The organism is Rosettibacter primus (assembly GCF_036860675.1).
Classification (GTDB): domain Bacteria; phylum Bacteroidota; class Ignavibacteria; order Ignavibacteriales; family Melioribacteraceae; genus Rosettibacter; species Rosettibacter primus.
Map to the genome: position 1 here is coordinate 1 of NZ_JAYKGK010000009.1, position 57,671 is coordinate 57,671.

47 protein-coding genes (1 of these 47 running past the window's edge) are annotated in these 57,671 nt (G+C 30.9%); 29 read left to right on the forward strand and 18 right to left on the reverse strand.

What is annotated here, in order from left to right; translation table 11 throughout:
* Positions 1-378 precede the first annotated feature (378 nt).
* The 10 genes from VJY32_RS11120 to uxuA form a co-directional block, all read right to left on the reverse strand.
* A complete protein-coding gene (locus VJY32_RS11120; RefSeq protein ID WP_353677988.1) occupies positions 379-1,047 on the reverse strand; it encodes a cobalamin B12-binding domain-containing protein in 669 nt (222 codons plus the stop codon).
* 32 nt (positions 1,048-1,079) lie between these two features.
* Positions 1,080-4,328, reverse strand: coding sequence for an endo-1,4-beta-xylanase (locus VJY32_RS11125; RefSeq protein ID WP_353677989.1), 3,249 nt, complete (start codon positions 4,326-4,328; stop codon positions 1,080-1,082).
* Between the two features lies 1 nt (position 4,329).
* Positions 4,330-6,036, reverse strand: coding sequence for a glycoside hydrolase family 43 protein (locus tag VJY32_RS11130; RefSeq protein ID WP_353677990.1), 1,707 nt, complete (start codon positions 6,034-6,036; stop codon positions 4,330-4,332).
* A gap of 543 nt (positions 6,037-6,579) precedes the next feature.
* Complete coding sequence (locus tag VJY32_RS11135; protein ID WP_353677991.1) at positions 6,580-9,471, reverse strand: glycosyl hydrolase 115 family protein; 2,892 nt, start codon at positions 9,469-9,471, stop codon at positions 6,580-6,582.
* An 11-nt stretch (positions 9,472-9,482) separates the two neighbouring features.
* Complete coding sequence (locus tag VJY32_RS11140) at positions 9,483-10,763, reverse strand: family 8 glycosyl hydrolase (RefSeq protein ID WP_353677992.1); 1,281 nt, start codon at positions 10,761-10,763, stop codon at positions 9,483-9,485.
* Positions 10,764-10,858: 95 nt separating this feature from the next.
* Positions 10,859-11,719 carry a T9SS type A sorting domain-containing protein gene (locus tag VJY32_RS11145; protein ID WP_353677993.1) on the reverse strand — a complete coding sequence of 287 codons (861 nt, stop codon included), beginning with the start codon at positions 11,717-11,719 and terminating at the stop codon, positions 10,859-10,861.
* Between the two features lie 39 nt (positions 11,720-11,758).
* Complete coding sequence (locus VJY32_RS11150) at positions 11,759-13,150, reverse strand: MFS transporter (RefSeq protein WP_353677994.1); 1,392 nt, start codon at positions 13,148-13,150, stop codon at positions 11,759-11,761.
* Positions 13,151-13,452: 302 nt separating this feature from the next.
* Positions 13,453-14,487: a LacI family DNA-binding transcriptional regulator gene (locus VJY32_RS11155; protein WP_353677995.1), complete on the reverse strand. Its 1,035-nt coding sequence runs from the start codon at positions 14,485-14,487 to the stop codon at positions 13,453-13,455.
* 306 nt (positions 14,488-14,793) lie between these two features.
* Positions 14,794-16,083 carry an alpha-L-fucosidase gene (locus tag VJY32_RS11160; protein WP_353677996.1) on the reverse strand — a complete coding sequence of 430 codons (1,290 nt, stop codon included), beginning with the start codon at positions 16,081-16,083 and terminating at the stop codon, positions 14,794-14,796.
* 93 nt (positions 16,084-16,176) lie between these two features.
* Positions 16,177-17,370 (reverse strand): mannonate dehydratase, encoded by a 1,194-nt coding sequence (gene uxuA / locus VJY32_RS11165; protein ID WP_353677997.1) that lies wholly within the window; start codon positions 17,368-17,370, stop codon positions 16,177-16,179.
* A gap of 307 nt (positions 17,371-17,677) precedes the next feature.
* On the opposite strand from uxuA, the gene uppS reads away from it, so the two are divergent.
* The 14 genes from uppS to VJY32_RS11235 all read left to right on the forward strand — a co-directional run bounded on the left by uppS (position 17,678) and on the right by VJY32_RS11235 (position 38,500).
* A complete protein-coding gene (uppS, locus tag VJY32_RS11170; protein WP_353677998.1) occupies positions 17,678-18,466 on the forward strand; it encodes an undecaprenyl pyrophosphate synthase in 789 nt (262 codons plus the stop codon).
* A 1-nt stretch (position 18,467) separates the two neighbouring features.
* A complete protein-coding gene (gene bamA, locus VJY32_RS11175; protein WP_353677999.1) occupies positions 18,468-20,960 on the forward strand; it encodes an outer membrane protein assembly factor BamA in 2,493 nt (830 codons plus the stop codon).
* A 25-nt stretch (positions 20,961-20,985) separates the two neighbouring features.
* Positions 20,986-21,528, forward strand: a complete 543-nt coding sequence (locus VJY32_RS11180) for an OmpH/Skp family outer membrane protein (protein WP_353678000.1) — start codon at positions 20,986-20,988, stop codon at positions 21,526-21,528.
* Between the two features lie 15 nt (positions 21,529-21,543).
* The gene (locus VJY32_RS11185; RefSeq protein ID WP_353678001.1) at positions 21,544-22,044 is read left to right on the forward strand and encodes an OmpH/Skp family outer membrane protein; all 501 of its coding nucleotides are present in this window, start codon (positions 21,544-21,546) and stop codon (positions 22,042-22,044) included.
* A gap of 6 nt (positions 22,045-22,050) precedes the next feature.
* Complete coding sequence (lpxD, locus tag VJY32_RS11190) at positions 22,051-23,112, forward strand: UDP-3-O-(3-hydroxymyristoyl)glucosamine N-acyltransferase (RefSeq protein WP_353678002.1); 1,062 nt, start codon at positions 22,051-22,053, stop codon at positions 23,110-23,112.
* The gene (locus VJY32_RS11195) at positions 23,112-24,524 is read left to right on the forward strand and encodes a bifunctional UDP-3-O-[3-hydroxymyristoyl] N-acetylglucosamine deacetylase/3-hydroxyacyl-ACP dehydratase (protein ID WP_353678003.1); all 1,413 of its coding nucleotides are present in this window, start codon (positions 23,112-23,114) and stop codon (positions 24,522-24,524) included. The genes lpxD and VJY32_RS11195 overlap by 1 nt, the downstream gene beginning before the upstream one ends.
* A gap of 11 nt (positions 24,525-24,535) precedes the next feature.
* Positions 24,536-25,312, forward strand: a complete 777-nt coding sequence (gene lpxA, locus VJY32_RS11200) for an acyl-ACP--UDP-N-acetylglucosamine O-acyltransferase (RefSeq protein WP_353678004.1) — start codon at positions 24,536-24,538, stop codon at positions 25,310-25,312.
* Positions 25,309-26,064 (forward strand): lipoate--protein ligase family protein, encoded by a 756-nt coding sequence (locus VJY32_RS11205; RefSeq protein WP_353678005.1) that lies wholly within the window; start codon positions 25,309-25,311, stop codon positions 26,062-26,064. The genes lpxA and VJY32_RS11205 overlap by 4 nt, the downstream gene beginning before the upstream one ends.
* Positions 26,065-26,138: 74 nt before the next feature.
* The gene (locus VJY32_RS11210; RefSeq protein WP_353678006.1) at positions 26,139-27,200 is read left to right on the forward strand and encodes a ligand-binding sensor domain-containing protein; all 1,062 of its coding nucleotides are present in this window, start codon (positions 26,139-26,141) and stop codon (positions 27,198-27,200) included.
* Positions 27,201-27,208: 8 nt separating this feature from the next.
* Positions 27,209-28,207: a D-glycero-beta-D-manno-heptose-7-phosphate kinase gene (rfaE1, locus tag VJY32_RS11215; protein ID WP_353678007.1), complete on the forward strand. Its 999-nt coding sequence runs from the start codon at positions 27,209-27,211 to the stop codon at positions 28,205-28,207.
* Positions 28,204-28,683, forward strand: coding sequence for a D-glycero-beta-D-manno-heptose 1-phosphate adenylyltransferase (gene rfaE2, locus VJY32_RS11220; protein ID WP_353678008.1), 480 nt, complete (start codon positions 28,204-28,206; stop codon positions 28,681-28,683). Before rfaE1 ends, rfaE2 begins: the two co-directional genes overlap by 4 nt.
* A complete protein-coding gene (locus VJY32_RS11225; RefSeq protein WP_353678009.1) occupies positions 28,680-33,167 on the forward strand; it encodes a hypothetical protein in 4,488 nt (1,495 codons plus the stop codon). The genes rfaE2 and VJY32_RS11225 overlap by 4 nt, the downstream gene beginning before the upstream one ends.
* Positions 33,167-35,263: a ribonuclease R gene (gene rnr / locus VJY32_RS11230; RefSeq protein WP_353678010.1), complete on the forward strand. Its 2,097-nt coding sequence runs from the start codon at positions 33,167-33,169 to the stop codon at positions 35,261-35,263. Before VJY32_RS11225 ends, rnr begins: the two co-directional genes overlap by 1 nt.
* Before the next feature lie 33 nt (positions 35,264-35,296).
* A complete protein-coding gene (locus VJY32_RS11235; RefSeq protein ID WP_353678011.1) occupies positions 35,297-38,500 on the forward strand; it encodes a peptidase MA family metallohydrolase in 3,204 nt (1,067 codons plus the stop codon).
* Between the two features lie 45 nt (positions 38,501-38,545).
* On the opposite strand, the gene VJY32_RS11240 is transcribed toward VJY32_RS11235, so the two are convergent.
* The gene (locus tag VJY32_RS11240) at positions 38,546-38,779 is read right to left on the reverse strand and encodes an FmdB family zinc ribbon protein (protein ID WP_434968540.1); all 234 of its coding nucleotides are present in this window, start codon (positions 38,777-38,779) and stop codon (positions 38,546-38,548) included.
* A 131-nt stretch (positions 38,780-38,910) separates the two neighbouring features.
* Between VJY32_RS11240 and VJY32_RS11245 the strand changes: the two genes are divergently transcribed.
* The 10 genes from VJY32_RS11245 (at position 38,911) to secF (ending at position 46,755) form a co-directional block, all read left to right on the forward strand.
* Positions 38,911-39,573 (forward strand): hypothetical protein, encoded by a 663-nt coding sequence (locus VJY32_RS11245; protein ID WP_353678012.1) that lies wholly within the window; start codon positions 38,911-38,913, stop codon positions 39,571-39,573.
* Positions 39,574-39,662: 89 nt separating this feature from the next.
* Positions 39,663-40,607, forward strand: coding sequence for a ribose-phosphate diphosphokinase (locus VJY32_RS11250; RefSeq protein ID WP_353678013.1), 945 nt, complete (start codon positions 39,663-39,665; stop codon positions 40,605-40,607).
* A gap of 25 nt (positions 40,608-40,632) precedes the next feature.
* Positions 40,633-41,271, forward strand: coding sequence for a 50S ribosomal protein L25 (locus tag VJY32_RS11255; RefSeq protein ID WP_353678014.1), 639 nt, complete (start codon positions 40,633-40,635; stop codon positions 41,269-41,271).
* Between the two features lie 7 nt (positions 41,272-41,278).
* Entirely contained in the window at positions 41,279-41,857 is a 579-nt protein-coding gene (gene pth / locus VJY32_RS11260; protein WP_353678015.1) for an aminoacyl-tRNA hydrolase, read from the forward strand.
* A gap of 173 nt (positions 41,858-42,030) precedes the next feature.
* Positions 42,031-42,420 (forward strand): 30S ribosomal protein S6, encoded by a 390-nt coding sequence (rpsF, locus tag VJY32_RS11265; RefSeq protein ID WP_353678016.1) that lies wholly within the window; start codon positions 42,031-42,033, stop codon positions 42,418-42,420.
* A gap of 26 nt (positions 42,421-42,446) precedes the next feature.
* The gene (locus tag VJY32_RS11270) at positions 42,447-42,926 is read left to right on the forward strand and encodes a single-stranded DNA-binding protein (RefSeq protein ID WP_353678017.1); all 480 of its coding nucleotides are present in this window, start codon (positions 42,447-42,449) and stop codon (positions 42,924-42,926) included.
* A 13-nt stretch (positions 42,927-42,939) separates the two neighbouring features.
* Positions 42,940-43,152, forward strand: a complete 213-nt coding sequence (gene rpsR / locus VJY32_RS11275) for a 30S ribosomal protein S18 (protein ID WP_353678018.1) — start codon at positions 42,940-42,942, stop codon at positions 43,150-43,152.
* 13 nt (positions 43,153-43,165) lie between these two features.
* Complete coding sequence (gene rplI / locus VJY32_RS11280) at positions 43,166-43,609, forward strand: 50S ribosomal protein L9 (protein WP_353678019.1); 444 nt, start codon at positions 43,166-43,168, stop codon at positions 43,607-43,609.
* A gap of 79 nt (positions 43,610-43,688) precedes the next feature.
* On the forward strand, positions 43,689-45,596 hold the full coding sequence (gene secD, locus VJY32_RS11285; protein WP_353678020.1) for a protein translocase subunit SecD: 1,908 nt from the start codon (positions 43,689-43,691) through the stop codon (positions 45,594-45,596).
* Positions 45,597-45,615: 19 nt separating this feature from the next.
* Positions 45,616-46,755, forward strand: a complete 1,140-nt coding sequence (secF, locus tag VJY32_RS11290; RefSeq protein WP_353678021.1) for a protein translocase subunit SecF — start codon at positions 45,616-45,618, stop codon at positions 46,753-46,755.
* A gap of 129 nt (positions 46,756-46,884) precedes the next feature.
* Here the strand turns inward: secF and VJY32_RS11295 are convergent, their stop codons facing one another.
* The 7 genes from VJY32_RS11295 to VJY32_RS11325 form a co-directional block, all read right to left on the reverse strand.
* Positions 46,885-48,564, reverse strand: coding sequence for a SpoIIE family protein phosphatase (locus VJY32_RS11295; RefSeq protein ID WP_353678022.1), 1,680 nt, complete (start codon positions 48,562-48,564; stop codon positions 46,885-46,887).
* Between the two features lie 2 nt (positions 48,565-48,566).
* Positions 48,567-49,004 carry an ATP-binding protein gene (locus tag VJY32_RS11300; protein ID WP_353678023.1) on the reverse strand — a complete coding sequence of 146 codons (438 nt, stop codon included), beginning with the start codon at positions 49,002-49,004 and terminating at the stop codon, positions 48,567-48,569.
* Entirely contained in the window at positions 49,001-49,360 is a 360-nt protein-coding gene (locus VJY32_RS11305; protein WP_353678024.1) for an STAS domain-containing protein, read from the reverse strand. Before VJY32_RS11305 ends, VJY32_RS11300 begins: the two co-directional genes overlap by 4 nt.
* Before the next feature lie 66 nt (positions 49,361-49,426).
* Positions 49,427-51,028: a GAF domain-containing SpoIIE family protein phosphatase gene (locus VJY32_RS11310; RefSeq protein ID WP_353678025.1), complete on the reverse strand. Its 1,602-nt coding sequence runs from the start codon at positions 51,026-51,028 to the stop codon at positions 49,427-49,429.
* Between the two features lie 25 nt (positions 51,029-51,053).
* A complete protein-coding gene (locus VJY32_RS11315) occupies positions 51,054-51,473 on the reverse strand; it encodes a hypothetical protein (protein WP_353678026.1) in 420 nt (139 codons plus the stop codon).
* A gap of 20 nt (positions 51,474-51,493) precedes the next feature.
* Positions 51,494-52,657, reverse strand: coding sequence for a hypothetical protein (locus VJY32_RS11320; protein WP_353678027.1), 1,164 nt, complete (start codon positions 52,655-52,657; stop codon positions 51,494-51,496).
* A gap of 1 nt (position 52,658) precedes the next feature.
* The gene (locus tag VJY32_RS11325; protein WP_353678028.1) at positions 52,659-53,249 is read right to left on the reverse strand and encodes an RNA polymerase sigma factor; all 591 of its coding nucleotides are present in this window, start codon (positions 53,247-53,249) and stop codon (positions 52,659-52,661) included.
* A 201-nt stretch (positions 53,250-53,450) separates the two neighbouring features.
* On the opposite strand from VJY32_RS11325, the gene VJY32_RS11330 reads away from it, so the two are divergent.
* From VJY32_RS11330 to ppk1, 5 genes are all read left to right on the forward strand, one after another.
* Positions 53,451-53,792: an STAS domain-containing protein gene (locus VJY32_RS11330; protein WP_353678029.1), complete on the forward strand. Its 342-nt coding sequence runs from the start codon at positions 53,451-53,453 to the stop codon at positions 53,790-53,792.
* Positions 53,793-53,853: 61 nt separating this feature from the next.
* On the forward strand, positions 53,854-55,122 hold the full coding sequence (locus VJY32_RS11335) for an adenylosuccinate synthase (protein ID WP_353678030.1): 1,269 nt from the start codon (positions 53,854-53,856) through the stop codon (positions 55,120-55,122).
* Positions 55,123-55,156: 34 nt separating this feature from the next.
* Positions 55,157-56,365, forward strand: coding sequence for a sensor histidine kinase (locus VJY32_RS11340; protein ID WP_353678031.1), 1,209 nt, complete (start codon positions 55,157-55,159; stop codon positions 56,363-56,365).
* Between the two features lie 307 nt (positions 56,366-56,672).
* Positions 56,673-57,170, forward strand: a complete 498-nt coding sequence (locus VJY32_RS11345; RefSeq protein ID WP_353678032.1) for a deoxycytidylate deaminase — start codon at positions 56,673-56,675, stop codon at positions 57,168-57,170.
* A gap of 95 nt (positions 57,171-57,265) precedes the next feature.
* On the forward strand, positions 57,266-57,671 hold the 5' end (the start) of the coding sequence (gene ppk1 / locus VJY32_RS11350) for a polyphosphate kinase 1 (RefSeq protein ID WP_353678033.1). It continues 1,748 nt past the right edge of the window; only the first 406 of its 2,154 coding nucleotides appear in the window; the start codon lies at positions 57,266-57,268; its stop codon lies off the right edge, out of view.

Here is a 57,671-nt window from a genome sequence, read left to right on the forward strand (position 1 = left end):
ATCGCTTCGCTCCATTCAGAATGACTGTATTTTTCTTTCATGTCATTCTGAGGAGACCGCCAAATGGTAAACGACGAAGAATCTAAAATGATTTCATAATTTCAAAGAACCTTATTTGCTTTTTTCTTTATTTAATCATTACATGAACTCTCCCAATAATCCCTCTCTTAGAAAGAGAGGCACTTGTAAATTTAATTTCCCCCTTCTCTTCTTAAGAGCAGATCAACAAATTCCGTCCGATTTTGACGAAGAACGAGGTTGAGTTATCTAATTTTAATAAGAACTTTTTTAACAAAGAATTTTTTTTCATTATCAAAATAAAAGATTCTTCTACGCCAGCAACCGGTCAAAATGACTGAATAAACTTATCTTTTCATTTCAATTAACTTTCAAACTTTCAAGAAATTCCACAGCGCTTTGAGGATTTGGACCGTAAGCATCGGCTCCCATTTTTTCTGCTGCTTCTTCTGTAAGTGGTGCTCCTCCTACAATTATTTTTACATCTGGGAAATGTTCTTTTATTTCTTTCACAGTAATTGCCATATTCTGCATTGTCGTTGTAAGTAATGCACTTAAACCTACTACACTACTTGGATTTTGTTTTATTACATCTAAAAATTTATTTGGCTTTACATCAACCCCCAAATCAATTACTTCATAACCATTGCCTTCTACAACCATACTTACAAGATTTTTACCTATGTCGTGCAAATCACCTGCAACTGTTCCAATTATAAATTTTCCTTTTTTTTCAACAATACCTTTTTGAAAATATGGTTTGAGGTGGTTCATTACTGCTTGCATTGCTTTCGCAGCCATTAATAACTCAGGCACAAAAACTTCATTACGACTGAACTTATCACCAATTCTTTTCATTCCTTCGTTACATGCATTAAGAATATCATTCGGTTGTAAACCAGCTTCAAGTGCTTTTATAGTCAATTCATCTGCTCCTTCCTGTCCTCTTAAATCCGGAGGGTATGGAGAAGCTAAATTAACTTTTCCCCTTTCAATGCAAATTGTAATTCGATTAATTAATTCTTCCATATTAAGTTACCATATTTATTTTATGAAAAATTTTATTTCATTAACATCATTTTTTTTACTTGCACAAAATTACCACATTGTAATTTGTAGAAATAAACTCCACTTGAATATTTTGAAGCATCAAATTTAACTTCGTAAGTTCCTGGAGATTTAACTTCATCAATTAATGTTTCAATTTCGTTTCCAAGGACATCAAAAATTCTCAATATTGTTTTGTTAATTCCTGATGAATTAGGAATTGTAAATTTTATTATTGTCACAGGATTAAATGGATTTGGATAGTTCTGACTCAAATAAAAATTATCTTGAATTACATGATTTTCTGCAACATCTGTAATAGTACTAAACTTACCGACACTAAAAATTCCTAATTTATCAATACCACCTCTTTTAATTGTAAAAGGTTGTCTTGTTAATTCTTTTTCATAAGCTCCACTGCCTGCTTCAGTTGTATCTATAAGATTAAAAATATATGCATTTGCATTTCTATCCTGTCTAAATTGTGCATCTTCAAGTGTAATTATCCAGCCAAATTTAAGTGAATAATTTCCGCCACCGGCAACAGCCTCATTAATGAACCACTTAGCTAAAACTCTTCCTCCCGCTGCTGCTGGAATTTTATCATCTTCTACGCGCACACCAATTAAATCTTTAGTCCCTTTATTTTCAATCCACACTGGTGCATACGAAGTGACAGTACCAACAGGGAATAAAACTTCTGAATTTCCAGCTGATATCCTTAGTTCACCACTGCCATCAGTGATAACATATCTGGAAGTTCCCCCGCTTATTGCTTCAGCTACTTCAAGATTGTTATTCCCTAATTTTAATTTACCTTGCAGTTCTAATTTACCTTCAATTTTTCTTGATGCATGTAGAGTTACACCTGGATTTAAATTTGTAATTAAAATATTCTTTGGACCATTAACTTCGGGGAATTCTTCATCTCTTGTAATTTGTGCTGTGCTTCCAGTGTATTTTAATGTTGCATCTTTACTATAAATTAATTGATTACCTCCGAGAAGCAATTGCCCTTTTTTGATTTCAAGTGAATTGTTCACCTTAATTGTCTTTGATAATGTTAAACCAAGATTATTATCTATTATTAATGAACTTACAGAATCTGGAATTGAATTGCCCGTTATTTGAGCATTGCTGCCATTAAAAATATAACTTGCTTCAGGACTTAAAATTTTTTCACCATTAACATTAATTGAACCATCAAGACCCAAATTATGAGCTGTTTGCAAAGCAGCTCCTTTATTCAAAATGAAGTCACCCTCGCCTTTTAACTCACTTGTGCCAATATTCAAAATAACACTGCTGTCTACTTCAACTGATAACCCACCAGTTGCATATTGAACATTTTCAAGAATTAATGATTGAATTCCATTTTGTCTGGAGAATTCTATTTTCCCTTTATAATAATTTCCTACGACGGCATTTTTAATTGATACATTCCCTTGATTAATTTTCCAGGTAGTTCCAAAATATTGTTGATTGTTTTGTGAATAATAAATTTGCCCTTCCGGGTCAAATGAATCAACAATTATTGTAGTCTTTTCTGCAGGATTAATAAAAAATTTTCCACCAGTAACATTAAGATTTCCGTTAAGTTCTATAATAACACTCGAAATATCTATGATTGGAATTTGTGCAGCTAATTCTCCACCACTTTGATTCAAATCTCCTAAAATTTTTACGTTGATAATATTGTTGAGAACATTTATAGGGTTACTTAATAATAATCTGCCGCTTCCCGTACTAATTACATTTACATTTCCACCGATTATATTTCCATTCCAACCTAATGAAATTGATTTTGTTTGTTCTTGACAATTCCATATAAGATGATAAAAATTTTGATTAGCATTTTTTGGTGGTGTAACTTTTATGCTATCAAATTCAATAATTGAACCAGAAGCCCACAAAGCAAAAGGAACTTCACCTCCATCCTGATTATGATAATATTTACTTCCATCCTGAAAACTAATTGTTGCAGAAGAATCTTTAATAATTGTCCCATAATTTTCAATAATTCCATTAACAGACAAATCAACTCCATAACCATCTTTTATTTTCAATTCTGCACCTTTTGTAATAATTAGTTTTCCCCCCTGTGCAATTGACATCTGGTCAACAGTGTCTTTAGTATTTAATGTAATAGTATGACCATTTTGAATAATAATTAAATCACCTGTTGCATCTGGAGATTTTGTTGCAGGTTTAATCCATGTTGTTCCATCATATTCTTCCCAAATATTTAAGTCATTCCAGTTTCCACTATTAACAGTTCTAAAACTATTTTTTGATGTAAGATATTGACGTAACCATTTCATAGCTGGTCTTTCAGTTCCATCTGATTTTATCAAAAAGCATGTCTTTTGCCAGATTTGTCCTTCTATATATCCCCAGAAAGTAATTCCCTTAACAGCAGGGTGTTCCCAGAGAATTGGAAAAATTTTTTGATAAAGTTCAAGTTGTTTAGCATCATCAGGATTGCCAGAATCACCAAGATTTCCAAGATCAAATTCAGAAATATAAATTGGCAATCCAGTGGCTGCTAATCTATCGAGATTGTTTTTTAATGTATTAATTGAAGTACTTTCTAATTCAAATCGATGACCCTGAATCCCAATTCCATCAATTAAATTTCTCTCTTTCAGTAGATTTATAATGTTGAGTAATTGAGTAGTATTGTAGCTATCATTAATTATGTTATAATCATTCAATATTAATTTTGCTTTTGGGATATATTTTCTTGCCCATTCAAAAGCTTGAATAACCCAATCCCAGCCTGTTTTGCCTGAACCACCCAGTGCATCTTTGTAAGGTGCAGGTGCATGATTTGGTAATGGTTCGTTTACAACATCAACCATATCAATGTCTGGATATCTTTCACCCACAAGCCGTATCCACTCTTCAACTTCTTCTCGCTGTTCTTCAAGACTTAATGTTGTAATCCAATTGGGGTATTGTTGTCCCCATACTAAAGTATGAAATTTGAATGGATAACCTCTTTGTTTAGCATAATAATAAATTTCATCAACACGGCTCCAATTATAATAATCACGGACTGATTCAACAGAAGCCCATTTAGTATTATTCTCAGGTGTAATTTGATTCCAGTAATCATCAAATTTCAGTGGAACACCAGAAAATCCAAAAACATTTCCTAAAAATTTTTCTTTTCCAAAAGCCAAGGGTTGAGCAACTAAGTTTATGTTTATAATAAATATTATAAAAATAAAAAGTAAGCTTATAATTTTTTTCCAGTTCATTTTACTCTCCTTTCTTTAACTTCAATAAACTATAAACATCATCATTGCCTTTGTATTCAAACCAATCGAAGTATGCATATGCATTACTGATATTACCATGTGAAGAGCCATAAAGACCAAATACTGCTCCAACAAAACCACCTGCTACTTTTGTACTCAAGAATGTTCCATCAACATTTTCTTTTAATAGTGTAAGATTATTTTTATTAAATCCATAATAAAAAGAATAATCCTTACCCTTCGCTTCTATTTGAAGTATAAGTTCTTTATTCATCTCTTTTTTAGTTAAAAATTTTTCCTCTAACAATTCCAAATCTTCTGTGTTTGTAGATTTAAAAAGTTGAACAACAGGTAAACCATTCTTAATAGATTTACATAAAAAGTAAAAATGATTTTCATTCTGAAAAATTATGATACCAGCTTTTTCATATTCTGCTTGAGGCAAAAAATTTAATTTAATTGTTGCAGAACAATTTTGATGCTGTTGTCGATGGCCAATGAAACTTGGATTTGACTTACCTGCGCAGGTTTCAGGTCTTAGTTTAATTCTCAATTTTCCATTTTTCAATTCAAACCATTTTTCTAATGGTGTTCTTAAAAAAATCCAATCTTTTGATAATTCTTTAGTATTAAAATCATCATGAATTGTAAAATTCCCACCATATTTTCTAATAGCAAATTTTTTATTGGGTTTAAGAGGATACGGATAAAAATATTGCACTTCTTCAAAATCAGGATTAATAACAGGCCAGCCGTCAATCCATTTTACTGGAGCTAAAAATGTTTCTCGTCCTGTATTGTAATAATTTTCTTCATAAGGTGGATAAGGTCGGCACCCTAAAAATACAGCCCACCAATCACCATTTTGTGTTTCAACAAAATCTGCATGTCCAGTTGATGTAATCGGAAAATTTCTTTTGGGATTTAAATGCCGCTGAGTAAGTATTGGATTATTTTTATATGATTCATATGGACCAAAAACATTTTTGCTTCTGAATACAACTTCTGAATGTTGTTCTGCGGTTCCGCCTTCTGCACAAATCAAAAAGTAATAACCATCTTTCTTAACAATGTGAGGTCCTTCAATCCAGATTGGTTTCTTTGAAATATCAGTACCACCATTAATGAGAATTTTTTCTTCACCTTTAACTTTGAGATTTTCTATATCAAATTCATAAATTCGAATGGTTCGATGACCATCATAAAGAGGTTTGTTATCTGGAGCTACACTGTTATAAATTATGTAAGCTTTTCCATCATCATCAAAAAATAATGAAGGGTCGATGCCATTTATTTCAGGAATCCATACGGGATTTGACCACGGACCTTTTGGGTCTTTTGCAGTTACCACAAAATTTCCACCAGCATCAACAAGCGTGCATGTAACATAAAATATTCCATTATGGTAACTAATTGCTGGAGCAAATATACCACGCGAGACCCCTAATCCATTAAAATTTGCTTGTTCAACTCTATCAATTACATGACCAATTAATTTCCAGTTTACTAAATCTTTACTTTGAAAAATTGGGATGCCAGGAAAATAAGCAAATGTAGAATTAACCAGATAGTAATCATTACCTACTCTGCAAATGCTTGGGTCGGGATAAAATCCTGCAAGTATAGGATTTGCAAATTGTAATTTCTCTTGAGCAAAAGAGAAATTAACAAATAATAAAATGTAAATTGGTAAAAAAAGCTTTTTCATGATTTATTCCATTAATTTCATCAGAAAAAATTATAAATTATTTTCACTCTCATTGACTAAAAGATTCTTACTCAGCTATGACGGATTCATAATTACTGAGTTTATCTTTTCCTGCATTTCATTCTGAGTCCGCCATTTGGTGGAAGAAGAATCTAAAAAACCCATATTTTCAAAGAGCTTTACTTATTTTTCTTTATTTTATCTCTTTTACGAATTCACCCTAAATCCCTCTCTTAAAAGAGAGGGACGTTAACTTCTCCTTTTATTCCAAAATAAAAGTTCAGGTGGAGTGTTATCTTATTTTGATAAAAGCATTTTGCTTACAAAAGTATTTTATTCACCATCAAAATTCTTATAGAGATTCTTCCCCGCCTTTGCCGGGGTCAGAATGACAATTTTACTTTTTCTGTCATTCTGAAGAGTCCCACCGATAGGTGGACGACGAAGAATCTAAAATGAATTCATAATTTCAAAGAGCTTTATTTGCTTTTTTCTTTATTTAATCATTATAACGAAATCACCCTGCAGTTCTTTTTTAGAATATTATTTCTTTAGAACTAATTTCCCATTAAAACTTTCTGGAGGACCTAAGTAACTATTTTTTACTCCACCAGCATCAATTACAATTTTTTGAATTACAATTCCAGGGTCAATCATCCAAATCTTCAAAACATGATTCCCGGAATATTTAATATTATGAGTTGAAGTTTGTATGTTAATATTATCTGCAACCCATTTATTCCAGACGGGGTCACGATTTAAATCAGGAGGATTTGGATTCGACGTCATATTAAAAATTTGTGGTGACTCATCATCAAAAGACACGGCATAACGAATACCTTCTGGATTATGTGTAAAATTCATTGTGGGAGAAAAATATAAACTAACTTTTATTTCACCACTCGAAAAAAGGTAAACATTATACTCTAAGTGTGGACTATCATTACTCAATTTTTGTGAAAGTGAAGTTACAGGGAATACAGTAACTGCTGATGATGTTCTCCCCAGGTTAGGAATAACAACCCAATTAACATTATTCGAATTTACTGCTTTAGAAAAATTTTCTGCTTCAATTGAAATATAATTATTGCTTTCTATGAAAAGATGTTCTTTTGCTACTTTTGGTTCTGCAGGATTATTAACCACTAAATTTATTATTACTTTTTTACCTGTTCCTTCAACAAAAATTTTTGATAAGTTTTTCCCTTTAGGTGCTTTATTCCAATCAACAGAAATCCAGATTCTTTTTTCTGTGTTAATTATGCCATATGCTTTATCTATTTTTAAGTATTTGTCTTTGGCTTTTATAGAATATTTAAATGGAACTTTCCCTTTATTGAAAATTTCCAGATAATATGATTGTTTATTAAAAACATCAAACTCAGGTAAATTAGCTTCATCATTATTTGAAGGATACCAATTTTCTGAACCTTCTACTGCAACACCCATCTCTGCAATATCTAACAAATTAATTCTCTTTACCTCCGGCATTATATTTTTATCCGGCTGCTGCCAATAAGTATAGCCAATATGAGTCTGCGACATCATGTGATTCCATTTACCATTTCCGAGACTATGATATTTAACAGTAATTAAAGAATCTTTTTCAAATAATTTTTCAGCATAATCTGCTAAACTATTTGTTAAAGCTCTTCCTTGCTTTGCATACAATCTATTTTTTGCAACAACATAATAAAGTTCATTCAAATTAGCACAGGCTTCAACAGGATGCAAAACAAGTTGATAGTAAGCATCTTTATATTCTGAAGGAATTTGGTTGTTGATTCTTTTTGCTTTTTCTAATAAATCATTATAATCATTAACAACATTTTCAAATTCTCGATAATTAACAAGGCTATAAGTATCAGGTGAAAGTAATTCAGGCTTACGTCGTGAATTATATTTTGTGTATTTGTTTAGAATCTCACCAATCTCTTTAGAATATTTTTTGCCAAATTGTTTTTCAGCCCAATTTTGAGAGTACTCGGGTAATTTTTCTAAAGGTATTAAATCTGGATTCCAGGCATAATCAAGGAAAAAGCTAATTGGAAATTCCATTGGTTTAATGTCACCAACATTTACAACCCAGATTTGTCTTGCACCATATTCATACGCTAAATGCATTTGTTCCCATACTCTTTCAATTTGATTTGTGTTGAGCCATTTATAATTTCTTGGACCGCCGACATAATCATAATGGTAATAAATTCCATATCCACCTTTACGTGGTTTTTCATTTAACGCAGGAAGTTTACGAATATTACCCCAGTTATCATCACAAAGAAGTAAAGTTACATCATCAGGAACTTTCATTCCTTTTTCATAATAATCCTGAACTTCTTTATACAAAGCCCAAACCTGTGGAATTTCTTCTGCTTTTTTTCCTGTTACTTCTTCAAGAATTTTTCTCTGGTCTCTCACAATTCTTTCAAGCAAAGCAATGTTAGATTCTTCACTCATTGGTTCATCACCATCGCCGCGCATACCAATTGTAACAATGCTTTCATAAGAGCCCATTCTACGAATTCCTTCACGCCAGAATTCTCTTAATACGCTATCATTCTTTTCATAATTCCATGGACCTTTGCCAAATTTAGACCATTCAACATGTGCCCGCATCATTGGTTCGTGATGTGATGTACTGATAACAATACCATATTCATCAGCCAATTTTGGATTGAGTGTATCATCAACAAAAAATGATTTGCCCCACATTGCTGGCCAGAGAAAATTTCCTTTAAGGCGAAGTATTAATTCAAAAACTTTTTCATAAAATTTACTATTGAACCCTCCAAATTTTTCATAAGCCCAGCCTGTAAGTGCAGGTGCCTCGTCATTAATAAATATTCCACGATATTTTATTTTCGGTTCACCAAGTGTAAAAATTCCAGGTTTGATATAAATTTCTTTTTTCTTTTTTACTGGAACATCAGCCCACCAATACCAGGGTGAAACACCAATTTTTTCTGACAAATCATATAAACCAAATATTGTTCCTCTTTTGTCACTTCCGACAATTACTAAAATTTTTTTAACATTTAATGAAGAACCCTCTACTACCTGAATATTAAATTTTTCCCACTTACCTTTTAATTCATCCACATTAATAATTTTTTCTTCAATAAGTTTATCTATTAAAGGGCTTTTACCAAGTGTTCCAACAATTATAATTTCTTTATCATTTATAATATCATCATTAATTAATTGAGGTTTTGCACCTGTTACTTTTTCAATATCATTTTGAAGATGTTTTATTACTTTTATAACACCAGGATAATCTTTCGAGCTATAAATTATTGGAGCCGATTTCCCATATGCAGAAAGTGTAAAATAATCTTTGTCTTTTTTTGTTGATACATAATTATCAATCTGTGCAAATAGATATGAATTGTAAATCAAAAATGAAATAATTATTAAATAAATTTTTGGCTTCATAATTATTCCCTTTATTCACAAAAATTTTTATAAATTCCATCAGGCAAGTAAATCTTAAAATTGCCGCTGACTTGAAGTAAAGCGAGCATATAAAGCATCCCATCATAATATCTTCCGCGTCCACTTGGAACGGGAAGGTTCCATAATTCTTCTACGAAATCTTTACGAATATCATCTGTTGATGACAAAGCCGCAACTGCATTCATAGCAATTAAACCTGGACTTCTTTCTTTAGAAAGAGGCTTGCCATCGAGAGTATAAAGATTCGGATAATCTTTAATTCCAAGAGAATAGAAAAATTTTAATAGTCGATTTGATTGTTCAATTGCCCATTCATCTTTTTTGAACCAGATATAATCAACAGCAATATTCATTGCAACACGCCAGGCATCATATTGAAAATTATTGTGACCTCCATTCCAAGGGTCAATAGGTGTTCCATCAAAATTTGCATAATCTGGTGCTAATCCAGTTTTAGGGTTAACAGTCTTTTTCCAAAATTCCCTGCTCACTTTAGCAGCATCACACCAGAAATGATTATTTGTATTACTTAAGGTAGCCCAGATTTCATAAAAGTGCGGAAGATGATATGAAGGGTCAGTAAAATCATCAGCTTCTCCTGCAGGTACAAAAACAACTTGTTTTTCTTTTTTATTAAACATATTGGTCACAACATTTCTCTTATCTGAAGAATCAGCTTTTGAGAGCATTGCATCCAAAATTTTTTGAGCTTCATTTTTATAATTGAAAATTCCTTCACCATCGCCCCATCTTGCAGATGCAAAAAGTAAAGCAGTAACAAACCATTCTTCACCATCTGATGCAGAATTTGAATCAAGCTTTTCTCCATTATCTTTACAGTGCCAGGCAAAATAATTTTCTCTTTGTCCAGATTTATGCTGCATATAAGTTTTTGCCCATTTCCACAATCTATCAAATTCTTCTTTCTTGTTTAATTGAACGGCAATCATCATTCCATATGACATTCCTTCTGTTCGAACATCGTCATTCCAGATATCTTTTATATAAGCCATATCAGAACCAACAGGATAATAAACTCGTTCAGTATTGTCATCTCCATAAAATAATTTTTGGAAAGCATTATCAATTTTTAATTTAACCTCGTCTTCTTTTTTGCTTAGCAATTCAACAAATAAGTTAGGATAATATTTTGAATAAAATGCTCCTTTTGATTTACTCTGCTTATCTGGATTAATAAACTCATTTGAAAAAATTTTACAATGTGTTAATGAAAGGAATATTAAACTCAAAATGAAAATTTTTAATTTCATTATTACCTCAGAGAATTTTATAAACAAGAATGGGGAACTTGAAAATGGAGGCACCATTCATTAAAACCAAGTTCCCCACATCTGGATTAAGAGACTTATTTCATGAGAATTAACTTTTTCACACTAATAAAATCATTTGCTTCTAATTTATAATAATAAATTCCTGAAGTTAAATTTGATGCATCAAGTTTTATTTTATGGTTGCCAGCATCAAAAATACCAGAAGCAATTTCTTTAACTTTTCTTCCAAGAATATCATAGAGAGATAAACGTACTTTTCCGCTAACTGGCAATGCAAATTCAATTGTAGTTATTGGATTAAATGGATTGGGATAATTTTGATATAGATTGTAAGTCAGCGGTTTTTGATTTTCATTTTCTACATCAACAGTTACTTCTGTAATCTTCAAATCATCGAAGTAATATATAATTGGGAGGTATATACTATTCATACTTTCACTCAAATGAATTGGGGCTCTTCCTTCTGTTACTCCAGCTGGAGTAGTAAATTCAAATGTTACTTGCTGCCATTCTGTTGTCATAACTACCTGATGAGCTCTTCCCCATTCTCTATAAGTAACTGGTTCTCCAACAGTGAAATTAACAACCGGTCCTAATTTATCCGCCTTTGCCATTATAGAATATTTATATTTTGTATTTGGTTTTACTGTAAATGGTTCATTTACAACCTGAATATCCCAGGCATTTGAACCGAGTGCATCGATAATAACCTTTAATGCTTTTATTCCATCATAAACTGGATTATCTACAATTTCAAAATATGCTTTGCCGTTTCCACCGACAAGTAAACTCCAACCAGCTGCATCTGTATCTACTACTGGACCATATGTTGCTTCTTCAAAGCTACCATTAGGATTTATTGGTTGTGCAATGAATCCACTGATAGGTACAAAAAGCAAAAAAACACTGATAATTAAATGTAATTTATACTTCATAATTTTACCTCCCAAATTAATAAAGTATAATTAGTCAATTTAATTTGCTCTTCTTGCAGCAAGTTCAACTTCAATTTTTTCCATCATTTTATTATTCAGAGGATATAAAATCATCAATAAGCCACCAATCAAACCAGCAATAGCTGGATAGATACTCATTAGTAATTTAATTCCGTTTATGGTTTCTAATGTTTGTTCTTGATTAGCAACAAATCCATAATAAGCTAATAGCCAACCTACAATTGCACCGCCGAGAGTAAGACCAAGTTTTAACGAGAAAAGAGATGCAGCCATTAACAAACCTGTTGCTCTTCTTCCATTTTTCCATTCAGAAAAATCTGCAGTATCTGTATACATTGCCCATTGAAGAACAGAAACAGGACCTAAAGCAAATGAGATGAAAAGATTTAATAGATAAGTTATCAAAACATCCTGCGGTTTCAGTATATAAAATAATGCACAAAATATCGAGCTTAATATTAATGCACCTGCATAAGTATTCTTTTTATCAAATTTTTTAGCAAGCCATTTGGTTAGAATTGCTCCTATAATTGTAACAATTGTTCCTGAGAGCATAAATGAAGAGGCTAAAACATCAAAAGAAACTTCTCCTTTCCAGAATAGAATGTTTAACTGTTGATCTTTTACATAATATTTGAAATAATACATAATTGATGAATTACGAACCACAACATATAATAACTGAAATACTGTTGCCCCTGCAATTAATAACCATGGTTTATTATGAATTAAATCTTTTATATCCTGCTTAAAATTACTTTTTTGTTCTTTAGGAGGATAAACTCGTTCCTTAGTTGTCAAAAATGTAATTAAAAATAAAATAACAGCCAGAACCGAAAGACAACCCATAGCCCATTGCCAGCCAAGTGCTTCATTTCCCTTGCCAAAATATTTTACTAAAGACATTGTAGAAGCCTGAACAATCAATCCACCAACAAATGCAGCTACAAATCTGAATGATGAAATTTCTGTTCTTTCAAGAGAATTAGGCGTAATAACTCCCATAAGAGCAGAATAAGGGACATTAATTGCAGTGTATGCCATCATTAATAAATTATAAGTAACATAAGCATAAATTAATTTACCGGTTACATCAAAGTTTGGTGTTGTAAATGTAAGAACTCCCATAATTCCAAAGGGAATTGATACCCAAATCAGGTAAGGTCTAAATTTGCCCCATCTTGTATTTGTCCTGTCTGCAATAGTCCCCATAATCGGGTCATTAACAGTATCCCAAATTCTGGTAATTAAAAACATTGTCCCAACAGTTGCAGCTGGAAGTCCAAATACATCAGTATAAAAGTACATTAAGAAAAGCATGAATGTCTGGAAATACAAATTGGAAGCAGTATCTCCAAGGCTGTAACCAATTTTTTCTTTTAATGAAAGTTTTTCTTGAGTTGTTTGCACTTTTAACCTCAGTAATTGTTAAGAGTTTTTTATTTATAAAAAGATTTTATTGCTGTCAATAAAATTAAAATAGATTAAAACAAATCTTTATTCTTAATTATTATTATACTCAAGAATATTAAAGTACTTTTCTTTTTATCAGTTCAACATTTATTGAACCGATTAAATATAAGAAACATTTTTTTTAAATGTCAACAAGAATTAAGAAAAGTAATCTCGGCGGGAATAATTTTTAAAACTATTTACGGAATAAACATTTATTGAGACATGATTTCATGATTATAAGTTTTGTGCTAAAAGAATCAATCCTTTTTTAGAACTTTTGTAGATTCTCTAATAATTAATTCTGTTTCTAAAACAACCTTTTCAACTGGTAACAATGTTGAAGATTCAATATTGCGTATTAAAATTTCAGCTGCTTTTTTCCCAATTTCTCTTTGTGGAGCTCTAATTGTTGTTAATGGTACAGGATAAATTTTTGCATAAAAGATATCATCGTTGCCAATTATTGATATATCATCAGGCACACGAATATTTAAGTCTTTAAGAGCAAGCATAACAGAAAGGGCTTGTAAATCATTAAAACAAACTATTGCAGTTGGATAATCTTCTTTTTTACGTTTCTTGAAATATTCAATTGTTTTTTTGTAACTCTCATCATAATCACTTCCTACAGGAACAATCATATCGGGATGAAAGACCAGAGTGCTTTCACTAAATGCATGACGAAATCCTTCAATTCTTTCCTGAGTATGTGATGAATGTGGTGGTCCTGCAAAATGAACAATTTTTGTATGTCCATTATCCATTAAATATTTTACAGCTTTTTTAATTGCTTTCAAATTATCTATTGCAACTACATTTGCTTGTATTCCTTTCACATCTTCCAGAAGTACAAAGGGAAAGTTCAACATTCTTAAATTAAATAGATGTTCTATTTCTGCTGTGCCTTCTACAATTGGGGCTATGATTGCACCTTTTATATCTTTAGTAGAAAATAAATGAGAAAACTTTTTCTCGCTTTCATGATTATTTTCTGAACTGGTAATGATAACAGAATAACCTTTACTATTTGCATACTCTTTGACTCCAGATGCAATCGCTGTATAAAATGGATAATTAATATCTTTGATTATAATACCAATGCTCTTATCCTGATTACCATTTTTAAGATTTCTTGCTATACCCTTCGGTCTAAAATTCAATTCTTTCATTACCTTTAAAATATGCTCTCTTGTTTCAGGTTTTACTGTGTTTTTACCATTAATTACTGCCGAAACAGTTCCTTTCGACACACCTGCTTTTTTAGCTACATCAACTATTGTAATTTTTTTCATTCCCATTTCCTGAACAAAATTGAAAAATTAAAACGGTTTAATATAATTTCATTTTGCAAAAATATTTTATTATTTATGGAAAATCAAACGTTTGAGTAAATTACTTTTTAATTTTTTTGTAAACAATTTGGGAATCGTACTTTTATATGAAAAATTAAAACAAAATAATTTTTTGAAATTTCTTTTTATTAATAATCAAAATTTGTATTAGAGAGTTGATGCTATTTTAAGTTGAGGTAAAATTCTATCGGCTGGCATATGTATTTAATTGTTTTGAATTACACAAATGAATCAATTATAATTTTATTAATAATTGATTATTAATATTGTATCAATTGCATCAATTTTTTCTTTGGGAATTTTTATTGCAATTCCAAATGAGTCTTGTTTAAAACTAACTTTTGTTCCATCAAATAATGAAATGCTTTTAATTTTTTTCCCAAAGTCTGGAATCAATAAATTTTGTTTTTCGTAATTAAGTATATGAACAAAAACTTTGCTATCCTTTTGAGTTGTTACACCCCATGATTTTGGAGAGATAGGTCCACCACGTGTCCCATAAATTGACTCTCCAAATTGATTCAACCATTTCCCAATTTCTTCAAGTCTTGATACAAATTCAGGTTGAATTTTTCCATTTGGCATAGGACCTACATTAAGTAAAAAGTTTGCATTGTTACCTGCTGCTTTTACAAGATATTGTATTAATTCCTTTACAGATTTGTAATTTTTATCAAGCAAATTAAATCCCCACGAGTTGTTCATTGTTTCACAAGTTTCGAGAGGAAGATTGCCGACTTTTGACTGGCCACTAAATCCAGAAGTATTTTGACCTGGCAAATCTTTTTCGAACATCTGAAAATCTTCTCCTTCTATTGGAGGCAAATGGTGATTATTACCAATCAAACAACCTGGTTGAAGTTCATGAATGAGTTTATAGATTTCATCCAATTTCCATTCAGCATCTTTTTTATCCCATAATCCATCAAACCATACACCAGTAACTTTTCCATAATTTGTTAAAAGTTCTTTTAATTGTTCTTTCATAAAACTGATATAATTATTCCAGTTACCGCTATCTGGTCTGTTTGAATATTGTCCTGTTGAACCTCGCGGGAAATAATCGTTGTGGTACCAGTCAACAAGTGAATAATAAAAGAATAATTTAATTCCCTGTTTCTCACATTCATCAGCCAACATTTTAATAATATCTTTTTTATATGGAGTACGGTCTACAATATTCCAGTCAGATTGTTTTGTATGAAACATCGAAAATCCATCGTGATGTCTGGTTGTAATTGTTATGTATTTCATTCCAGCATTTTTAGCTATCGATACCCATTCACTTGGATTAAATTCAATTGGATTAAAAAAATTTGCTACTTGTTCATAAGTTTTTTTATCAATCCTTTTATTCTGCATCACCCATTCGCCATCACTTAGCACACTATAAATTCCCCAGTGAATAAACATCCCAAACTTAGCATCTTGGAACCAGTTTCGATTTTTTAAATTTTCTTCTGAGGGGACATATTTGTATTGAGCCAAAATCAAACTAAAAGGCATTAATAATAAAAGTAATATAAATTTTTTCATGGCTATTATTTTTTATGCAAATTAATGAATTAAACATGCAATAATTAATTATTATTTTCAAAATACATTCAGAAAAAAAAGTTATAATCACAATTAAAATAATTTTTCTGAATAGATTATCCCGAGCTCTAATCCTCTTAATTCTGCTAATGCTCTCATTCTTCCAAAAAGTGAATAACCAGGATATATTCCTTTTTTATTTTGGTCTGGAATCATAAGCCTACCATGGTCTGGACGCATGGGCATTCTAACATCTTTTCTTCCTGCATCAATTCTTTTTCTTTGTTCATAAAGAAGTATTTTCATTATTTCATAAAGATTAATATCTCCATTCAAATGGTCTGCTTCCATAAAATCACCATTAGAATTTCTTGTAACATTTCTTAAATGAAGAAAATTAATTCTATCTGCAAAACTTCTTGTTATATCAATAACATCATTATGAAAACCTGCTCCAAGAGAACCTGTGCATAATGTTAATCCATTATTATGTGAATTAAAAGCATTCAATATTTTTTCAATATTACTTTTAGAACTTACTATTCTTGGCAAACCAAGTAAAGAACGTGGGGGATCATCAGGATGAATAACCATAAATACATTTGATTCTTCAGCAACAGGAATTATTTCTTTAATAAAATCAATAAGATTATTTCTTAAGTCTTCATCACTTATATCGGCATATTCATCCAAAGCTTTTTGAAATTCCTCGAGTGAATAAGCTTCCCACGAACCAGGCAATCCAAATAATATTGTATTAATTAATTTTTCTTTTTGTTTGTCATTCAAACTCTGGAAATAAATTTCTGCTTGTTTTATTTGTTCATCAGTATAATCTTTTTCGGCTCCATTTCTTTTTAGAATAAATAAATCAAAAGCTGCAAAAGCTTTTGTCTCAAATTTTGTTGTTATTGAACCATCTTTATAGACTGCTTCTAAATCTGTACGTGACCAATCAAGCACAGGCATAAAATTATAACATACTGTATCAATACCACATTTACCTAAATTTCTAATAGTTTCTTTATAATTATTAATATATAATTTGTAGTTGCCTTTTCTTTTTTTTATATCTTCATGAACAGGAACACTTTCTACAACTGACCACGTAAAACCTTCAGACTCAATAACAGTTTTTCTTTTTAAAATTTCTTCTACTGTCCACACTTCTCCAACTGGTATATGATGAAGTGCAGTAACAATTCCTGTTGCACCCGCTTGTTTAATTTCTCTTAATGATATTGGGTCGTTTGGACCAAACCATCTCCATGTTTTTTCAAATGCCATTTAATCCTCTAATTATTTTTTGCAAAAATTCAATTAGCTCTATTTAATAACAGAAATAAGAAAGAACTAATTCACTTTATTTCAAATACAATAAATAAAAAGTGAGTTTATAATTTTAACAAAAATCTTTACTGTATCACAAAATTAAAAATATTTACTATGGATCCATATTGTAATAAACATTCATAACTCTTCCAATTTTTTGATAAAAAAATTTTATTAATGCAAGTTTCTTTTACATTCCTTGACATTTACAGCATGGGAGAGTATTTTTTCGAGCCTAAATTAGGGGGTAAAAAGAATTAAATTGAAAGTTAGATTGACAGATAAAGAAAGAAGAGCTATAGAAGAAGTTAAAGCTAAAGGAAATATTCCTAAGCATATAGCAATTATAATGGACGGTAATGGCAGATGGGCTAAAAAAAGAAATTTACCCCGAGTTGCCGGTCACCAGCGTGGTGTTGAGACTGTTCGTATAATTGTTGAAACCTGTATAGGTCTTGGTGTAAATGTTCTTACACTTTATACTTTTTCTACAGAAAACTGGAAACGTCCTAAAGAAGAAGTTTCTACTTTAATGAAATTAATTGTTAAAAGTCTGAAAAAAGAAACAGACGAACTAAACAAAAACAATATTCGATTAACAACAATTGGAGATAAAAATTCTCTGCCTGAAATAGTTCAAAAGGAGCTTGATAATGCAATTGCCAAAACTGCAGGTAACTCAAAGATGATATTAAATCTTGCATTAAGCTATGGTGGCAGATGGGAACTTGTAGAAGCAGTTAAGAATATAAGCGCACAGGTTCTTACTGGAAAAATTTCTATCGATGCAATTAATGAAGAATTAATTTCAAAAAATCTTACTACTGCAGATTTGCCTAATCCTGATTTGTTAATCAGAAGTGGTGGTGAATTTAGAATTAGCAATTTTCTTTTATGGCAAATTGCTTATTCAGAAATTTATGTAACAGATATTTTATGGCCCGATTTTCGTTGCAAACAATTACTTGACGCTATTAAAGATTATCAAAAAAGAGAAAGAAGATTTGGTTTAGTAAGTGAACAATTATCGAAGAACATCAAGAAGAATTAAAATGCCAGAACTTAATTTCAAAAAATTCTCAATTTATTTTATAATTCTTTTCTTTTTAACATCAATTACTTATCCACAATATCAGAAAACAACGTATAAAATTCTCGGCATTAGTGTTACAGGCAATAAAACAGCAGATGCAAACACAATAATTGCAAACACAGGCTTAAAAGTTGGCGACGAAATTTCAATCCCGAGCGACCAAACAAATAATGCAATTCAGCGACTCTGGAATTTAGGAATATTTCAGGATGTCCAAATTATTATCGAGAAAAAAATTGAAGATGGAATTTTTCTTCAAATAAAAATAAAAGAATATCCCCGACTTGAACAATTTGTAATCCAAGGTAATGATGAAGTCAGTACCGATAATATCAATAAAAAAATCACTATTGTCCGTGGCCAAACTCTTAAACCTCAGGAAGTAGCAAGGATAATTCAAAAGATAAAAGAACTTTACATCGAAGAAGGTTTTCTTAATGCAAAGATTACTCCAAAGTATTTTATCTTTTTTAAAGCTGATACATCCAAAGATGAAATTACAGTAACCTGGAGAAATGAAAAAAATTTCTCAGAAGAATATCAAACTAAATACGAATTAAAAAAAGCCGTATCGTTCAACTCAATTGATAGAATTAAAGAAAGAGTTCTTGTAATTCTTAATATAGAAGAAGGCAACGAAGTAAAAATTAGAAGTATAGTTTTTAATGGTAATTCTGCTTTTGACGATGATGACTTAAAAAGTGAATTCGATGACACAAAAGAAAAGAAATGGTGGAAATTCTGGTCTTCAGCAAACTTCAAAAGAGACAAATTCGAAAAAGATAAAGAGCTTTTAACAAAATTCTATCAGAAAAATGGTTACAGAGATTTTGTAATCTTAAAAGATACACTGATATTTTCTGAAGATAAAAAGTATGTAGATTTAATTATTGATGTTTATGAAGGAAATCAATACAAAGTTAGAAATATTATCTGGGAAGGAAATACAGTTTATCCTGATGAAGTTCTAACTGACCGTCTTGGTTTTAAGAAAGGTGATGTTTACAATTATGAAAGGTTTAATCAAAATCTGCACTATAACGAAAAGCAATCTGATGTTTCATCACTTTATCAGGATAATGGTTATTTAGGATTTTCAATTGATGCTAAAGAACAAAAAGTTGCCGAAGATTCAATTGATATAATAATTAGAATTAATGAAGGCAATCGCTTTAAGATTGGAAAAGTTGATATTCAGGGCAACACAAAAACAAAAGATAAAGTTATAAGAAGAGAACTCTATACAATTCCAGGTTATTACTTCAGCAGAGGATTAATTTTAAGAAGTCTCCAGCAGCTTGCAAATTTGCAATACTTCAATTCAGAAAGTCTTTATAAAAGTGGAATCGACTATCGACCTGTTAACGACAGCACAGTAAACTTAATTTACAAAGTAGAAGAAAAGTCAAGTGATTATTTAAATGCATCTGTTGGTTATAGTGGTGCATTTGGCTTCAGCGGTGCGATTGGTTTTACTTTAACTAATTTTTCAATTACAGAACCTTTCCAAATGGGAGGTGGACAAATTCTTAACTTCAACTGGCAGTTTGGTGTAGGAAATTATTATAGAACATTTTCTCTTGGATTTACAGAACCATGGTTGATGGACACTCCAACTTCAGTTGGTTTTGATTTGTTTGATACACGACAAAGATATGTTTATGATATGCGTCAATCTGGTATATCATTTAGACTTGGAAGAAGATTAACATGGCCAGATGACTTTTTCTATGTTCAAGGCTCATTCAGATTTCAATATAATGATATTATTGATGGTGGTGGATTTTATATTGAAGGTTTAACAAGACAATACACGATTGGAACAGCAATTACAAGAACAGATATCGATAATCCTATATTCCCATCAAGAGGTTCTAAATTTGCTCTGAATGCTGAATTATCTGGGGGTCCACTTCTTCCAGGAAATGTCGATTATTATAAAATTGATTTATCAACAGAATGGTATAAACCTTTATTCAATTCTAACAGATTTGTTCTTTATGCTAATACAAATCTTGGATATATTCACAATCTTGGCGATTTCAAAAAAATAAATCCATTTGATTTTTATTACATGGGGGGCAATGGAATGATTATAGCAACAGTTCCATTGCGCGGATATGAGGATAGAAGTTTGGGAATAGTTGATGCAGGTGGAAATGTGATTGGTAGTCGGGTAATGGTTAAATATACTTTCGAATTCAGAACAGCTTTAGCATTAGAACCAATTCCTATCTACTTACTTGCATTTGCAGAAGCTGGTAATGTATTTTTCGACATAAAACAAACAAATTTCTTTGACTTAAAACGTTCAGTAGGTGTAGGCGCAAGAGTTTTAATAAATCCTATTGGATTACTCGGATTTGATTATGGCTATGGTTTCGACAGAAGAAGTGTTGATGGGAAAGACCCACAATGGTTGTTCCATTTTCAGTTTGGAAAAGGTTTTTAATTATTAATTAAAATAAGAGGTCATCGTGAAAAAAGTAATATTATTCATTTTTGCAGCTACAACATTATTTGCACAAACTCAACAATCAGCTCAAACACAAACTTTACAATTAAAAGTTGGATATGTTGATTCAGAAATTATATTAGCACAATTTCCAGAAGCAATTAAAGCAAAGAGCGACCTTGAAGCACTAGTATCTCAATGGAGAAAGCAGGCAGATAGTATGGCAACAGAACTGCAGAATGCTTATGCCGATTATCAAAAACAAGCTCAAACAATGACTCAAGAAAAACAGCGTGAAGCCCAGCAAAAAATTATTGAGAAAGAACAAAGACTTCAACAATTCAGAGAACAAAAATTCAGTCAACCTAATGGAGAATATTTTATTAAGCAGGACCAATTAATGGCTCCAGTTAAACAAAAAATTTTCAAAGCAATTGAAAATGTTGCAAAGGAAGAAGGAATGCACTATGTACTCGACAAAGCAGGTGAAGTTGTTGTTCTTTATGCGGACCCTTCTTTCGACATAACATTTAAGGTTCTTGACCGTCTGAAAAGAGGAAAATAAAAACGGACTTATAAAATGAAAAAATTCTTATTAATTGGTTTTCTTTTTGCATCAGTTGCATATGCACAATTAAAAATTGGTTATGTTGATAGTGATGCTATAATGAAACAGCTTCCAGAATATCAGGATGCTCAAAAAAAATTAGATGCTATAATTAAAGAATGGCAGGAAGAATTAAGCAAAATGGAAAAAGATTGGAAAACAAAATATGATGACTATGAAAGAAGAAAATTAATCCTGAGCGAACAAAGAAGAGTTGAAATTGAAAAAGAACTTGTTCAAATGGAAGACCAAATTTCAAAATTCAGACAGGAAAAATTTGGTGTTAGAGGCGAACTGTTTCAAAAACAGGAAGAACTAAACAAGCCAATCCTGAATAGAATTTTTAATGCAATTCAAGAAGTAGCTAAAGAAAACAATTATGATTTTATATTTGATAGAAGTGGTGATATTATGTTTCTCTATGCTAAAGAAGAATACGATGTCACCAATCTTGTTCTTGAAAAATTAAAGTGAGTATTTATGAAAATAAAATTGAAAGATGCCGCCGACTTTGTCGGCGGTACTGTTATCGGAAATCCCGATGTTGAAATATCAGGTATCGCAAAAATCGAAGAAGCAAAACAAGGCGATTTAACATTTCTCTATCTTCCTGCTTATGAAAAATATCTCGAAACCACAAAAGCTTCCGCCGTAATCATAAGTCCAGAATTCAAAAAAACAAGAAGTGATTTAAGTTATATTGAAGTTCAAAATCCAAATGTTGCTTTTCAAAAAATCATAACAACTTTTTTAAAACCAAAGTTAAATTTATCTGGAATTGATTCTACTGCATCTATTCATCCGACAGCAAAACTTGGCAAAAATGTGGCAATCGGGAAAAATGTTGTAGTCTCTGAAAACTGTGAAATTGGAGATAACACATTTATTTTTCATAATACTGTTTTAATGGAAAATGTTAAAATAGGTTCGAATACATTAATTTATCCTAATGTAACAATTCGAGAAAATTGTGTGGTTGGTAACAATGTAATTATTCACTCAAATACATGCATTGGTTCTGATGGATTTGGATATGTTTTAAATGATAAAGGTGAATATGAAAAAGTACCTCAAATTGGAAATGTTGTTATTGAAGATGATGTAGAAATTGGTTCAAATGTTTCTGTCGACCGAGCAGCACTTGGTTCAACATTAATTAAAAAAGGTGTAAAGATTGATAATCTTGTTCAAGTAGCACACAATGTTGTAATTGGTGAACATACAGCTATTGCTGCTCAATCAGGAATATCAGGAAGCACAAAAATTGGAAAGCATTGTATGATAGCAGGCCAATCGGGATTTGTTGGTCATATAGAAATTGCCGATGGAACAATAATAGGTGCACAATCAGGTGTTTCAAAATCAATAAAAAAATCGGGTAAATACAGAGGAACTCCCGCCGAAGAAATGTCTACTCAATTAAGATTAGAAGCTCACATAAGAAATTTGCCGCAATATTCAGAAAGAATTAAAAAATTAGAAGAAAAAATTGCATTTTTGGAAAGTAAAATTTTTGAACTAACAGGAAAGAAGGATAACTAATGTTAGAACTACAAAGAACCATTGCAAAACCAGTCACATTATCTGGCACTGGTTTACATACAGGCACATCTTGCACAATTACATTTAAACCTGCCCCCGAAAATTACGGGATAAAATTTATAAGAGTGGATTTGGGCGGAAGCCCAGAAATTCCTGCTAATGTTGATTATGTTGTTGATTTATCAAGAGGAACTACACTTGGCATTGGAGAGGCAAAAGTTCACACGGTCGAACATGTCTTAGCAGCAATTGTAGGTCTTCAAATTGACAACATAATAATTGAAATAGATGGTATTGAACCTCCTGTTGGCGATGGAAGTGCAATGCCTTTTGTTGAAAAACTTCTTGAAGCTGGATTTGTTACACAAAACAGTCCAAAAGATTATCTTGTTATTGACCAGACTGTTATGTATCACGATGAAGATAAGAAAATTGACATTGTAGCTTTACCTTTGAATGATTACAGAATAACAATAATGGTTGATTATCAAAATCCTGCTTTAGGAAGTCAGCATACAGGTTTATTTAATCTCGAAAAAGAATTTATAACTGAATTTGCTCCTGCAAGAACATTCTGCTTTTTAAGTGAAGTAGAACAACTTGCAGACCAAGGCTTAATTAAAGGTGGTAATATCAACAACGCTGTAGTAATTGTAGACCACGAAATTGATGATGAAAGATTAAAAAGATTGAAAGAAAAATTAAATCTTCCTGAAGATATTTCAATTACACACGAAGGATTTTTAAGCAACAATCAACTGCGTTTTAAAAATGAACCTGTTCGACATAAATTACTTGATATGATGGGAGATTTGGCTTTAATTGGAGTTCCTATCAAAGCTCAAATTTTAGCAGCAAGACCTGGTCACAAAGCAAATGTAGAATTCGCAAAGAAAATTAGAACACTTTATCAGCAGAAAAAACTTGTTAAAAAATATCAGCTTGTTAAAAAGGAAGGTGTTGTTTTTGATGCCAATGCAATTCAAAGAATTTTGCCCCATCGCTATCCTTTCTTACTTGTCGATAAAATTATTGACCTTGAACTCGATAAAAGAGTTGTTGGTGTAAAGTGTGTAACAATTAATGAACCATTTTTCCCTGGACATTTTCCAGGTCAACCAATTATGCCCGGAGTTTTAATTGTTGAGGCAATGGCTCAGGTAAGTGGTATTTTAGTGCTCAATTCATTTATTGACCCGGCTAATCATCTTGTTTACTTTATGAGCATTAATAATGCAAAATTCAGAAAACCTGTTGTTCCAGGTGACCAGCTAATTCTTGAAGCAGAAATTATTTCTAAGAAAACAAAATATTTTTCCATAAAGGGTTCTGCATATGTTGACGGCAACCTTGTTGCCGAAGCAGAATTTATGGGTGCAATAGTTGATAAAGAAAATAAACCTCAAAATTAATTTTTACTGTTATGAACAATATTCATCCAACCGCAATTGTAAGTCCTAAAGCTAAATTAGGTGACAACATTGAAATTGGTCCATATGCAGTCATTCAAGATGATGTTGAAATCGGGGATGACTGCAAAGTTGGTCCTCATGTTGGAATTTATAATGGTGCAAGAATTGGAAACCGTGTAAAAATATTTCAAGGTGCTTCGATTTCTAATTTACCGCAGGATTTAAAATATGCCAATGAGCAAACTTACTTGTTTATAGGTGACGATACTGTTATTCGTGAATTTGCAACTCTCCATAAAGGCACTGCTGCTACAGGAAAAACTGTTATCGGGAAAAATTGTTTATTGATGGCATATACACATGTTGCTCATGATTGTAAAATTGGGGACAAAGTAATTATCTCAAATGCAACTCAAATTGCAGGACATGTTACAATTGAAGATGTAGTAATAATTGGCGGTCAGGGTGCAGTTCATCAATTCTGTAAAATTGGTCAGCATGCAATGGTTGGTGGCGGCGGTATGGTTGGAACTGACATTCCTCCCTACTCTCTCGTAAGCGGCTATCCAGCAAGATTTATGGGATTAAATATTGTTGGTCTGCGAAGAAGAAATTTTTCTTCTGAAGATATCAATACACTAAAAGAAACTTATAGAATTTTTTACAACTCCGGTTTGAATCATACTGAAGCATTAAAAATTATCAAAGAAAAATTTTCTGAGCATCCACTTGTTAAAAATGTAATTGAATTTATTGAATCCTCCGAACGTGGCGTTGTAAGAAGATGAGATGGTTTTTCATTGATACCGGTGAATCGACAGGCAAATTTAATATGGATTTTGATTTTCAACTTGCACAAACCTGTCCTGACGATAATGCATATTTCAGACTTTACAGATGGAAACCATTTTGTATTTCACTTGGTGCGCATCAAAAATTTGAAGACATTAATCTTGAAAAAGCATTTAGCGACGGACTCGATGTTGTAAAAAGACCAACAGGGGGGAGAGCTATTCTTCATGCTGAAGAAATTACTTATTCAGTTATTCTCCCCTTTTCTAAAATTCGAAGTGCCAAAGAAGTGTATCAAAAAATATCCTTAGCATTAATTGAAGGATTAAAATTATATCATCCAGTATTTTCTAAACTTGAATTGGAAAATCTTCAACCTGATTTCTCAAAATTGTTAAAAGAGCCATCTGGCATTTTATGTTTTGGAACTGCAGCAAAAAATGAAGTTAAATTTAATGGAAGAAAATTAATTGGAAGTGCTCAACGAAAATTAAATAATGCCATTCTTCAGCATGGTTCTATTCTTTGCGGGAAATATCACAGAAACCTTGTTGATTATATAAATATTGATGAAAATACAAAATCATTAATCAAAAATGATATATATCAAAAAACTATTGAGATTGAAACAATACTTGGTAAACATGTTGATTATAAAAAACTTTCAGAATGTTTAATCGATGGATTTAAAAAAGTATGGAATATTGAAATCGAAAAAAGTGAAATCAATTTCTCCGTTCTTAAATAATTGCATCTTTATATTTCCATCAAAAGAATCTTAATATTATTTTTCCAGTTGAAAATTATCGAAAACTAATTGCTATGAAAAATACTCTAATTGCACTTTTATTTTTAAGTTCATTGATTTTTTCACAATCAAATGATGATTTTGAATTTTACTTAAAAGGTTCTGCCGTTACTGATATATGCAGTGATGGAAAAGATATCTGGATAGCTACAAATGGCAATGGAATTTTCAAGTATTTGCCTTCTCAAAATACATGGCAACAATTTTCAAGTTCGAAAGGAAATTTGCAGCATGATTATTTCTACTGCATAACAGCAAATGAAAATTTTGTTTGGGCTGGTTCAATTGATGGTTTATTTATTTATGATAAAAAAAGGAATAACTGGACAAAAAGAAAATTTGCACTCGGTGGTCAACTTGCTAACTGGATTCGTTCTATTGCTTATGATAAATTTGAAAATGTTGTATGGATTGGAAGATTCCAATACCTTACAAAGTATGACTTAAAAAGTGGCCGTTTCATTGATTACAACTTAACTGTTGGAAACAACGAAAAAACAAATACAATAAAAACAATTCAAGTTGATGGCGACAGCATAGTTTGGTTTGGAACAGAAGCAGGTTTGCATAAGTATGATAAATCAAAAGATTTGAATAATGCAACCGCGATTACTTTTTATGATAACAGATATAACTATTTTAATGGTGAAGGTGAACAGGTTTCAATTTCTTCAGTCTTGCTTGAAAGAAATTTTGTCTGGATTGGACTGGATGAATTTATCACAGCAGAACGTCCTCAATTTAATGTTGGAGGATTATTCAGATACAACAGGAAAAATGAATGGATTCGTTTTGACAACTTTAGAGGTTTGACTGGCAATGGAGTTTATGACCTTGAAAGAACCGGAAATTATATATGGGTTTCTCTTTATCAATTTGGCAAAGAAACAAAAGAAACTTATGGCAGAGGAATTGTTTTGATAAACAGAATTAATCAAAAAGTTATTCCAATAAATGACGAACGAATTCCAAAAACTGTTAATAAAATTTTTTTTGATGGAACATTCCTCTGGCTCGGAACAGAAAATGGTTTAATTAAAATAAATTTCTTCAATCAACTTGCACAATGGAGATAAAAAAAATTATGCTTAACACTACCATCAAAAAACTGAATAACCTTAAGAAAAAATTTTACAACAAAAAAATTGCAGTAATCGGTGATATGATGCTCGATTGTTATTACTGGGGCGAAGTAAGCAGAATTTCACCTGAAGCTCCTGTACCGGTTGTTGCAATTGATAATGAGTTCTCAAGATTTGGTGGAGCTATGAATGTTGCTCACAATATTTTGACACTTGGAGGGATTCCTTTACCTATTGGTGTTATTGGAAATGATTACAATGGAAAAATTTTACGCACATTAATGGCAGAATTAAAAATTAATGATTCATTTATAATTGTTGATAAAGATCGCCCAACAACAACTAAAATTAGAGTGATAGCTCACAATCAGCATGTTGTAAGAATTGATAAAGAAGATATAACTCCAATCAACTCCAAAATCGAAAATAAAATTATTGATGTATTAAAAAAGAATATCAAAAATATTGATGCAATCATTCTTGAAGATTACAACAAGGGTGTTCTTACTTCCAGATTAATCGAAGAAATAATTAATATTGCCAATGAATCCAAAAAAATTATTACAGTTGACCCAAAATTCAATAACTTTTTTTCTTATAAAAGTGTAACTGTTTTTAAGCCAAATAGAAAAGAAACAGAAGATGTGCTTGGCATTAAAATCAAAACATCGGAAGATATAACTAATGCAGGCAAAACTTTGATGGAAAAATTAAAAGCTAAATATGTTCTTTTAACACTTGGCGAAGAAGGAGTAGCTCTTTTTGAAAATGGTAAAACAGAAAGAAAAATTCCGACAAAAGCAAGAAAAGTAGCAGATGTCTCCGGTGCAGGTGATACTGTAATTTCAACTTTGACTATTGCTCTTACCGCAGGCGCTGATATTTATGATGCAGCTTATCTTGCTAATTTTGCAGGTGGTCTTGTCTGCGAAGAAGTTGGTATTGTGCCAATTTCAATTGACAAATTGTTCAACGAAGTAATTGACGAGATAAAAGAATGAACAGAATAAAAGAACTCGACGAACTTATTGAAATTAGAAATGAACTTAAAAAGCAGAATAAAATTGTTGTTTTCACAAATGGCTGTTTTGATATACTTCATGCAGGACATGTCGACTATCTCAATAAAGCAAAGTCTCTTGGAGATATCTTAATTGTTGCTGTTAATTCAGATACATCAATGAGAAAAATAAAAGGCAACAGGCGACCAATTGTTCCTCAAAATGAAAGAGCTTTTATAATTTCTAACTTAAAAGCTGTTGATTATGTAACAATTTTCGAAGAAGAAACTCCTTACGAAGTTATTAAAAAATTAATACCGGATGTTCTCGTAAAAGGTGCTGACTGGTCTAAAGATAAAATTGTTGGAAGTGATATTGTTGAAGCTGCAGGCGGAAAAGTAGAAACAATTGAGTTCGTTAATTTTCAATCAACAACAAATATAATTAATACAATACTCGAGAAATTCAAAGAATGATTCAACCATTAAAAAAAACAAAAACTAAACGCTCTTTATCCAGAAAAATTATCAATACTTTCATTGGCATATTTCTCGGGATAATATTTTTATTTATTCTTTTTATTGGTTTTTCACAGACAAGAACTTTTCGCGAGCTTTTCAGGAACAAAGTAATTGAACTGGTTAACAATGAAATTAATGGAAAGCTAAATATTGAAAAAATTGATGGAACAATTCTTACTTCCCTTTTTTTAAGAAACACTTCCGTTAAGATTAACGATGATACACTTCTTTATGCAAATAAAATCGAGATAAAAATTAGTCCGCTTCAACTTATATTAAAAAAAATCTATGTAAGAAAAATTTCTCTTGAAAATGCTGAAATAAATTTGCTTCAGCACGAGGATAGTACATGGAATTATCAAAAGCTGCTTAAACCCAAATTAGAAGATACAACAAAATCTACATTTCCTTTTTACATACAGATTAATGATTTTCAATTAAAAAACATAAACATTGTAAAACAAACTTTCGACAACATTAAGTCCAATAAATTCTACAACAACATTAATTATGATGACATTCAAATCAAAAATCTAAATTTATCTGCTCAGGCATTTATCGACATTAATAATTCAGATTATTTATTCTTACTGAAAGAATTCTCTTTCAAACCAAATCTTAATCGATTTACACTAAAAAATATTTCAGGAAATTTTGCAGTCACAAAAAATTTTGCTGCAGTTACAAATTTTGCTTTAGAAACAGACAGCAGCGACATCAGATTAAATGCAAGACTTGACAGCTTGAATCTATTCGGTAATGTTGAGTTGAATGATTTTAAAAACTGTCCTGTAACAATTGAACTCAATATAAATTCATTCAACTTTGCTGATTTATCATCATTTATAAAAAGTACTGAAATTTTAAGAGGCAACTCTTCGCTCAAATTATATGCAAAAGGAAAGTTTGGAGATTTCAATATTCAAAAACTTATTCTCGATTACAGAAAATCTCATATCGAAATTAATGGAAGAATGCTCAATCTAAATAAACCGGAGAAATTATTTATTGATGCAAAAATTGTTGACACAGATATTAATTATAAAGATGTGATTGCTCTTCTCCCCGATTTGAAATTGCCCGAATTTGCAAAACTTTCGGTATCTTCTGTAAACATTGAATTCAAAGGAGAACCTACAAATTTCAAAACAAAATTTGCAGGAAATATTGAAGACGGAAATTTAGCATTTGATTGTTCACTCAATCTAAAAAAGAGCCCAATTATTTATGACATAAAATTCAAAACAAACAACATAAATTTAGAACCATTACTTGGCTTTAGGACAATTCTTAATTCATCTGGTTTCTTAACTGGAAAAGGAACAAAACCTGCTGAACTATTAAGTGACTTCAAATTCAATGCAGAAAATTCCTTTATTAATGATGTGCAAATTGATAAACTTGTTGCAACTGCAAAAGCTCAAAACAAAAACATTAATCTGGATATTGAAGGAAATTCTAAATTAACTGAAGCAATATTTTTGGGAAATATTGATTTCGTAAATGATACAATCCCAATTTATAGCATTGTTGGGAGTTTGAAAAATCTTGATTTATCTGATTTTACAAAAAAAGAAAGCGACAAAAGCAATCTAAATTTTTACTTTAGTGCAGAAGGTCAACATATTGACCCGGATAAAATTACAGGCACATTCTCATTTGGGATTGATTCATCAAAATTTAGAGAGACTGATATAAAATATTCAAGCATTGATGTAATACTTAAAAAGCAAGATACATACAGAACTATCAACATGATTTCGGATTTTGTTGATTTTAACATCGAGGGAGATTTTTCTTTAAGCCGGGCAATTGAACTGCTTTCATATGAATCCAAAGCACTTTCTAAAATTATTTCTGATAAACTAAATCAGTTAAATCCACTCGCTGTAATTTCAAAAGAAAGCAGGATTGACACTGTTCAAATAAATTTACCTGAAATTGCAAAACAAGATTTATCTTTCAATTTCAATTTTAAGCTGAAAGATTTTAGTTTAATTGCATCGCTTCTCGGTAATAAAAGACTGGATATTGTGGGAACAGGAAAAGGAAATATTAACAATCAATCATCAAATTTTTCAATCAACACATCACTCAATTTAGATTATTTTGTTCTAATGCAGAAAGATGAAACAATTTATATTTCTGATTTGGAAACCGATATTAATTTTACGCGCAATAATAATTACTTTTCATTCGATAAATTATTTGGGACAGTATCTCTAACAGGAAAAAGATTTTATTCAGGCGGCAACATTGAAAATATTGAAGCAGATGTAGTCTTCAATCAAAGTAAATTATTTTTTAATACAACAGCAGAAATCGAAAACTTAATAAAAGCGAATGCAGAAGGAATTGTTCTTATAACACCTGTTGAACAACAAATTTTATTGAACGATTTATCAATTGATTTTCAGAATATAAATTGGAAAAACAGGGATACAATAAAAGTTCTCTTCAATCCGAATTATTTTAAAATTAAAAACCTCGCTTTAATTCACGATACTTCTTCTATTATTGCAAGTGGAATTATTGAATCAACCGGCAAACAAAATTTGCAATTAAACTTCAACAATATCTCCGGCAAAATTTTGAGTAATTATTTATTAGGTTCAATTAATCCATTTCTTAAAGCAGATTGTGATATAAACATTTCTGTTAATGGCGAGTTCAAAGACCCAAGAATATTAACAAGTGTTAATGTTAATGATATTTCATATTCAAAAAGAAAATTAGGAAATCTTACTGGTACGATTAATTATGAAAACAAAAAAATATGGACCAATATTAAATATCTGGATTCAACTTATAATTATAACAATCCGCTTTTTACAATAACTGGAAGCATTCCCGTAAACTTAAGTTTTGAATCTGTTAAAGATAGAATTATAAAAGATGAAGAGATTGCAATAAAAATAAAATCAGAAAACTTTAATATAAGTTCTCTTGAAAATCTTATTCCAAACATTATTGAGCAGCGAGGTAATTTAATTACTGAAATTGATGTAACTGGCAGACTTAACAAACCTGAATTTTCAGGTTATATGAATCTAATCAAAGGGCATTTTAAATCTCTTAACAATAATCTAAATTATGAATGCGGAATTAAACTAAAATTTGAAAAAAATAAAATTTCTGTGGATAGTTTACTGCTTGCTAACGCTGGAGGAACTCGTTATGGTGGTAAAATTTCAGGTTATGGAAATATTCTTTATGATGGTTTATCAATCAAAGATGTATCAATAAATGTGAATGGCAATATTGCACTTTTGAGTGAGTTATCAAGGCAGACAAGTCCATATCTCTATGGTGACCTTGTTGTGGAAACAAATCCTGATTGCCAGCTTACATGGAAAGATAGCAAATTATTTTTTAAAGGTAATGTTTTACTTAAACAAACAAATTTAATTTACACAGTCAGCAGTGACAATTATCAGAATTCAGGAAGTAATTTTAAAATAACTTATGTTGTTGATTCATCAAAAATTGATAAAGAATTATTAAGATTTAGTGAAATACTCGAAGCAGAAAAAAATCTTAAAAAGCAAAATGAGAATTTGAAAGAAAAAGAATTTAAGTTTGATTATGATATTGGAATTAAAGTAGATAACATTGCGCAAATGACCTTCATCTTATCTCAAGCTGCAAATCAAAAATTATTTGTTGAGATGACCGGTGAATTAAAATATGAATTCATAGATGGAGTAACACGAGCACAGGGTTCATTTCAATTAATGCAGGGTTCAAAATTAGAATTCTTCAAATCATTTGATGCAGAAGGCGTAATAAGATTTGAAAGTAATATTACAGACCCATATCTTGATATTATTGCAACTTATACAAATGATTATATTAATCCGAGGGAGCTTAACGCAGCTCCTCAAGAAGTTGCTGTAAAAATTAAAATCAAAGGACTACTTTCTGAAATAGGAAAAAACCTTGCAAATAATCCTGAAAGCATTGGAGTTTATGTTGGAACAAGAAATATTCAAAATAACATTAAAGATACCCGTTATGATTATTCAGATGCCTTTTCTTTCATACTTCTTGGAAAATTTAAAGATGATTTAACTGCACAGGATAGAGCAGAAACCGCAGGTTTAATTACAGATGTTCAGAATTCTGCTACATCATTTCTTGGTTCAATGCTTACAAGCTTTGTGAATTCTGCTGTTGGCGATTTAGTTAATAACATTCAAATTAGCAGAATTGGAGAACATACAAAATTCAGTTTCTCGGGAAGAATTCAAAATCTTCGTTACAGCATTGGAGGTACAACAGAAGTTTTTCAAAATATAAACAAGGCAAATATTAAAATTGAGTATCCATTTAATCCTAATTTTTTAATTCGAGTTGAAAGAAAAGACCCAATTGTACAAAAATACAGTTTTGACGAAAAAATAAATGAATTAGCACTTAAATACAGGTTTGTATTCTGATGAAGAAAAAAATAAAATCATTTTTTAAAAACAATCCATCTCTCAAAATAAAATCAAAAGAGCTTGCCGAGAGACTCAGTATATTCGACAGTTATGAATATGCCGAATTAAAATATTATTTACATAAACTTACAGAAGAAGGATTTCTCGAAAAATCCGGCAAGCGTTATCAACTTAATCGTTATGGCAGCGAAAAATTAATAGGCACTCTGCAAATAATTTCAGATGGCGATTATGGCTTTGTAATTCTGAATAATCAAAATATCAAAGATGTTTTTATTGCAGGAAAAAATCTTAATACAGCTTTTGATGGTGATATTGTTGAAGTAAAATTACTTGAGCGTCAAAGAGGCAAAAATATCGAAGGAACAATTGTCGACATTGTTGAACGAAACAGAAAAGAAATTGTAGGTACACTTCAGAAAAGTAATTCATTCTATTTTGTAATTCCTGATGATAAAAAAATTCATCGTGATATTTATATTTCTTCAAAAAATCTTGGCAGCGCAAAAGCTGGAGATAAAGTAGTAGTTGGAAATATTAAATGGATTTCACCTAATCTTAACCCTGAAGGAAAAATAATTGAAGTTCTTGGAAAAGCAGGTTCATTCGATGTTGAAATTGCTTCTATAGCTCGAGAATTTGAACTTCCCTATAAATTCCCAAATTCTGTATTAAAAGAAGCTGAAAAAATCACAGAAGAAATTCCCGAAGCCGAATTCAAAAAAAGAATTGATTTAAGAGATAAAATTATTTTTACAATTGACCCTGAAGATGCAAAAGATTTTGATGATGCTGTCTCTGTAGAAATACTTAAAAATGGAAATTTTCTGCTTGGTGTTCATATTGCGGATGTAAGTCACTATGTCAGAGAAAATTCTGCAACTTACAAAGAAGCTCTTAAGAGAGGCACAAGTGTTTATCTAGTTGGAAAAGTTATTCCAATGCTTCCCGAAAAATTATCAAATCAAATTTGTTCACTTGTACCAGGTAAAGACAGATTAACCTTTTCAGTTTTAGCAGAAGTTACTCCTACTGGAAAAATTGTCAATTATGAAATTCACAAATCTATTATTAACAGCAAAAGAAGATTTACTTATGAAGAAGTTCAAAAAATAATTGACGAGGGGCAAGGAGATTTTTATGAACAAATTGCATTACTTAATAAAATTGCAAAAGTGTTAAGAGAAAAAAGAATTAAGAAAGGCAGTATAAACTTTTTTACGCCTGAAGTTGTCTTTAAACTGGACAAAAATGGGAAACCTGTAGAAATAAACATCAAAAAGGTTGGAGAAAGTAACAATTTAATTGAAGAACTTATGCTTATGGCAAATCAAATAATTGCTACACATGTTCAGCCGAAAAAAGGAGAAGAGGTTTATCCTTTTGTATATCGTGTTCATGACCAACCGGATAAAGAAAAAATAATTGAGTTTGCAAGATTTGTTCGCTCTCTTGGTTATTCATTTGACCCGAACAGTTCTAATAAATCAAAAGAATTTCAAAAACTTCTTGATAGTGTTAAAGGAACTGAAGAAGAAGCTGTTGTAAATGAAATTGCAATTCGTTCTATGGCAAAAGCAATTTACTCAACAAAAAATATTGGTCATTATGGACTTGGATTTAAGTATTACACACACTTTACATCGCCTATCAGAAGATTTCCTGACTTAATAGTTCACAATTTGATTTATAATTACTTGCAAAATAAGCTGGAGAAAAAATATAACATTGAAGATTTAGAAAAAATTTGCGAACATGCTTCTGAAAGAGAAAGAACTGCTATTAATGCAGAAAGATTATCTGTAAAACTGAAACAAATTGAATATCTCAAAAGTAAAGTGGGACAGGAATTTCATGGTGTTGTATCTGGAATAACAAATTTTGGAATTTTTGTTGAACTAAGCCAGAATCTTGCAGAAGGTTTAATTCGTTACCGAGATATGGATGATGATTATTACCTATTTGATGAAAAAAATTATTCAATAACTGGCAAAAGCACAGGAAGAAGAATTCGTCTGGGTGATAAAGTAAATGTAAAATTAATTCGTGTAGATGAAGAAAAAAGAGAAATCGATTTTAAGCTGATTAATTAATTAATCTGTTTGTCATCAATGGCGAGGTAAAGTATGAAAAAGTTTATTTTTTTACTTGCAGTATTTTTATTAACAACCTGCAATATATTTTCTCAATTTGGACAAAACAGAGTTCAATATAAAAATCATAATTGGTTTTACATTCAGACAAAACATTTTGATATCTACTTTTCAAATGGTGGAGAAAAAATTGCAGAGTTTACAGCAGCAGAAGCTGAAGATGCTTTGCGTAAACTACAACAAGATTTTAATTACGAAATTAATAATAGAATAACACTCGTCGTTTATAATTCACATAACGATTTTCAGGAAACAAATATTACTGATGAATATCTTGGACAAGGTGTTGGCGGCTTTACAGAGCCATTTAAGAATCGAGTTGTTTTCCCATTCGAAGGCTCTTATGAAAAATTTCGCCATGTGATTCATCATGAACTCGTTCATGCAGTGATGCAGGACATGTATTTCGGCGGTTCAATTCAAAATGTAATTTCAAAAGGAATTACTCTTCAACTTCCCCACTGGTTCATGGAAGGTAGTGCAGAATATTTTTCACAGGGCTGGGAAACTTATACAGATATGTTTATAAGAAATGCAATCATCAGTGAGTCATTACCTGATATAAATCAACTAAGCGGGTATCTCGGTTATCGCGGCGGTCAATCAGTTTTTAAATATATTGCCGATACTTATGGAAGACAAAAATTAGGCGAACTTATCAATAAAATTCAGGGACTTGGCTCTCTCGAAGCTGCATTAAAATCTTCAATTGGTATTGAATTAGAAGAACTAAATGAACGCTGGAAAAAAAGTTTGAAAAAAGAATATTGGCCTGACATTGCAAAATATCAGGACCCTGATGAATTTGCAAAAAGATTAACTGACAACAAAAAATCTTACGGCTTTTATAATACAAGTCCTTCAATTTCACCTCAGGGAGATAAAATTGCTTTTATTTCAGATAGAGATATTTATCTCGATGTTTACATCATGGATGCATTAACTGGAAAAATTATTAAAAAAGTTGTTGAAAGTGGCAAGACAACAGACTTCGAAGAATTGACTGTTCTTCATCCATCTATTGCTTGGTCGCCAGATAATATTAGAATTGCTCTTTCAACTAAAAAAGAAGGATATGATGTAATTACAATTATCAATACAAATACAGAAAAAAGTTATGATTTGCCATTTAAGTTCGATGGCATTGAATCAGTTGACTGGTCACGCGATGGAGATAAATTGGCTTTTGTAGCTCATAATTCAACTCAATCGGATATTTATATTTATAATTTTAAAACAAATGAACTCATAAATCTTACAGATGACATCTTTAGTGATAATGACCCCATATGGACTCCTGATTCGAAAAAAATAATTTTTACATCAGATAGAGAAAATTATATTAATCCATCAATGATACCTTCTGATTTTATGATGAGCAATCATAATTACAAACAGTTAGACCTATATATTATCAACACAGAAACCAAAGAAATTAAAAGACTAACAGATTGGCCATTTAGCAATGAACGATATCCCGTAGTATCTCCTGATGGGAAAGAAATTTTATTTATATCAGACAAAAATGGAATTAATAATATTTATAAAAAGTCAATTGCTAAAGCTGACAGTTCTGATGCTGTCGAACTAATTAATGAAAAAGCTTTACCAATAACTAATTCACTTAGTGAAATAAGTCAACCATCAATTTCTTATGACGGAAAGAAATTGGTGTTTACATCTTTATATAAACTTGGTTACAACATTTTTATGCTGAACAATCCTTTTGAAATGAATGCAATTGCAGACTCATTACAGCCAACAAATTATATGACATTACTGCGTTCAAAGAAAAATGAAACAACTTCCCTTTTTACTCAAGAACAGGATACAACTAAAACTGATTCCACAAAAACTCTCACTCAGGAAAAAGCAGATTCTACTCAAATAAAAGAAAGAAAAATTTTTGTTGGTTCATACATAGCAAAATCTGAAGTAAAAAAAGATTCATCAAAAGTTGATTACAGCAGATACATATTTGGAGCTGCAAGTGAAGAAAGTGATAGTACAAGAATTGAAAGACGTAAACAACTTTTTACAGAGAAATTAGATTCTCAGGGTAATTTTCTTGTTAATCGTTACAAAGTAAATTTCTCTCCAGATTTAATATATGCAAATGCCGGCTACAGCACTCTTTACGGTTTGCAGGGTACAACTATTCTCGCTTTCAGCGATGTACTTGGAAATCACCGATTAATTGGAATAACCAGTTTACAAATTGATATTAAAAACAGCGATTATGGTTTAGCTTATTACTATCTTGAAAATAGACTTGACTTAGGTTTTGAAGCATTTCATACAGCAAGATTTTTATATCGAACTTCATTTTTTGGTTATGATTTATACCGCTTCAGAAATTTTGGTTTTGTTGCTTCTGCAAGTTATCCATTTAATAGATTCTATAGACTTGATGGTTCATTAAGTTTGATGAGTGTTACAGCAGAAAATCTGGACAACATTTTTGAGCCAATAGACAAATCAACTTATCTTGTTCCTGCTTTAAGTTTTGTTCATGATAATACTCTCGAAGGTTATACTTCTCCAATTGAAGGAACAAGATATGCTTTAACTGTATTTGGCGACCCCGGATTATCAAGAAGACAGCAAAGTTTCTATTCACTTAATCTTGATTACAGAACCTACTTCCGTTTCTTCTTTGATAATTCTTTTGCTTTCAGATTATCAGGAGGTTATTCGGGTGGTGGAAATCCCCAAAGATTTTTCCTTGGCGGAACAGAAAACTGGATAAATAGAAATTTTGCAACCGAAGATGTTCCAATTGAAAATGCATCTGACTTTGCATTTCTATCTCCTGCAATGCCTTTAAGAGGTTATGACTATGCCGAAAAAATTGGAACTAAATATTCTCTTTTAAATATGGAACTTCGTCTTCCATTAATTAGATATTTACTTACAGGTCCTTTGCCGCTTTTATTTCAAAATATTCTTGGTGTTGCTTTTCTTGATGCAGGTTCTGCATGGAACGATACACAAAAGCTTAAACTTTTTGGCCGTAATCAAGATAACAGCATTGTAACACAAGATTTATTAATCGGTACTGGCTTTGGCTTTAGAATATACATGTTATTTTTATGGAAAATTGATGTAGCTTGGAAATGGAACCTCGATAGATTTTCAACACCTCGTTATTACATTTCAATAGGAATGGACTTTTAAAAAAATGGGTGCTTTTTATTCGAGCACCCATTTTCATTTCGGTTATTATTTCTTGTCAGAACTATTATTTTTATTTGAGGAATTATTGTTGGATTTCAATTTATAATCAGTATGATAAAAACCTGAACCTTTAAATATTGGACCAGCTCCAGGACCAATCAATCTTTTTAATTGTCCTTTACATTTTGGACATTCAGTAAGAGGGGCTTCTGTCATGTTCTGAAATTCTTCAAAAATATAACCGCAGTCAATACACTTATAATCATAAGTTGGCATCATTAACCTCCATTGCTTTATTTTTACCATAAAGACAAAATTTTAATTTGTAAAAATAAACATAGTTTCAGATAAAAACACGAATGTTATTTAATTCTTTTTTTGCATATTGAACTGTTAAATTCTCAAAAACTATGAAAAAAAATATATCACTCACATTACTTTTAATTTTACTTCTAAGCGGCTGTCTAAACTATATGCAGGTAACAACTATTAAAAAAGACGGCAGCGGTAATATGTTTATTCATTACTGGATGAAATGGACAAATCCAAGAGATTCAATAATTGTAGAACAACTTGGTTTGTTCAATCAAGATTCTGTTTACAAAGAATTTAGTTCTCAATACAGCTCAATAACTAATGTAGAAGTTTACAGAGATTACGAAGACAGCACAATTCATGCAAAAGTGGAACTTGAATTTAACAGTCTTGATTCTTTGAATTCTACACCTGCATTTAAGGATTCCAAACTTTCAATAAAAGATGGTGAAAAGAACACTAAAATTTTTTCTCAGTTCATCAAACCAATTGCAACTGGCTTTGGATTTGAAAGCAAAAATTTTTCTATGACATTTATTTATTATCTGCCAGGACAAATATTAGACCACAATGCAACTGAAGTATCACGTAATAAACTCACATGGAAATATACTTTAGATGAAATTGGAACAGGAAAATATATTACTGCTACTTATCGTCCTTTCAAATTGAAGGAAACACCATTATGGATATACATTGCTGCATTGTTTGTGCTGATTGTCGTAATTGCATTTTTATTTAATAAACGTGTTAAATAAAGATATTATCTGAATGGAAGTTTGACTAACCTTACTGATTTAATTATATTTGGCAGCAATTTTTAAGAATACATAGCTAAAAAACTAAATTGGAAACACAACCATTAATTTTCTCTGGCAGTTCAAATCCTGAATTGACAAAGAAAATCTGTAATTATTTAAAATTACCAGAAGGAAAAGTTTTTATTAAGAGATTTAATGATGGTGAAATCTGGACAAAATTTATTGATAATGTCCGCGGAGAAGATGTTTATATAGTTCAGCCGACTCAACCGCCAGCAGAAAATTTAATGGAATTATTAATTATGCTTGATGCTGCTAAAAGAGCGTCGGCTAAACGTGTTACAGCTGTTCTTCCATATTTTGGATATGCAAGACAGGATAGAAAAGATCAACCGAGAGTATCGATATCTGCAAAACTTGTGGCTAACTTAATTACTGTTGCAGGTGCCGATAGAGTTATTACAATGGATTTGCATGCTGCTCAAATTCAAGGTTTCTTTGACATCCCGTTTGACCATTTATATGCATCGCCAATTTTTACACCTTTATTCAAAGGTAAAATTAAAAATCTTGTTGTTGCCTCTCCAGATGTTGGAGGCATTAAATTAGCACGTTCTTATGCAAATAGATTAAATGCAGGATTAGTTGTAATAGACAAAAAACGATCAAAACACAATGAAGTTGCTGAAATGAATTTAATTGGAGATGTAAAAGATAAAAATGTATTGATTGTAGATGATTTAATTGATACAGGTGGAACAATTGTTAAAGCAGTAGAAAAATTATTAGAATGCGGTGCAAATAAAGTTTATGGAGCAATAACTCATGCATTGCTTTCTGGTGATGCTGTTGAAAAAATTGATAATTCTCAAATTACAAAGTTATATGTGACGGATAGCATTCCACTAAAGAAGAAGTCAAATAAAATTATTGTTAAATCGGCCTCTGCTCTTTTAGCAGAAGCAATTATAAGATGCAATAGAAATCAATCTATAAGTTCACTGTTCGATATAGATAAAGATAAAATTTAGTAAGTATAATGAGGAGTTAATTAATATGTCAGAAATAAGCATTACAGCAAAAAGAAGAACCATATCAACAAAAAGTGTGGTTAATAAATTAAGAAAAGAAGGCAATGTCCCTGGAATATTTTATGCTAAAGGAATCGAACCAATTCCAATTTATTTGCCGGAATTATCTTTAAGACCACTTGTTTACACTTCAGAGACTCACATTGTTAATCTCATAATTGATGATTCTGAACCAAGAAAATCTGTTTTGAAAGATGTTCATTTTGATCCTGTAACCGATAGAATTATTCACTGTGATTTTATGGGCATTTCACTTGATGAAAAAATAGAAATCGAAGTCCCCGTTGTTCTTGAAGGAACTGCAAAAGGAATTAAAGAAGGCGGTTTATTACAACATCAAATGCACAGACTAAAAATTGCTTGTCTTCCTACAAATATTCCAGAACATATAACAGTGGATATTACAAATCTTGGTATTGGCGAATCTGTTCATGTCAAAGACTTAAAATTAGACAACATAAAAATATTACATAACGATGATGTAATTATTGTATCTGTCATTTTACCAAGAGCTGCTGCAGAACCTACAGCACCAGCTGAAGGTGAAGAAGTTCAAAAAGAACCTGAAGTAATTGCAAAAGGAAAAGTTGAAGAAGAGGAATAATTAAGTCTTGTATCTCATTGTAGGCTTGGGTAATCCAGGCAAAAAATACGAATGGACAAGACATAATATTGGCTTTATAATACTCGACAAATTTGCATCAAAAAACAATCTTCATTTCAAGAAAAAAGAGAATTATCATTATGTGGAAGGTTCAATTGGGTCTTCCACATTTTTTTTGGTCAAACCAACAACATACATGAATCTGAGTGGTATAGCAGTTTCTGAATTTCTTTCAAAAAACAATATTAATTTAGAAAATATGCTAATTATTGTTGATGATGTGAACTTAGAATTAGGTAAAATAAGATTAAGAAAATCTGGAAGTGATGGTGGCCACAATGGCCTTAAATCTATAATTTATCATTTAGAATCAAATCAATTCCCTCGCCTTCGTTTTGGAATCGGTAATAAATTCGGTGAAGGTGAACTTGCAGATTATGTCCTAAGTAAATTCAGTGCCGAAGAATTATCTTACATAAATAATAGTCTGGAATTTTCTGTTGAATTAATTGAATATTTCATACAAGGCGGGTATAAATTAATGTCTGACTTTTTCAGTAGAACAAATGCACAGAGGAAAAATTAGAAATTATCAAGAAATTTATATTTTAATTAATTTGTAAATCAATTAATAATAGTTATTGCACGACTTAGAAAATAGTTTTATTTTTGAGACCTAATTCATTAATTTATAACCCTGTTCCTTCTATATATAAATAGAAAGAAGGAGCCATAAAGTCCAAAGGGAGGTGAAACATAATGCGTACTAAAATTTATGAGAGTGTTGTGATTATTAATGCAGCACTTGAAGATGAACAAGTAGAAGCAACCATTTCGAGGTTGCGAGAGGTAATCACCACACATGGTGGTGAAATAGTCGATATTGACAGATGGGGTCGTAAGCGTTTAGCTTATCCTATCCAGAAAGCAAAAAGTGGATATTATGTTATAATCCGCTTTAATGCTCCAACTAATTTAATCAGTATTTTAGAAAGAAGTTTAAGATTAGATGAAAATGTTATACGCTATTTAACAATAGCACTTGACAAGTTTGCTTTAGAAGCAATTAAAAAACAAAAAGAATCTTCTCAAACTGAAGAGCAATCTTCAGAAGAAGAGATAAACACAAATAACGAAAGTATCGAATAACAAACTAAGTTAAGATGGAGGTTACGATGGCTGAATTAAAGATGCCAGAACTAAACAGTGTAATAGTAGCAGGAAACTTAACAAAAGATCCTGTCTTCAGACAAACATCAAACAACACTCCTGTTGTTAATTTCCATATTGCAGCAAACAGAAGATACAAAGACAGCAACAACCAATGGCAGGAAGATGTTTGCTATGTTGGAGTAGTTGCATGGAACAAATTGGCCGATAGCTGCCGCGACCGCCTTAAAAAAGGCAGCGCAGTATTAATTGATGGCGAACTTCAAAGCAGAACTTTCAAAACTGAAGATGGTAAGAACAGAACAATTGTCGAAATTAAGGCTAAGAGAATTCAATTCTTAAACAAATTTAATAAATCACAAGGTAATGGAGAGGCAAACAACAATGATGTCGTCTCCGAAAGCGACGAATCAGATTTTGAAGACAACTCATTCGATAAATTTCTAACTGATGAAGAATCTGATTTGATGAAAGACAATCAATAATTAAGAGAAGAAAATGAAGACTACAAAAAAAATAAAACGAGTAATCGAAGGATATATTGATTACAAAGATGCTAAGCAATTACAGAAATTCATTACGGATCAGGGGAAGATAATTCCCCGCCGTATTACCGGTTTAAGTGCCAAACAACACCGCGAATTGGTAAGAGCTATTAAAAGAGCTCGTCATTTAGCAATTCTGCCTTATGTTGCAGAAGCAGTTAAGTAAAAAGGAGAAGGTAATGAAAGTAATTCTAAGAAAAAACTTTGAACAGCTTGGAAAAGTTGGTGACATAGTAACAGTTAAAGATGGTTACGCAAGAAATTATCTTATTCCCCGCCAGATTGCTTATCAGGCAACAAAGGGAAATATTCGTGCACTGGAAGAAGAGAAAAAACAGATACTTAAAAAAGAAGCAAAAGAACTCGAAGCTGCTCAAGCTCTTGCAGCTGAGCTCGAAAAAGTATCTGTTACAATTCCAGTTAAAGTTGGCGAGGAAGATAAAATCTTCGGAACCGTTACCAATCAAATGATTGCTGATGCTCTGAAAGAAAAGGGCTATGATTTAGATAAACGCAAAATTGAAATTACCGAGCCAATTAAATCGCTTGGAATTTACAGTGTTTCAATAAAACTTCATCCGAGTGTTACAGCAATAGTTAAAACATGGGTTGTAAGAGAATAAATAAAAAGCCGGTTAAATGCCGGCTTTTTATCGTCTTGGTTCCAACTAACTAATTCATTAACTAAAATTAAGATTTGGAATGAAAGAGATAAGATTTAGACTATTCCTGGTTTTAGGAGCTATTGCTCTTTCTGTCTACCTTTTAATACCTACCTATAAAGATTATCAGAATAATAGAAAAGTTACTCAACAACTAAGTTTTCTTGAAGACAGTCTAAAAAAGAGCAATCCTAACATACCAGCAATTCAAATTAAAGAATTTATTAATAACAAAAGAGACAGCATATTATCGAACAATCCGGATTACAGAGCTGCCCGCGAAAAAAGAGTTAAGCTTGGTCTCGATTTACAAGGCGGTATGTATCTCGTTATGGAAGTCAATACTGCAAAACTTCTTGAAAAATTAGCTAAAGAACCTGACGACCAGTTCAATCAAATATTAAAAGAAGCGGAAAATGAATCCAGAATTTCAAATGAAAATGTTGTTTCCATACTAGCTCGTAAATTAAAAGAAAAAGGTATACGTTTAAGCAGATACTTTGGCACAATTCGAGAAGATGATGATAAAATTATCTCAAGACTTTTAGAACAAGAAGCTGATGCAGTAACACGAGCTATCGAAATTATTCGTAATAGAGTTGACCAATACGGCGTATCTGAACCAAACATTCAAAAACAAGGATCAAGAAGAATTGTTATAGAACTTCCAGGTATTGCTAGAGAAGAAGAAGCTAAAAGACTTCTTCAGGGCAGAGCTTTACTTGAATTCAAATTGGTTAAAGACCCCGAATTTGCCATACCAATAATGAAACGTATAGACGAAGTTTTAGCAGCATCACTAAAAGGTGATTCTTTAACAGGTGATACTACAAAAACTGTAAAAGCTGATACTTCAAAACAACAGAATTTAACAGAAGAACAATTTGCTAAAGAACATCCATTCTTTGCAATTGCAAGACTAATTGACCCACAAGGCAGAATCCCAGATGCATTTGTAAAAGAATCAGATAGACAAAAATTAAATGCTTATCTTGAACGGCCTGAAGTAAAAAAAGTTATTCCTGATAATGTTGAGTTCCTTTATGATGCTAAACCAGAAACTGGTTCTGATGGAGTAAAATATTATCGTTTATACATGTTGAATAAAACTCCAGAGTTAACAGGCGGAGTAATTGTTGATGCTCAATCGAATATTGACCCTACAACTTCTGCCCCAATTGTAACAATGCAAATGAACTCAGAAGGTGCCCGTGAATGGGCAAGAATAACTGGTTCAAACATTGGCAAAAGATGTGCTATTGTTCTTGATGGTGTTGTTTATTCAGCCCCTGTAATTCAGAATAAAATTCCTTCAGGTAATTCTCAAATAAGTGGAATACCAAATCTCGACGAAGCAAAACTGCTTGAAATTGTATTAAAAGCCGGTGCACTTCCTGCTCCAGTTGATATAATTGAACAAAGAAGCGTAGGACCATCACTCGGTCAGGATTCAATTAAACAAGGTTCTAATTCTGTCTTATTCGGTTATTTGCTTGTAGCATTATTCATGGCATTTTATTATAAAAAATCAGGTACAATTGCAGATTTTGGTCTTGTAGTAACTGTTTTGTTAATACTTGGTGTTCTTGCTGGTTTTCAAGCTACATTAACATTGCCTGGTATCGCAGGTATCGTTTTAACAATGGGTATGGCAGTAGATGCTAATGTTATTATTTTTGAAAGAATTCGTGAAGAATTAAAAACTGGAAAAACAGACCGCGCCGCTGTTGATGCAGGTTTCAAAAATTCACTCTCAGCAATTTTCGACTCGAATATTACTACATTCTTTACAGGTATCATTTTATATCAATTTGGAAGCGGTCCAATTCAAGGTTTTGCTTTAACACTTATGATTGGAATTTTGACAAGTTTATTCTCTGCACTTGTTCTTGTTAGAATGATTTTCGATTACATGATTTCTAAAGGTTATAAAATTAATGTTGGTTAATAAAGGAGAAATTAAATAGATGCGCTTATTCGAGAATCTAAATATTAATTTTATGAGTAAGAGAACAACATTTTATGTTGTTTCTTCAGTTGTATTATTAACTGGATTACTCAATATTTTAATTAGAGGTCTTCAATTTGGTATCGATTTCAAGGGAGGGACAGAGGTAGCAATTCAATTTGAAAAACCGATTAATATTGCTGAAATTAGAAGAGAGGTTGATAAAATTGGATTGGGAAATGTTGAAGTCAAAACTTTTGGTGGCTCTACAGGAATTCTATTAAGAACTGAAATGCAGGAAATCCCTTCGAATGTTATTCCAAAAGTTAAATCAAAAATTGAATCTATAATTGAAAATACTCTGCCAGGTACAGAAAAAAAAGTAATTGATTCTACATCAAGTTCCATTACTTACAATTTTTCAGACCCTCAATCAGCAGAAATAATTAACAATCGATTGTTCGAAGCCGGATTTCAGACCGCAAAAGTTTCAGAAGAACCAACAAATACCGCCGTTGTTGTACGACTCGGTATTGCTGACTGGATTAAAGAAAATTTTACTGAAAAATTTGTTGACAATCCTTTCAATGTATTAAAAGAAGATAAAGTTGGACCAAAAGTTGGTAAAGAATTAAAAACTGATGCAGTAATAGCAGTAATGCTATCTTTGGTTGTAATCCTGATTTATCTTGGTTTCAGATTCAAATTTGCTTTTGCATTAGGTGCAGTTATTGCCCTTTTCCATGACATTTTAATTACACTTGGATTGTTTGCTATTTTATATGGAGTAATACCTGGATTAAATCTTGAAATAACAGTTAGTGTTGTAGCTGCTTTTCTTACATTAGTTGGTTATTCAATCAACGATACTGTTATTGTTTTTGACAGAGTAAGAGAGCAAATGAAACTTCACAAATCTTTACCGCTCGAAGAAAATATGAATCATGCAATTAACAGAACAATGAGCAGAACTTTAATAACTGTTTTCACAACTTTATTAACAATAATCGTACTCTTAATTTTTGGCGGCGAGGTATTAAGAGGTTTTGCATTCGCATTGTTGATTGGTATGATTACAGGAACTTACTCATCAATCTTTATTGCAAGTGCATTTGTTCTTGAAATGGCAAATAGAACAAAAACTAAAATTGAATTTTAATTTCTCCCTTTAAGAAGGGGTTGACTAAAAAGTAGGTTTTTAATTAGAACACAGACAACGCAGATTTAACAGGATTATCACAGATTTTAGAAATTAAGAAAATTACATTTTAGTCAACCCCCGTTAATTTTATTTAACCTTCATAACTAAACAAGTTATATCATCACTTTGTTCGGCTCCATTAATGAATTCACTTACACTCTGTTTTATTTTATCCAAAATTTCTTGTGGTTCTGATTGAGAATTTTTTATTATCAATTTTTCTAATCGTTCATCTGAATACTCATCAAAATTTTTATTCATTGCTTCTGTAATCCCATCAGTAAATAGAACAATAACATCTCCGCTTTTTAATTCAATCTTTTCGGAAATATATGGAATCGATGTTGGCAGAAATCCAAGCACCATACCTCCCTTTTTCAATTTATAAATTTTCCCTTCTCTTAAAAGCAAAGGAGGATTATGCCCTGCATTAACATATGTCAGCTGTTTATTTGAATTATCAAATACACACCAGAAAAATGTTATGAAACTTCCCATTGTTGTATTCTCTGCTACAAGATCATTAATCAAATTAGTCGCTTCGTCAAGTGGAAGTTGTTGTTTACAAATTGATTTTAAAAATGCCTGTAAATTAGCCATCAAAAGTGATGCTGGAACTCCCTTGCCCGATACATCTGCAATTGCTATTAGAATTTTATCATCATCAAGTTTTACAATATCATAGTAATCTCCGCCTACAATTCTTGCAGAAATATTATATGCTGCTAAACTTAAATTCGTTAACGAAGGAATTGTTTTAGGTAAAAGATTTTTTTGAATGCTGCGTGCAGTTTCTAAATCTCGTTCCATTCTTTGCTTCTCTATCATTTCCTGAAATAATCTTGTATTCTCTATCGAAATAATTGCAAGATTTCCAAGTGAGTATATAAATTCAATATCAGATTTTGAATACGGGAGATTATTTTTTCTTTTACCGAGCAATATTAATCCTTTTGTTTCATTTTTAATTTGCATGGGGACAACTAATTCAATACCTAAATCAAAAAGCTTTTCATTTTCTTTCTGTAAGTCTTGTCTAATTACAGGTTTATCAAATAAATTTATATTGCATTCTTTTAATGAATCATTTAATAAATTTTCATTAAAACTATTTTCTAAAAAAGAATAATTTTTTCTATCATAAATAACAATTGCATAATTCGAAACAAGCATATGTCCAATCAGAGTATACACCAGTAATCTGCCAATTGCTTCAGGCTGAAGAATTCCGCTGAATTCTTTACTCAAATCAAAAAGTGAACTCAATTGATTTACCTTTGTATCAAGTTCACGATTAACTTCTTTTAACTTACTTACTATCAAAGAATTTTCAATTGCAGTTGCACCCACATTTAATATAGTTTTTAAGAATTCAATATCATCTTCTTCATATTTCTGGCGGATTAATTTTTTGCCCAATAAAATTAATCCTTTAATTCCCTGAGAAGATTTAATTGTTTGTACAACTTCAAAATTATTTTGTGTGACAAATTCATTTAATTTTTTGCTCGATGAAATTTCTTCCAAATTAACAGAGGGAAATAAATCAACAACTTCTCTACTCACACCTTTAAAGGCTTTGACTTTAAGAACATTATTGTCGTCCAACAAAGCTATTAAACCTTTTGATGTATGAAATTTTCCGAGGCAAGTAAGTAATATATTGTTTAATGCAAAATCGAGGTCAAGGCTTGAATTTACGAGATTGCTAAAATCAACAAGTGCAGAAAGATTTCTTAAAGCTGCATTACTATCAAATTTTTGCATTCCTAACATTCTAAATATTTGACTAAAACAACCTGATTTCTATTATCAGAAAGAGTGGAATATTGAACTTCGTCCATAAGTTTTTTCATTAAATACATTCCCAATCCACCAATTTTCTTTTGTTTATAATATTCCTGAATATCAGGTTCTGGTACAAGTTCGGGATTAAAATGAAGACCATTATCAATTATTGTTACAATAAATTTACCATTATTTACTTTTATTGAGAGATCAATAACCCCATCAGGTGAATAGTTATAGGCATGTTTAATAATATTGGTACATGCTTCGTCAACCGCAAGCACAATTTTTTCAATTGTGTCATCAGAAAATTTACACTCCTCTGCAGCCTGTCTTGTAAATTCTCTTACTCTGGACAGATTCTCAGTAGTACTATTAATTATCAGTACTTTTTCGAAATTTTTATTTAACTGGTTCAAGATTTTTCCTGTTCGATAAACTTTTTAATAGCTTCTTTTTCATCTTTATAAAATTCATATAATAAAGGGAATCCGAGTAAGTCAAAAATGTTGTAAACATTATCCTTTAGATTAGAAAATTTAATATCACCATTATTTTGACGCATTGTTTCAATGTATGCCATAAAAACTCCGAGCCCCGCACTGCTTATATAATTCAGTTCGTTGAAGTTAACGACTACCTGGAATTTTTTTTCTTCGAGTAGTTTATTAAAAACATTTTCTAATTCCGGTGCTGTATGAGCATCAAGATAACCTTTAACATCAATAATGCTTACTGATTCAAAACAACGGAGATTCACATTAAAATCTGCCATTCATTACTCCATATTGTTTCTTGATTTGATTTATCAAGATTTTAGTATTTACATTTATAAAAATAATTAGTTTTTATCGGAATACCATCTAAACAAAACAAGTGTAATATCGTCATGCTGAGTATTGTCCTTTGAGAACAATGTCAAATCCTTGATTATTTCATTCGAAATTTCATCAAGAGTTTTATTACAATTTTTTTGAATTATCTTTTCAAATCTATCGTAACCGTAATCTTTATATTCAGCATTTTTTGCCTCGGGAATTCCATCGGAATAAAATGCAATTATATCACCATTTTTAAGATTAATCTTCATTTCTTTCAACGAGTTTGCAAATCCATTTGAATAATCCAATCCCAATCCCAAACCTGAAGGAAGCAGTCTTTCAACTTTTCCTTCAGAACAATAAATTACAGGAGGATGACCTGCTCTTACAAAATTAAGAATTCCATTTTTTTTATCTACAATTCCATAAACAGCTGTAACAAAGCTTTTACGGTCAAGACTATCTTTAAGCACATCATTAATTTTTATTAATAATTCTGTAGGCGAAATAATTAATTTTGCAAGTGATTCAAAAATACCTTTTATTTCTGCCATTATAAATGCAGCAGTAATTCCTTTGCCGGAGACATCTGCAACTACAAAACCCAATTTATTGTCACCCAGTTCAAAAAAGTCGTAATAATCCCCTCCTACTTCAAATGCAGGGATAAACATAGCAGTAATTTTTAATTGTTCGGATTCCGGGATTTTATTCGGTAAAATTCTTCTTTGAATATCTCTTGCAACATCAAGTTCTTTCTCAAGTCTTTCTTTTTCAATTGATTCAGCTATCAATTTGGCATTTTCAAGAGCAACAGCAGCATAATCTGCAAAAGCCTGAATTGAACGTTTGTCCTCTTCGTCAAAATTTACTTCGTGACGTCTTGCAGCAAAAAGGTAGCCGCTGATTACACCATGAACTTTAAGTGGTGCAATAGCAATTGATTTGTAATTTAAATTTTCTCCGCTATTAATTTGATTAAGTAAGTTACTATCAAGTATATAAACACCTGTTAAAGGTTCTTCTTTTTGCAGAAATTTTTTTGTTAATCTATCTGCATCTACATAAGCAATATTATTAACAGAATTTAATTCAAATTCATCATTATATTTTGTAACAAGCCATGCTGCATATGAATTACAAACTTTAGTTGTTATGGAAGTGACTGTATCTGCCAATTCTTTGAAGTCAAAAACTTGTGTAATCAATTTTGTCAAATCCATCAACGAAGAAACTTCTTCAGATTTTCTGTCAAAAGCTTCGGCAGTTGGCATATGAAATAATGTTGTGAAGAATATAATTCCAAAGTATATCATCCCATAAATCATAATTAAACTATAAATGGAAACAAATCCCGAAGAAAAATTAGAAAGAAAAACTTTAGCAGGAGTATTTTCACTTAATAAAGAATAATTAACTCCAAAGAGAATTGACAATACAATTGAAATTATCAATAAATATGTTTTTTGCCTTTTTGAAAGAAATGCAATCCACGATACTTTCAATGAATTCAAACATATTAAAACAATTGAAACGACATAAAAAGCATCATGAATAAAATCGAGCGATAAGTTGACCTGAGATAAATCTGAGAAAAAAGTTATTGCAAAGAAAATTATCATTGTATTGAAATACAATGATTGGTCTTTAACCTGTCGAAGAAAAAAAAAGCGTTCTCAATGTAGAAAATATGTAGATTACAGCAACAATAAAAACAAAGTCGATTGCTATAGAAATTAAAGAATTAAAAACATCAGCATGATAATTTTCCTGGATTTTTCTTCCGAAAAGAGAATCTGTAACTGAAATAATAAAGAAAATTAAAGCAGCAAGAATTCCTGAATTTAGAATTAACGAAAGTGGTGATTCTTTTTTTGTTTCGACAATTGAATTCATGTAGTGATATAAAAAATAAAGGACACCAAAAACCAGCACTTCGTTAATCAAAAATAAAATCAAAGAATTATGAATAGGAAATATCAGATTATAGATTACAAGTAAAATCGAAATTATAATTGTGTTTTCTAATCTCTTGGCTAATGTTGTTCTTAAATTATTTGTTATCATAAAAACTTCTTAAACTCATTTTAGTCTCTAATTGGTTTTTTATATTTCCTTGTGGATTTATAAACTGAATCTGAATATTTCTTTTCTAATTGTTTACCCAAGGAATCCATCTTTTTGCCAAATTCTTCCCAATCTTTCTGCTTTGCTGCCATTTCAAGTGCTTTGTTAACAAATTCAATTGGATTTTCAAAATTAAGTTGAATTTCATCTTTCAACTCATGCTTTTGCTTTTTCAGCAACCTCTCTTTTTTGTTAATATCTTCCAAAAATTTATTAACAACTTTTACATTTATACTCTCTTTAATTACTGGCATAATATCATTTAATTCAATCGGAATGGTTATCTTAATATTATTCGAATCTACACTCGAAAAATATTTTGGAACTTTTTTATTCCTTTTATTGAGCGATAATTCAATATTAATCTCTTTCAATTTTTTATCAATAACATGCGACTCGATATTACCATCTAAATCTAATTTTATTTTGTTTGTATCAAAATTAAATGATTTTTTAAAAATTGTATCTGGTGTAATAAAAATATACTTATTATCAGGCTGCATTTTTGATAATGAAATTATCTCCTTAAAATTTATATTCTTTGGTATGTTCAACCTTTTGTCAGCCAAATTACGATTTATTTTCACAAGGTAATTTATTAAATCAGCTGTAATAATTTTTTGCAGTTCTGCAAGTTTTGGATTAATTGCAATTGTTTTGTTATCATTCATCAGGATTGATAAAGATATTTCTTTTTTATAAGAATTAAGAATAGAATCAACTTTTTCCTTTTCATTTTCATTTAATTCCATGTATTCGACAAACTTTTTATAATTCTCTGTGTTTTTATTGTATGGAATTTTTTTTATTTCAAAAACTTGTTGATTATTGCCTTTATCAGAAACTATGAGCACTTTATCATTTTTTTTATCTACAGGAATAGTTCTATACAAAGCAAAATTAAATACATCCTCATTCGTAATTTGAGAACTTGAGAAAATTGGCCTTAGATTTTCCATATAAAACGAAATTAAATCTTTTTTCCCCTTTTCTATTAAATCACCAACATTATCTTTATTATGATGAAAAAAAATCATTAACAAAATTGTAAGAATAATAATTGGTAAAATCGGCAGATATTTTTTCAGGAATGATTTTTCAATATTTTCACTTGAATTTTTCACATCAAAGTTTCCATTCTTTCTGATATGGTTCAAGAATAATTTTTAAGCTTTCACGAGCTCTAAATATTCTTGATTTAATAACACCTACCTCAGTACTAAGCTGTTCAGCAATTTCTTTGTAACTTAATCCATCAATGTCTCTAAGAATTAATGGTATTTTCAACTTCTCCGGCAATTTATCAATTGCTTTTCTTACAAGCTGTGGAATATCAATATTTTCTGAAAATGGACCTGTTGGATATTCTCTATCAGAATCTCCAAGTGGAACAAAAATACTTCTAACTTTTTTCTTTCTTAAAAAGTCTCTGCATTTATTAATTGTTATTCTATATAACCATGTAGTAAATTTCGATTCGAATCTGAACTCTTTTAATTTGTGATAGACACTAATAAAAACTTCTTGAGAGATATCATCAACATTTTCAGCATCCCCAAGAGTAATAAAGACCAGATTACGCACTTTTTCTCTATGTTTAATAACAAGTGTTCTGAATACAGACTCATCTCCAGCAATAAAATTTTTTATTAATTCAAAATCTTCGTCTTCAACATTTGATATTTTGGACTTTTCTTTATATTCTTCTAAAGTCATGATTTTAGACGGTAAATAAAAATAATGTTTTATGAATAAAAAAAATTTTCTTAAACTCTATCATGGTAAATAAAATTATTTTATTTTTACAATAAGATTCAATAACTTAACTACCAATATAAATATTTGTTAATCATTATATCCAACTGTAACAATAAATTGTATTGAAAATAAAGGAATAAATAATCTTCGGGAGAAATTATGAAAATAAAAACTTATGAAAAATACGGAGCTGTTGTAATTGAGCTCAAAGGAAATGTAATGGGAGGTCCAGAAGCTCAGGAATTCAGTGATCTCTTACACAAACTCTTGGATGAAGGCAAAAAAAATGTTGTTGTCGATTTAGCTGACTGTAAATTTATGAACAGTTCAGGTTTAGGTATGCTAATAAGTGGATATACAACGATGAAAAATGGCGGAGGTTCTTTGAAGTTGGCTAACGCTACCGAGAAAATCGAAAGCCTTTTAGTTATTACAAAATTAATAACAATATTTGAACACTATTCATCAGTTGATGAAGCAGTAAAAAGCTTTAGTAACTAATAATTAACTCCGGAATTTTCCGGAGTTTTTTTCCTTCCTATCAATTTAACAGGAGTTAATAATGAGTGTTACCATTGTCGTTGGAAGTCAATGGGGAGACGAAGGTAAAGGTAAAATTGTCGATATACTTTCTGAAAGATATGATATCGTTGCAAGATATCAAGGCGGTGCTAATGCAGGTCATACAGTCCAAATTGGAGATAAACAATACATTCTTCATCTTATCCCTTCAGGGATTTTAAGAGAAAATGTTATCTGTGTTATTGGAAACGGAGTAGTTATAGACCCAAAAGCATTGCTTGAAGAGATTGAACTTCTTGAAAGTAATGGAATAAATATTAAAGGAAGATTATATATCAGTCACAACGCTCATCTAATAATGCCTTATCACAAACTTCTTGATTCTATTAGCGAGAGTGGCGCTACAAGAATTGGAACAACGGGAAGAGGTATTGGACCGTGTTACATAGACAAATATGCAAGAAAAGGAATCAAGATTGTTGACCTTTTAGATAAATCTGTTCTTGAAGAAAAAATAAAATTTAACTTAGAAGAAAAAAATACACTGCTTAGAAAAGTTTACAATCATGAAGAACTGGATGTAAATGAAATTATCAAAGAATATCTTGAATTCGATAAAAAAATTGACCAGTACATTACAGATGTTCCTACATATTTGAATAATGCAATATCAGAGGGTAAATCTATCTTACTTGAAGGGGCACAAGGAACTTTGCTTGATATAGATTTTGGAACTTATCCTTATGTAACTTCCTCAAATCCAACATCAGGAGGTGCTTGCACGGGCACAGGAATTCCTCCAACAAAAATTATGTCCGTAATTGGAATCGTAAAAGCTTATACAACGAGAGTAGGATTTGGACCTTTTCCTACTGAACTTACAGATGAAGAAGGTGAACAATTAAGAAAAGTAGGTGCAGAATATGGAGCAACTACAGGAAGACCTCGCAGATGCGGCTGGTTTGATGCTTTCCTCTTAAATTATTCAAGAATGATTAATGGAATTGAAAGAGCTGCAATTACAAAACTTGATGTTCTTAGTTTCCTCGAAGAAATTAAAGTTTGCGTTGGTTATGAAATAAATGGTAAAAAATTAAAAACTTTTCCTACTGATGTAAATCAGTTAATGAAAGTAAAACCAATTTATGAAACTTTACCTGGATGGAAAAAGAACATAAGCAATGTTAAATATTATGATGACCTCCCCAGCGAAGCTAAAGATTATTTGACCTTTATTTCTGAACAAAGTGGTTTTGAAATAAGCATAATTTCTGTTGGACCAAGTCGTCAACAAACTATAGAACTCTAAGTTATTTCTAATTATTTATTAAAAAAGTATATCTATGAAAATCTTCAGAGGCTCACTTGCCTTGAAATTAAAGATAATGTTGCTTATCATCGGTACTCTAATTGCATTAGGGACATGGTTTTATACACAAAGTCTAGTTAATAAATTACAAAAAAGAGAAAAAGAAATTGTTGAATTATATGCTAAAAGTCTTGAATACATAACAAGCACAAGTTCACCAGAAACAGATTTAACATTTATTTTTCAAAATGTAATTCAAAGAATTGATTTCCCTTTAATTTTAACTGACGAGAATAATGAATTAATATCAACTGAAGCGGGGATTGGTTACAAAAATATTGATATCAAAAAAGGATTATCTCAAAAACAAATCAAAAAAATATTAAGAGATAAATTAGAAGAATTATCAAGCAAACACTTGCCGATAAGTGTTAAAACTCCTGATGGAAAAGTAATTCAATACATTTATTATGGTGATTCTGAGATAATTGAAAAGTTAAAATACTATCCGTATTTACAAATATTATTTGCAATATTTTTTCTTTTAATTGCATACTCAAGTTTCAATTACATTAGAAAAAATGAACAAAGCAGTATCTGGGTTGGGATGTCGAAAGAGACAGCTCATCAATTAGGTACCCCTATCTCAAGTTTACTAGGTTGGAATGAAATATTAAAGATGAATTTTGATAATCCCGATAAAGTTCTTGATGTAGCTGAAGAAATTAAAAATGATTTGAATCGATTAAATAAAATTGTCACACGATTTTCAAAAATTGGTTCCCTGCCAGAATTAAAAGAAGAATCACCATATGAAATTATTCAAAAAATAATTCACTATTTTGAAAGACGAATTCCACAACTTGGTAAAAATGTAACTCTTTCAGTTAGGGGTGATAAAGATGTAAAAGCAAAAATAAATGCTGAATTGTTTGAATGGGTAATAGAAAATTTAATTAAGAATGCACTCGATGCAATTGAAAACAAAGAAGGTAAAATAGAGTTCAATATTGCATCTTCGAAAAAATTAATTAGTATTGAAATCTCAGACACTGGAAAAGGTATAGAGCATAATAAACGGAAAGAAATTTTCAAGCCGGGTTATTCAACAAAAAGAAGGGGCTGGGGTTTAGGTTTAAGTCTTTCTAAGAGAATCATTGAAGATTATCATAAAGGGAAAATTTTTGTAAAAGAATCAATTGTAAATAAAGGAACAACTTTCAAAATATTATTAAAACGATAATGCCTTTAATAATAAAATAAATCAATTAGTTTTTTAAATTTGTTTTATTAAAGAATTATTAACCTTTTAATTTATTTTTAAAGAGAAAATTTTTTCCTTTGCATTTTGTAGATGATTATTTATATTTGCAATAGAAATATCCCTTGACACGAAGGAATTGCCCTCGTTCCTGAGTGTCTATAACCCTCCTAATAGAAGCATATCGAACTGGTATGGTGTCGCCCTCAGCCATACCAGTTTTTTTTTATCTTATGAGATATTATTTTTATGGATTAATAATCTGTTTATCATTTACTGGAGAATCATAATGTCTAGTTACCAAAAGAAAAGACCCTCGTGGGATGAATATTTCTTAAAAGTAGCAATGCTTGTTTCCGAACGCGCAACCTGTCCTCGTATGCATTGCGGTTGTGTAATCGTTAAAGACAAACAAATTTTATCAACGGGCTACAATGGTTCTATACCTGGAGATGAGCATTGTGAAGATGTAGGCTGTATGATAGTTGATAATCATTGTGTTAGAACAATTCATGCTGAAATGAATGCTCTTCTTCAATGTGCTTTACATGGTGTAAGCACACAAGGAGCTACTGCGTATATTACAAATATGCCTTGCACGAATTGTGCAAAAGCTCTTATTGCTGCAGGTATTAAAGAAATTGTAATATTTTCTGATTATCATGATACATTAGCTGAAGAATTTTTTGCAAGAGCTAAAGTAAACATAAAAAGATTGCCCATGCCTGATAAAGAAATTAATTACGATTTAGAAAATTATTCTTCAGCTAAAAAATCAAACAAATAGATTTTTTGATGTTTATAAATTTTGATTGCTTAGGAATAAACTTTACTGTAAATAAATTTTAAAAACAGTATATTCATTTTAAAATTTTATTAAATATGAAGATTACAAAAGAAAACTTACAGAAATATTTTAAACCACAATATTTTTTAAATCGTGAATTAAGTTGGCTGGAATTTAATAGAAGAGTACTTGAAGAGGCTCTCAATCCTAATCTACCCTTATTAGAAAAAATTAAATTTATCTCAATCTTCTTTTCAAACCTTGATGAATTTTACATGATTCGTGTTTCGGGACTTAAAGAACAAATAAGAGCAAAAGTTTATGAGGCATCAATAGATGGCTTAACTCCAATTGAACAGCTTCGTCAAATTGAAAGTATATTAAAACCAATGTTAAATCAAATTTATGATTACTGGAACAATTACATAATTCCTGAACTTAGAAAAAATAAAATTTTTATTTGCGATATTGATGAACTTACCAAAGAAGAAAGAGAAGGAT

Bases quoted from the DNA above. Each gene is read 5' to 3' on its own strand.
- VJY32_RS11125 (WP_353677989.1), bottom strand. From the start codon at position 4,328: ATGAACTGGAAAAAAATTATAAGCTTACTTTTTATTTTTATAATATTT.
- rpsR (WP_353678018.1), top strand. From the start codon at position 42,940: ATGAAGACTACAAAAAAAATAAAACGAGTAATCGAAGGATATATTGAT.
- VJY32_RS11240 (WP_434968540.1), bottom strand. From the start codon at position 38,779: ATGATGCCAACTTATGATTATAAGTGTATTGACTGCGGTTATATTTTT.
- VJY32_RS11345 (WP_353678032.1), top strand. From the start codon at position 56,673: ATGTCTAGTTACCAAAAGAAAAGACCCTCGTGGGATGAATATTTCTTA.
- VJY32_RS11295 (WP_353678022.1), bottom strand. From the start codon at position 48,564: ATGCAAAAATTTGATAGTAATGCAGCTTTAAGAAATCTTTCTGCACTT.
- VJY32_RS11120 (WP_353677988.1), bottom strand. From the start codon at position 1,047: ATGGAAGAATTAATTAATCGAATTACAATTTGCATTGAAAGGGGAAAA.
- VJY32_RS11135 (WP_353677991.1), bottom strand. From the start codon at position 9,471: ATGAAGCCAAAAATTTATTTAATAATTATTTCATTTTTGATTTACAAT.
- VJY32_RS11205 (WP_353678005.1), top strand. From the start codon at position 25,309: ATGAGATGGTTTTTCATTGATACCGGTGAATCGACAGGCAAATTTAAT.
- lpxD (WP_353678002.1), top strand. From the start codon at position 22,051: ATGAAAATAAAATTGAAAGATGCCGCCGACTTTGTCGGCGGTACTGTT.
- VJY32_RS11195 (WP_353678003.1), top strand. From the start codon at position 23,112: ATGTTAGAACTACAAAGAACCATTGCAAAACCAGTCACATTATCTGGC.
- rfaE2 (WP_353678008.1), top strand. From the start codon at position 28,204: ATGAACAGAATAAAAGAACTCGACGAACTTATTGAAATTAGAAATGAA.
- VJY32_RS11235 (WP_353678011.1), top strand. From the start codon at position 35,297: ATGAAAAAGTTTATTTTTTTACTTGCAGTATTTTTATTAACAACCTGC.
- VJY32_RS11245 (WP_353678012.1), top strand. From the start codon at position 38,911: ATGAAAAAAAATATATCACTCACATTACTTTTAATTTTACTTCTAAGC.
- VJY32_RS11270 (WP_353678017.1), top strand. From the start codon at position 42,447: ATGGCTGAATTAAAGATGCCAGAACTAAACAGTGTAATAGTAGCAGGA.
- VJY32_RS11210 (WP_353678006.1), top strand. From the start codon at position 26,139: ATGAAAAATACTCTAATTGCACTTTTATTTTTAAGTTCATTGATTTTT.
- rnr (WP_353678010.1), top strand. From the start codon at position 33,167: ATGAAGAAAAAAATAAAATCATTTTTTAAAAACAATCCATCTCTCAAA.
- secD (WP_353678020.1), top strand. From the start codon at position 43,689: ATGAAAGAGATAAGATTTAGACTATTCCTGGTTTTAGGAGCTATTGCT.
- VJY32_RS11330 (WP_353678029.1), top strand. From the start codon at position 53,451: ATGAAAATAAAAACTTATGAAAAATACGGAGCTGTTGTAATTGAGCTC.
- VJY32_RS11185 (WP_353678001.1), top strand. From the start codon at position 21,544: ATGAAAAAATTCTTATTAATTGGTTTTCTTTTTGCATCAGTTGCATAT.
- rplI (WP_353678019.1), top strand. From the start codon at position 43,166: ATGAAAGTAATTCTAAGAAAAAACTTTGAACAGCTTGGAAAAGTTGGT.
- VJY32_RS11310 (WP_353678025.1), bottom strand. From the start codon at position 51,028: ATGATAATTTTCTTTGCAATAACTTTTTTCTCAGATTTATCTCAGGTC.
- VJY32_RS11225 (WP_353678009.1), top strand. From the start codon at position 28,680: ATGATTCAACCATTAAAAAAAACAAAAACTAAACGCTCTTTATCCAGA.
- rfaE1 (WP_353678007.1), top strand. From the start codon at position 27,209: ATGCTTAACACTACCATCAAAAAACTGAATAACCTTAAGAAAAAATTT.
- VJY32_RS11145 (WP_353677993.1), bottom strand. From the start codon at position 11,719: ATGAAGTATAAATTACATTTAATTATCAGTGTTTTTTTGCTTTTTGTA.
- VJY32_RS11325 (WP_353678028.1), bottom strand. From the start codon at position 53,249: ATGACTTTAGAAGAATATAAAGAAAAGTCCAAAATATCAAATGTTGAA.
- VJY32_RS11315 (WP_353678026.1), bottom strand. From the start codon at position 51,473: ATGATAACAAATAATTTAAGAACAACATTAGCCAAGAGATTAGAAAAC.
- VJY32_RS11160 (WP_353677996.1), bottom strand. From the start codon at position 16,083: ATGAAAAAATTTATATTACTTTTATTATTAATGCCTTTTAGTTTGATT.
- VJY32_RS11340 (WP_353678031.1), top strand. From the start codon at position 55,157: ATGAAAATCTTCAGAGGCTCACTTGCCTTGAAATTAAAGATAATGTTG.
- VJY32_RS11130 (WP_353677990.1), bottom strand. From the start codon at position 6,036: ATGAAAAAGCTTTTTTTACCAATTTACATTTTATTATTTGTTAATTTC.
- VJY32_RS11255 (WP_353678014.1), top strand. From the start codon at position 40,633: ATGTCAGAAATAAGCATTACAGCAAAAAGAAGAACCATATCAACAAAA.
- bamA (WP_353677999.1), top strand. From the start codon at position 18,468: ATGCCAGAACTTAATTTCAAAAAATTCTCAATTTATTTTATAATTCTT.
- VJY32_RS11335 (WP_353678030.1), top strand. From the start codon at position 53,854: ATGAGTGTTACCATTGTCGTTGGAAGTCAATGGGGAGACGAAGGTAAA.
- VJY32_RS11305 (WP_353678024.1), bottom strand. From the start codon at position 49,360: ATGGCAGATTTTAATGTGAATCTCCGTTGTTTTGAATCAGTAAGCATT.
- VJY32_RS11155 (WP_353677995.1), bottom strand. From the start codon at position 14,487: ATGAAAAAAATTACAATAGTTGATGTAGCTAAAAAAGCAGGTGTGTCG.
- uxuA (WP_353677997.1), bottom strand. From the start codon at position 17,370: ATGGCATTTGAAAAAACATGGAGATGGTTTGGTCCAAACGACCCAATA.
- lpxA (WP_353678004.1), top strand. From the start codon at position 24,536: ATGAACAATATTCATCCAACCGCAATTGTAAGTCCTAAAGCTAAATTA.
- VJY32_RS11140 (WP_353677992.1), bottom strand. From the start codon at position 10,763: ATGAAATTAAAAATTTTCATTTTGAGTTTAATATTCCTTTCATTAACA.
- rpsF (WP_353678016.1), top strand. From the start codon at position 42,031: ATGCGTACTAAAATTTATGAGAGTGTTGTGATTATTAATGCAGCACTT.
- secF (WP_353678021.1), top strand. From the start codon at position 45,616: ATGCGCTTATTCGAGAATCTAAATATTAATTTTATGAGTAAGAGAACA.